Source organism: Binatus soli (SeqCode) (assembly GCF_050015535.1).
GTDB classification, from domain to species: Bacteria; Desulfobacterota; Binatia; order Binatales; family Binataceae; genus Binatus; species Binatus soli.
Genome location: NZ_JBEKBF010000004.1, coordinates 57,672 through 115,342 on the forward strand (window position 1 = coordinate 57,672; position 57,671 = coordinate 115,342).

Sequence of the window (57,671 nt, forward strand, 5' to 3'; positions counted from 1 at the left end):
AAGTCGCCGCTGTCGGCGGCCTTCGCAGTAGAGATGGTTCTGCGCCTGCGCGATCAGGATCCCAAGGTGACGCCGGCGTTGCGGTGGCTGGACCAGCGGCTGCTGGCGCAGGGAACCACGGCCGACGAGATCGTCCGTCAAGTGCATCACGGGCAGGGCGCGATGAACGTTACCGTCCGCAACGTGATCACGAGCATGCGCCTGATGTCCGCGGTTGACTGGGCGGATTTTTTCGAGAGCGTGAGCGCGGTCGATGCGGTGCTCCGCGCCGCCAGCGACTTTGCCGCGATGGACTTTGCCACGCGCGATCGCTATCGGCACGCGATCGAAGAACTTGCACGAGGTTCGGGACACACCGAAATCGAGGTTGCTCAAAGCGCGATTGATTCTGCGCGGGGCGCGGCGTCCGAAGTGCCAAACGGCGACGGCGCGAGGGCGCGCCGCGAGCACCATCCGGGCTACTACCTGATTTCAGAGGGGCGTCACTCTCTGGAGGAGCAACTGGGATTTCGCGCTCCGGTCCGCGACTGGATAGCTCGCGCCAACGCGGCCGCCGGAATCATGGGCTACCTGGGCACGATCGCGATGGTCACCGCGATCATCGTCGCGGGCGCCATGCTTGCCATTGCGGACGCGCCAATCGGTGGATGGACGCGGTTCATTCTTGCGATGCTCGCGATAATCCCCGCGATGGAGGCGGCGGTCGCGATCGTCAATCGGACAGTCACGACTTTCATCGGTCCCGCTATCATTCCCGCCCTCGAGCTTTACGATGGCGTGCCGCCGAGCCTGCGCACAATGGTCGTGATGCCGACTTTGTTGACCACGCGCAACGAGATCGACGAGCAGATCGAGCGTCTCGAGGTTCATTACCTGGCGAGTTCGGATGGCGAGCTGTACTTCGCGATCCTTTCGGACTGGACCGACTCCGCGACCGAAACCGCGCCCGGCGACGACGACCTGCTCGCCGCAGCCACGGCAGGGATAGCGCGCCTGAATCAACGTCACGGACAGGGGCCGGGCGGCAAGCGATTTCTATTGCTCCATCGCCGGCGCATTTGGGACGAAGCCGAAGGCGTGTGGATGGGGTGGGAGCGCAAGCGCGGCAAATTGCACGAGCTGAATCGGCTGCTGCGCGGCGCGACAGATACGACGTTTATCGCATCGGATGGACATCCGCCGGCGGTTCCCGACGGCGTGCGCTACGTGATCACGGTCGACGCCGACACGCGTATCCCGCGCGGCGCCGCCAAGCGGATGGTCGGCAAAATGGCGCATCCGCTGAACGCTCCACGATTCGACAAGCAATGCGGCCGGGTGGTCGAAGGTCACGGGGTTCTGCAGCCGCGAATCACGGCTGCATTGCCGACCCGCCGCGAGGGGTCGGTTTTCCAGCGCGTCTTCTCCAGCACCAGGGGCATGGATCCGTACGCGTTCGCAGTTTCCGACGTTTACCAGGATCTTCTGGATGAGGGCTCTTACAGCGGCAAAGGGATTTACGATGTGGACATGTTCGAAGCGGCGCTGGCGGGGCGCGTCCCGGACAATACACTTCTGAGCCACGATCTTTTCGAAGGAACTTTCGCGCGCTCGGGATTGGCGTCTGACATCGAACTGGTCGAGGAGTTTCCATCGCGCTACGACGTTGCCGCCGCCAGACAGCATCGATGGGCCCGCGGAGACTGGCAATTGATCCCATGGATTCTCGGCCGTGCGCATGGCTCCAACGCCGACACGGCAACGACGGTCCCGCGCGACGGCCGGTCATCGATCCCGCGGCTCGGGCGCTGGAAAATGATCGACAACCTGCGCCGCACGCTGTCGGCGCCGATGGCGTTGCTGGCATTGATGGCGGGATGGCGGCTTCCCGAAGCCGCCGCTGCGATTTGGACCGGGTTCATTGTCGCGACGATGGCGACTGCGCCGATGCTCCCGTTCCTGACCGGAATCATCCCGCGGCGGCGCGATATTTCCAAGCGCAGCCATATCCGCGCGGTCGGCACGGATCTGGCCATCGGGCTCTCGCAGCTCGCGATGATGCTGACCTTGCTCGCGCATCAGGCGTGGCTGATGAGCGACGCAATTTCGCGGACGCTCTATCGTTTGTACGTGAGTCATCGGTTGATGCTCGAGTGGACGACCGCGGCGCAGGCCAAGCGGACGAGTCGTCTCGACGTTCGCGGCTTTTACACCACGATGGCCGGCGGCACGATGTTCGGCGCCGCGGCGGCAATCTTCGTCGCATGGGCAGGTCAGGGCGGCGAAATAATCGCGGCTCCTTTCGTGATCCTGTGGATGCTGTCGCCGGCCGTCGCGCGATGGGCAAGTCTTCCCCCGCGAATCGAGGGCACCAAGCCGCTCTCGCTTGCCGACACGAGGGCGCTCCGACTGAGCGCGCGGCGCACGTGGCGTTTTTTCGAGAAGTTCGTGACGGCGGAAGACAACATGATGCCGCCGGACAATTTTCAGGAAGACCCCAAGCCCCTACTGGCTCATCGGACTTCGCCCACCAACCTTGGACTGTATCTGCTCTCGATCGTCGCGGCTCACGATTTCGGCTGGATCGGAACGCATGAAACCGTCGAGCGGCTGGGCGCGACGCTCGACACGATGAAGCGCCTGGAGCAGTTCCGCGGGCATTTCTACAACTGGTACGCCACGCGCGACCTGCGGCCGCTGGACCCCAGGTACGTATCGTCGGTGGACAGCGGCAATCTTGCGGGGCATCTGATCGCGCTGGGCAACGCGTGCCGCGAGATAATCACGCGGCCGGTTGTGGACCGGCAATGGCTCAGGGGAATTGAAGACCCGATCGCACTCGTTCGCGAGTCGCTTGGCCCGCTGGCCGCCGACCGGCGAAGCCACACTGTCACTCCAAAGCAGATGGAGGAAGCGCTCGACGCCATCGCGCCGTTGATCCAGTCGGATCCGCGAACCGTGGTGGAACTCACCGCGTGGTCGGCGGAACTTGAGATCCAGGGCGATTCGATCAGTGACATTGCGCGCGCGTTGACGCTGGAGCGCGCCGACCGGGCCTCCGCCGAGGTGCTCGCATGGGCAGAAGCGCTCCGAGCATGCATCCGCAGTCATCGACGCGACATCGAATTGCTAAAGCCGTGGTCAACTCGCGGTGCTCGCGACGCGACTTTCGACGGCCCCGCAACCCATCTCGATTCGATACCGACTTTGGGAGATCTGCCGGACCTATACGATGAGGCGATCGGCTGCCTGAAGCCCCGGAACGACGAGCGCCCGGCTGATGCCAGCGCCGGCGCGATTGGCGCGGCGCCCACCAAATCAATCGACTCGACGCTCGATGCGCTTGCGCGCGCCCGCGATGCGGCCAAATCGCTCGAGCGGCGATTGAGCGAGATCGCCGCAACCACGGGCAAGATGCTCGACGCGATGAAGTTCGACTTCCTGTTAGATCCCGCGCGCCAATTGCTGTCGATTGGCTACCGGGTCACGGACGGGAGCCTCGATTCCAACTGCTACGACTTGCTTGCTTCCGAGGCGCGGCTGGCCAGTTTTGTCGCAATCGCAAAGGGGGAAGTACCGGTCAGGCACTGGTTCCGCCTGGGGCGCGCCATGACGCCGGTCGATCGCGGCTCGGCGCTGATTTCATGGTCGGGATCGATGTTCGAGTACCTGATGCCGTCGCTGGTGATGCGCGCGCCGGCCGGGAGCCTGCTCGAGCAAACCAATCGGTTGGTTGTTCGCCGGCAGATGAAGTACGGCGCCAAGCTTGGGATGCCGTGGGGTATCTCGGAATCCGCGTACAACGCGCGCGACCTCGAGCTCACCTATCAGTACTCGAACTTCGGGGTGCCCGGACTCGGGCTGAAGCGGGGGCTTAGTGAGAACGCGGTGATAGCACCCTACGCTACTGCGCTGGCGGCGATGGTGGACCCGGAAGCCGCCGCGCAGAATTTCTCGCGGCTGTTACTGGCAGGCGGGCTTGGGCATTTCGGCTGGTACGAGGCGCTGGACTACACGCCGTCGCGCGTTCCCGAAGGTGAGAGCGTCGCCATCGTGCGTGCGTACATGGCGCATCATCAGGGAATGACGCTGGTGGCTCTTGCCGACGCGCTGAACACTGGCGCGATGCGCGCGCGGTTTCACGCTGAACCCATGATTCAGGCGACTGAGCTGCTGCTGCAGGAGCGAACGCCGCGCGACGTCGCAGTGGCGCGCCCGCGTGCCGAAGAGGTCAAGGCGGAAGCCAACGTCCGCGAGAGCACTCCGCCGACGATTCGCCGGTTCCATTCGCCGCACGATCTGATCCCGCGCACGCATCTGTTATCCAACGGCAAGTACACCGTGATGATCACCGCGGCCGGGTCGGGTTTCAGCCGCTGGCGCGACATGGCGGTCACGCGATGGCATGAGGACGTGACCTGCGATTCGTGGGGGACCTATGTCTTCATCCGCGATGTGAACAGCGGCAAGATCTGGTCGGCGGGTTTTCAACCGGCCGGCGTCGAGGCGGACAGCTACGAAGTCGAGTTCTCCGAGGATCGGGCGGTAATCGTGCGGCGCGACGGCAGCATGACGACGACGCTCGAAGTTGCAGTGTCGCCCGAAGATGACGCCGAAGTTCGGCGCGTGTCGATTTCGAATCTCGGCAATCGCGTCCGCGAGGTCGAGCTGACCTCGTACGCCGAAATCGTGCTGGCGCCCGAGGCGTCGGACACTGCGCATCCGGCCTTCTCCAAGATGTTCGTGCAGACGGAGTTCGATGCCGAGGTCGGCGCGCTACTGGCGACGCGGCGACTCCGCTCGCCCACCGACGCGCCGGTCTGGGCGGCGCATCTGGCGGTGGCCGAAGGAGAGTCGGTGGGCGAGATACAGTTCGAGACCGACCGCGCGCGGTTTCTTGGGCGCGGGCGGGATGTCCGCGATGCAATTTCGGTGATCGACGGGCGGCCGCTCACGGATACGGTGGGGGCAGTTCTCGATCCGATCTTCAGCGTCCGCCGGCGGCTGCGAATACAGGCGGGAGCGACGGCGCGGGTCGCGTTCTGGACCATCGTCGCACCGACGCGGGCCGAAGCGCTGGACCTGGTGGACAAGCATCACGACTCGACCGCATTCGAGCGCGCAGTGACGCTGGCGTGGACGCAGGCGCAAGTGCAACTGCATCACCTGCGGGTTGACGCCGACGAAGCGCATCTTTTTCAGCGTATCGCCAATCGCGTGCTCTACTCGGACCCGACCCTGCGGCCTTCGTCCGACCTGCTCAAGCGCGGCGCGGGCGGACAATCGAAGCTGTGGCCCAGCGGGATTTCCGGCGACCTGCCCATCGTGCTGGTTCGGATCGACGAGATAGGGGATTTGGGGATCGTGCGCGAGCTGGTGCGTGCCCATGAATATTGGCGGATGAAGCAGCTCGGCGTCGATTTGGTGATTCTGAACGAGCGGTCCCCGTCATACGACCAAGATCTGCAAGTCGCGCTCGAGGCCATGGTCCGGTCCAGTCCGGCGCGGTCGTCCTCCGACGGGCAGGGTGCATGCGGAAATGTGTTCGTGCTGCGCTCCGATCTGGTTTCGGTCGAGCTGCGAAACGTTCTGCAGACTGTGGCGCGAGCGGTGTTGCTGAGCCGGCGCGGGACGTTATCCGAGCAAGTCAAACGGCTGGAGATGTTTGAGCCGGCGGCAGCCCCGCCGCCGCGGCGAACCCCTGCGACAGGCCGGGCGGAGATCTCGACGCCGCGGCGCGATCTCGAATTTTTCAACGGGCTCGGCGGGTTTGCGGCGGACGGCCGTGAATACGTGACGATTCTCGGCGAGGGACAATGGACGCCGGCGCCGTGGATCAACGTGATCGCAAATCCCTCGTTCGGCTTCCAGGTCTCGGTCGAGGGCGCGGGCTACACCTGGTCCATCAACAGTCAGCAGCATCAGATTACGCAGTGGTCAAACGATCCGGTGAGCGACCGTCCCGGCGAGGTGATCTACGTTCACGACCTGGATACCGATGAGCTGTGGGGACCGACCGCGATCCCGATTCGCGAGGATGTCGCGCCGTACGTCGTTCGCCACGGCCACGGCTACAGCGTCTTCGAGCACACCTCGCACGGAATTTCACTCGAGTTGACGCAGTACGTGCCGGTGGACGACTCGATCAAGATTTCGCGCCTGAAGATTCGAAATCTCTCGACGCGCGCGCGGCGTTTGTCGATCACCGCATACGTGGAATGGGTGCTCGGCACTTCGCGCGGCGCATCCGCCCCGTTCATCGTGACCGAGATCGAGCCGGAAACCCACGCGGTACTCGCGCGCAACTCCTTCAGCACCGAATACGGAAGTCGAATCGCATTCGCAGACTTGAACGGCCAACAGCAGTCGTGGACGGCGGACCGGACTGACTTTCTCGGCCGCAACGGCACGCTGGACAATCCGGCGGCGCTCGCGGAAGGCAAGCCGCTGTACGCCAGAGCCGGAGCCGCGATCGATCCGTGCGCAGCGCTGCAAACGACCCTGTCTCTCAGGCCGAACGCCGTGACCGAGGTCGTTTTCCTTCTCGGCGAGGCGGGGAACAGGGCGGAGGCGATTTCCTCGATTAAAAAATACCGCGACGCGGACCTCGATTCGGTTTTGGCCGCTGCTGCGCATCGATGGAACGACTTGCTGGACACGGTGCAGGTGAAGACTCCAGACCGTTCGATGGACATCATGCTCAATCGATGGCTGCTGTATCAGACCCTGGCGTGCCGCGTCTGGGCTCGATCGGCCTTCTACCAGGCGGGCGGCGCGTATGGCTTTCGCGATCAGCTCCAGGACGTGATGGCGTTGACGGTGGCGCAGCCCGCGACGGCGCGGGAGCAACTGATCCGCGCGGCGGCGCACCAGTTTGTCGCTGGCGACGTGCAACATTGGTGGCTTCCGCCCGCGGGACAGGGAGTCCGCACCCGCATCGCCGACGATCGCGTCTGGCTGCCGTTCGCAGTGGCTCATTATATAGAGGTGACGGGCGAGCTGGGCATTCTCGAGGAAACGGTCCCCTTCCTTGACGGTCCGGAACTGCATGCCGGCGAGGATGAATCGTTCTTTCAGCCCACGGTCTCCGAGCAGCGCGGCACGATCTTCGAACACTGCGCGCGGGCGCTCGACCATAGCCTCGCGGTGGGCATCCACGGAATCCCGCTGTTCGGGTCGGGCGACTGGAACGATGGCATGAACCACGTCGGCGAGGCAGGCAAGGGCGAGAGTACCTGGCTCGGGTGGTTCCTCTACACGACGCTGCTGGCGTTTGCGCCGTTGGCGGATATCCGCCGCGAGGATGCGCGCGCTTCGACGTGGCGGCGTCGCGCAACTGCGCTTGCGGGATCGCTGGAGCGCGAAGCATGGGACGGCAACTGGTATCGGCGCGGTTACTTCGATGACGGGACGCCGCTCGGCTCGGCCGGCAATCTCGAATGCCGAATCGATTCAATCGCGCAGTCGTGGAGCGTAATCTCCAGCGCCGGAAGTCCGGTTCGTGCTGCTGCCGCGATGGCGGCGGTTGACGAATACCTGGTTCGTCGCGAAGACGGCCTGGTGCTGCTATTCACTCCGCCGTTCGATCACACTCCGCTGGACCCTGGATATATCAAGGGCTATCCGCCCGGCATCAGGGAGAACGGCGGCCAATACACACACGGCGCGCTGTGGTCCGTGATCGCGTTTGCGATGCTGGGCGATGGAGACAAGGCGGGCGAACTGTTCTCGATCCTGAACCCGATCAATCATGCGAACACGCGCGCAGGGATCCATCGCTACAAAGTCGAGCCGTACGTCGCGTGCGCCGACGTGTACTCGATGCCCCCGCACGTCGGGCGGGGAGGATGGACCTGGTACACGGGCTCGGCGGGATGGATGTATCGGGCGGGTCTCGAGTGGATATTGGGCTTTCGTGTCCGCGGCAAAACGCTACTGATCGATCCGTGCATCCCGGGCAAATGGCCGGGATTCGAGATAGTGTACCGACACGGCTCGACCCGGTATGAAATCGCGGTCGAGAACCCACGCAGCGTTAGTCGCGGAGTCAGCAGCGTGGAACTCGACGGCAAGGCGCTCACCGGGCGCCCGGCGCAAATCGCCCTCGCCGATGACGGCATCACACATCGAGTGCGGATTGTACTTGGCTGATTGTGCGATGACCGGCGATGGTAAAATAAGTAATAGAGTATATTTAGTCAGTTTGTTCTCCCGAGCACCGCATTCACGTTAATTTGGATTAGTCATTTTGACATTCCGAATGACTAAATATATTATCGACTAGTCGGATTCGATATAGGATTCGGGGCCGACTCTGATCCAGCCCAACAGTGGCCTTTCCGCTCGCCTTCGACCACGTTCCGCTAGACCATCGCAAATCGTCAAAGCATAAGGCTTGAGGAGGTTCGCACGGGACGACCCAGTCTCACGGCATTGCTGCGTATGGAAATTAAATTGATGAAAAACAAACTGAAAAAAACGATTACCTTGTCCGGTGCGATTCTGGCGCTCGCGATCGCAGCGCCGGCGTTCGCGCAATATGGTCCAGGCTATGCGGCCCCGGGCTACTACGGAGGACCGGGAGAAGCCGGATGGGGCGCATACGACAATAATCACATCTGGCACGGCGCCCGATGGTGGCATCAGCACGACATCATGTGGTTCTACGCCAATCATCCGGAATGGGCCATCATGGACGCGCTGTGGCTCAACGAAGATGGCGACTACGACAACAACGGCAACTGGCACGATGCCTATTGGTGGCATCAGCACGATCCTGACTTCTTCTACGCCAATCATCCGAATTGGATATCGTGGAATTCGCAGTGGCTTGCCCAGGACGGCGCCTACGACGCCCAGCACAACTGGCATTACGGCCAATGGTGGTACAACCAGAACCCGAGTTGGGTTTCCGCCAACCATCCCAACTGGATTAGCCAACACCAAAACTGGGTGAGTCACACTGAGCCGCAAGACCATCGGGCCGTGATGCGGACGGCGAACGAGGGAAATCAGCAGAATCGCCAGCAGCAGGCCTCGAATCAGCAGAAACAGGGGAATCAGCAGAAGGCTGCAACCGATCAACGGAACGAGGCGAACCGCCAGCAGCAAGCGTCGCGCGAGCAACAGACGCAGCAGAAGCAGGCGCAAGTCCAGCAGAAGGACCGTCAGCAGCAGGCCACGCATCAACAGCAGCAGGCTACTCACAAGGAGCAGGCGCAGGTCCAGCCGAAGAGCCGTCAGGAGCAGGAGCGTCCGCAGCAAGCCTCTCATCAAGAGAAGCCGGCGGCTCACCAGGAGCAGTCGTCTCGCCAGCGGCCTGAAGAGAACAAGCAAGCGAATGCGGGTCACGAGGGCGGTCACGAGAACGGAGTGCACGAAGAAGCGAAGAAATAATCGCGGGCGCGATACCGCCTGAACAGGCGTATAGCTTCCGATACTCAGATCGAATGGCCCCGCCGGTCCTTAAGACGGCGGGGCCGCTTCATGTCCACTACAAATAGATGATCGCCGACGCCGATCCACTCGTCGCGGCAATTGACCGGAGCGATCGCTGTCGCTTAGCGGCGGGTGAGCTTGTCGACTTCGGCCAGTTCCTCGGCGGACAATTTCCAATTTCCCGCCTTCACGTTCTGGGTGACCTGCTCGGGGCTGGTCGCGCCGGAAATTACGCTGGAAACCTCCGGCTGCGACCCGAGCCATCCCACGGCCAGCTCGAGCATCGTGTGCTCGCGGCTGCGCGCGAACTTCTCGAGCCGTTCGAGCGTCGCGAAATTTTCGTCGGTGAGCGCCTGCTGCGCCATCCGTTGCACGAGAGAAAGCCGGGTGCCCTTTGGCGGTTCGGCGCCGCGCCGGTATTTGCCGGTCAGAAATCCACTAGCCAGTGGAAAGTAAGGCAGGATACCTACTCCGAACTGACGGCATGCGGGGACGAGTTCGCGTTCGATGCGGCGGTCGAGCAAGTTGTACTGATTTTGCGCGGAGATGTACGAGGCAAGTCCGCGGCTGCGCGATATCCAGAGCGCATCGACGGTCTGCCACGCGGCGAAGTTACTACATCCGATATAGCGGACCTTGCCGGAGCGAACGAGATCGTTCAGCGCCTCGAGAGTTTCCTGTTGCGGCGTCTCGGCGTCCGGGCCGTGAATCTGATACAGATCGATATAATCAGTGCCCAGCCGTTTAAGGCTCGCCTCGGCGGCCGCGATGATATAGCGGCACGATGCGCCGCGCAGGTAGGGACCGTCGCCCATCGCCATGCCGAATTTGGTCGCGACGACAACCTCGCGACGGCGATCTCCGAGCGCCTTGCCGAGCAACTCTTCGGAGCCGCCCCGATTGCCGTATATGTCGGCGGTGTCGAACAGCGTGACGCCGTCGTCGAGCGCCTGATGCACCACAGCGCGCGTCTGCTCCGCGTCGCATCGCATGCCAAAGTTGTTGCATCCCAGTCCGACGGCCGAAACCTTGAGTCCCGAGTTGCCGAGCTTGCGATATTCCACGGTTGCTCCTTTCGGCGTGCGGCTTCAGAATCGCGCGAACGGCGGCCGCTTGCGACTATTCGATTCCGTAGCGCCGGCGCTTACGCCACAGCGTCGTGACGTTGATGCCGAGCGTGTCGGCGGCTTCTTCGAGCGTGGCGCTGGCGGCGAGCACGCGCGCGATGTGCTCGCGCTCGACTTCATCGAGGCTGGCAGCGTTGGGGATGCCGCTGAGCGCCTCGGTCGAATCGTGAAACAGCGAATCGGGCAGGTCATCGGGGGCGATCGCCTCGCCGCGCATCAGGACGGTGCCGCGTTCGATCGCGTTGCGAAGTTCGCGCACATTCCCGGGCCATCGATAGCGCGTGAGCGCCGCGGTCGCTCCGGGTGAAAATGCGAGGCCGGGATGCGAATTGCGCACGGCGGCGACGCTCAGCAGCCATTGTGCGAGCGGCAGAATATCCTCGCGCCGTTCGCGCAACGGAGGCACGCGAAGGGTGATGACGTTGAGGCGGTAATAGAGATCCTCGCGAAAGTGATGCGCGGCGACTTCGGAGTCGAGGTCGCGATTGGACGCCGCGATTATTCGCGCATCGACGTGAATCGTGCGTTCGCCGCCGACCCGCTCGAAGTTCTGATCCTGCAGGAAGCGCAGGAACTTGGTCTGGAGGGTCGGCGTCAAGTCGGCAATCTCGTCGAGGAAAACGCTCCCGCCGTTGGCCGCCTCGAGCCGCCCGGGCTTGTCCTTGACCGCGCCGGTGAACGCGCCGCGGACGTGCCCGAACAACTCGCTCTCCAGAAGTTCTTCCGAGAGCGTGGTGCAATTGACGACGACGAACGGCTTGCTCTGGCGGCGGCTCCATCGATGGATCTGCCGGGCGATAACGTTTTTGCCGGTGCCGCTCTCGCCGGTGAGCAGAATAGTCGCGTCACTGGCGGCGGCCTGACGCGCAGTTTCGAGCAGGTGTTGCATCGTGGGGCTGCGCGAGTCGAGCAGCGGCTCCTCATCGATGGCGCTGCGCAGTGCGCGATTTTCCGCCTGAAGCACCCCGACGTGCAGCGCCCGATCGACGGTGTGCTGAATCTGTTCGAGCGAGAACGGCTTGGTGACATAGTCGTAGGCGCCGGACTTCATCGCCTCGACGGCATTTTCAACGGTCGCGTAGGCGGTCATCAGAATTACCAGGCACTCGGGCGCGCGCCGCTTGATCTCGTGGAGCAGTTCGAGCCCGCTCATCTCGGCCATCCGGTAGTCGGTCAGAACCAGATCGAACTGCGTCTCGGCGAGGAGAGCTACGGCCTGCGTGCCGTTCTCAGCCGCGCGAACCTCGTGGCCAAGCGACTCGAAAAACGAGACGAGACTTCGGCGGATATTGCGCTCGTCATCGACAATGAGCAGCTTGGCCATCAAATCTCCTGTGCGGCGGGAATTTCGACGATGAATCGCGAGCCGTGAGAGTTGGCGTTCTCGACGAAAATCCTGCCGCCATGGGCCTCGACAATTTCCTTGACGATCGACAGACCCAGCCCGGCCGATCCCTTTTCGAGCCCGTCGGAACCGTACTGCACGAAACGCTCGAAAATATAGTCTTTCAGCTCGGGCGGAATTCCGGGCCCCGAGTCGGTGACTTCCAGCCGCGTGGCCTGCTTGGCGCCGAGCGTCGAGACTTTGATAGTTCCACCGGCCGGGGTGTAGCGGAGCGCGTTGCCGAGCAGGTTTGAAATCACCCACGAGAGCTTGACCGGGTCGCCGATGACCTCGGGCACCGATTCGATGTGCTCCTGGATCTCGATGTGCTTCTCGCGCGCCTGGATTGCGAAGCGCTTGGTCACGTCGGCAGCCAGCCGGGCAAGATCGAGACGCTTTTGCTGGACGGCGATCGCGGGAATCTCGCCGCGCGCGAGGTTGAGCAGGTTGTCGGTAAGCTGACGCATCCGCGAGCATTCTTCGAGGATCACCTGCAGCAGTTCGCTGCTCTTCGGATTTAAATCCCGCACATCCCGGCTCAGCAGCTCCGCCGACAGCGCCAGCGAGGTGAGCGGGGTCCTGAGTTCGTGCGACAGGGTGGCGACCAGGTTGGTGCGGGCGCGATCCTGATCGCGGAGGTAGGTCACGTCCTGCAGAATCAGCAGGGTCCCAAGCGACTTGCCGGCCGTATGATGAAGCGGGACAGACTTCAGCACGTAGGAATGATCGCGGCCGCGGACGTGAAGATCGATTTCAGTGCGCTGGCCGGCCGGCCCGGCCCTCTGAAGTGTGCGCAGCGCGTCGCGAACGCGGAGGTAATGAGGATGGTTGCTGCTGAGATCGTCGAACGGACTGCCGAGTGCATCGTGAAGATCGACGCCGAGGATCAGCGCCGCGATCTCATTTATGTGTGCAACGATTCCCTCCGTATCGATTAGCACGACGCCGTCTTCGAGGCTCTCGATGATCGCTTCGGTCTTGCTCTTTTCGTAAACCAGACGCTCGACGTTGAGCTCGTCGTACTGTTCGAGTCGCTCGGCCATCTGGTTGAATTCGCGCGCGACCGCTTCGAGCTCGGCCAGCGGCTGGGGGCCAAGCCGCACCTGCGACTTGCGCTGACTGATTCCGCGCAGCCGCTCGGCGAGTTCCGTGAGCGGCTTTGAGAGCCGCCATCCGAGACCCCACGAGACGGCGGCGCCCACCAGCAGCACCAGCGCAAGCCCGGCGGCGAATTCGTACGCGAGCCGCCGGCCCAGCTTTACCGAGCGGCTGTCCGCGCGGAACATGGCGGCCTTGTTCATCGCGATCAGATCGTCGAGGCGGCCGTTCAATTCGGCGAATTCGCGATCGTGAAACGTGCCGGGCGGCGCGGCGGTGATGTCGGCGAACAGATGGTTGCCGCGCCGGGCGATATCGGCGGCGAGTTCAGGCTCGCCAACTTCAGTCAAGCCATGATTCTCGACGTCGATCCACTGCAAGAAATTGTGCCGCGCCTCGGGCAGGACGTCCCTGGCGCGGCCGTCATGCTCGGCGATCTGAAGCGCGGTGAGCGCGGCGTGCATGTTCTGTGCGGCCTCGATGCTGATGTAGTTGCGATAGAGGGTCTCGCGGATTGCGCCGCCAAGCGAGTAGACCCGCGGCAGCGTGTAGAGTCCCAGCATCACGACCAACGCCAGCATCAGCAAAGTACCGTTGCGAATTTGGCGTTGCAGCGACGGCGCGCTCATCGCGATTCCTCCCGTTCTTCGGTCGCGACGATTTCCACGTCGAGATCGCGTGCGTCCGCAACCAGCCGCGCCGGCACGTCGCCCTTGAGCCACCGGCGCCATCGCGGCTGATGGGTCCGGCCGACGATTAGCTTCGTCACGCCCTTGTCGTGCGCGAAGTCGATCAGCGCCTTGACCACATCGTCGGACTTGAGCCACACGGTTTCGGCGCCGAGGTCGCTCGCGACATTGATGTTGTTGAGCAGCGCGACGAAATCCCTGGTGCCGATATTTTTCACCGACTCGGCGGGCGTCTCGATGTGCACGGCGAACCATTCGGCGTTGAGCTGTCCGGCGATGCGCGAAGCCTTGCGCAGCAGTTGTCCGGTGTCGGCGGCGTTGGACGAGATTCCGACCATGATGCGATCGATCACGTTCGCGTGGCGGCCGCCCTCGCGCTTGAGCGCCTCGCGGTCGAGGCGCTGGCGGTCCAGACTGCGCGCGACCTCGCGCAGCGCCAGTTCACGGAGCGAGGCAAGATTGCTCGGCTTGAAAAAATTCTTCAGCGCGTGTTCGATCTGGTCTTGCGGGTAAATCTTCCCCTCGCGCAGTCGTTCGCGCAGCGCTTCCATGGGCATATCGATGTCAACGATTTGATCGGCGCGCGCGAGGAACGAATCGGGCACCGTCTCGCGTACGTCGATGCCGGTGAGGCGCCTCATCACCGCGTTCAGACTTTCGACGTGCTGGATGTTCATGGCGGTAATCACATTGATGCCGGTGCTGACGATCTGCTCGACGTCCTGGTAGCGCTTTTCGTGGCCGGAGCCGGGGGCGTTGGTATGCGCGAGCTCATCGACGATCACAACCTCGGGCTTGCGCGCGATGATCGCATCGATGTCCATCTCTTCCAGCGTAACTCCGCGGTACGAAATCTGGCGGCGCGCAACGACCTCGAGGTTGCCAATCCGCTCCTCCGTCTCGCGGCGGTTGTGCGTTTCAATCAAGCCGAGCACGACATCCACTCCCCGATCGCGGAGCTGATGCGCCTCCTCGAGCATCCTGTATGTCTTGCCTACGCCGGCGGCGGCGCCGATATAAACTTTGAGCCGTCCCCGTTGAGTTTGGGGCACAAGATCGAGAAAAGCTTCGGGCTCAGGCCGTTTTTCATCGTCCATTCAAGTCCCGGGAGTTGTTCCGCCATGACTTCCCGCGGCGCGATCGAGGGCCAGGTTCAGCAGCAGCGCGTTTACGCCGGGCTCCGCCGAAGATTCCCGCAAATCGCGGCCGCGTGTTCTCGGCAATCAACTGCCACACCTGATCTTCGCTTATGCCGCGCGCGTGGGCAACCCGTGCCACCTGGAGGCCGTCTGTGGCTTCCATATTGGGAACCTCGCCCGCTAAGAGCCCGGGCGTTTGCCGTATCCGAGGTCCGCGCTTCGATCTATTGAGGCTGCCCGTACTTGTTTCTCAATGCGAGGTTGAGTTCCAGCACGTTGACGAACTTTTCGCCCGCGAGCCCACCGAACGGCGCGCACGCATTGGCTTCGATCATCTGCTCGATCTCGTTACGAACCTGTTTCGGATCGCGCTTGGTGTCGGAAGCCCATTTCTGGGAAATGCGATCCAATTGATACTCGGCGTTCGGCAGGCTGATGTGAGGATCGAGACCGGAGCCCGACGCCATTACCATATCGGCCGGCACATCCTGCAGGGGTGCATCGGCATGCTCCTGACGCCACATGTCGAAGAAGATCGACTGTATATCCGATCCCTGGTTCACCGGCTCAATTGCGGTGACGGTTTTTCCGTCAGCGCCCTGGTGAGAAACTGCCGAGGGGAACTTGCCCGGATTGTCTTTCGAGAACGTTTCGAAAAAGAGCACCGCCAGATCAGCAGCCTTTGGATCCGGCGTGCCGGGATTGTCCTTCTTCCACTTAGATACTTCGTTCGGATGCTTCTTCGTCCAGTCATCAACGTATGCGGCGTGTGTCGGATCGGCACTCACCCAGCCTGTCGCGAGTTCATTGTGAGCATCGTCCCACTGCGCGACGATGTGCGGCTGTCCGCCAAACTTGTCCTGCTGAAACCAGGCCTCAATATCCGGCGCAATCTGCTGACCCTTTTTCGGGCCGTCGCTGTATACCACGATTGGGCCAAGGGCGCGCGCGACACGGTCCCGAAGAAGGTAGTTCGAAGCGGAAAGGTTCGAGGGTGCCGACGCCGATGCGTCGTATGACGCCGCGGACGGCCGCGGCTGAAAATACTCATCCTTGGTGAACGGCTGCGCGATTAACAGGGAGCCGACCGGCTTTCCATCCGGACCATTGACAATGCTGCCGTTGGCCTGGAAGGGGAAGAACACCTGGCCAATTACCCATAGCACAGATGGGTATATTATGCAGATTATCGGAATGACGAACAGGAAGAGCAGAAAACTCTTTGAAAAATAGCGTGACATGGCTCTGCCTCTAGGTGCCTCTCGTTAAGAAATCAGGTGTCCCGCGACCATGATCATGTCGATCAGCTTGATTCCCGCGAACGGAAGAACGACACCGCCCAAACCCCAAATCAGCAGGTTTTTACGCAGCAGCGCGTCGGCTCCCAGCGGACGATACCGCACTCCGCGAAGCGCGATCGGGATGAGTAGCGGAATGATTACCGCGTTGAATATAACCGCCGAGAGTATGGCCGAAGTTGGCGAGTGAAGGTGCATGACGTCCATCACCTTCAACCACGGCAATGTGCCGGCGAACAGCGCAGGCACGATCGCGAAGTATTTCGCGACATCGTTGGCGATCGAGAATGTCGTCAGCGCGCCGCGCGTCATCAGCAACTGCTTGCCGATCTCAACGACCTCGAGCAACTTGGTCGGGTTGCTGTCGAGGTCGACCATGTTGCCGGCTTCCTTGGCGGCCTGGGTGCCCGAATTCATCGCAAGGCCAACGTCCGCTTGCGCCAGCGCCGGCGCGTCGTTGGTGCCGTCTCCGATCATTGCGACGAGCTTGCCGTCGGCCTGCTCCTTGCGGATGTAAGCGAGCTTCGCCTCGGGCGTGCACTGCGCGACGAAGTCATCAACGCCTGCTTTCTTCGCGATTGTCGCGGCGGTGAGCGGATTGTCGCCCGTTATCATGACGCTGCGCACGCCCATCCTGCGCAGACGCTCCAGGCGCTCGCTGATGCCGGTTTTCAGAATATCGGAGAGTACGACGACACCGACGACAGTGGCGCCATCGGCGACTGCGAGCGGTGTAGCGCCTTGCCTGCCAATCGCATCAACTGCGGGCTGGAATTCGGCTGGAGCGGTACCGGACTGACGCTCGACGAAGCGTATTATGGCCTCCGGTGCGCCCTTGCGAATTTGACGGCCATCGGGAAGATCGATCCCGCTCATCCGCGTCTGTGCGGAGAACGAAATGAACTGTGCGCCGTCTGGAGCGGTTACGTCGGCCGGGGTTCCACCCCGATCAAGGTGGAGTCTTACGATCGTCTTTCCTTCGGGCGTTTGATCGGCGATTGACGCGAGCGCGGCGAGACGACCGAGCTGTGCAGCAGTATATTTTCCGACCGGCAGAAAATCAGTCGCGTGCCGATTGCCCATTGTGATCGTGCCGGTCTTGTCGAGCAGCACGACATCGATGTCACCTGCGGTCTCAACCGCTTTGCCGCTCTTGGCGAGAATGTTCGCCTGAAGGGCACGGTCCATGCCGGCGATACCGATCGCGGCCAGCAACGCGCCGATCGTCGTCGGAATCAGGCATACCACCAGCGCCACCAGGGTAGGAACGTCCGTGCCGAGGCTCTTCAGCGGTTCCGTCATTCCGAGATAGCTCGCCATGTAGATCTCGGCGTTGAGAGCCATCGGCCAAAGGGGCACGACAACGATTACGAAGAGCAGCGTGAAAGCAGTGAGCACAAGGCTCAGTGCGATTTCGTTGGGCGTGCGTTGACGAACCGCACCTTCGACAAGAGCAATCATGCGATCGAGGAACGATTCGCCCGTGGCAGCCGTAATTTCCACGATGATGCGATCCGAGAGAACCCGCGTTCCGCCCGTCACACCCGAACGGTCGCCGCCTGATTCGCGGATGACGGGAGCTGACTCGCCGGTTATCGCGGACTCGTCGACAGACGCGAGCCCTTCAATAATCTCGCCGTCGCCGGGGATGATCTGGCCCGCTTCGACCACGACCCGGTCGCCGGGTTTCAGATCGGCGGACGAAACCTCCTCGATAATATCTTTGCCCTTGAGCCGGTATCCGGGCGTGTCCTTGCGCGCCTTGCGGAGCGATTGAGCCTGGGCGCGTCCGCGAGCTTCTGCCAGTGCAGTGGCAAAGTTCGCGAACAGCACCGTCAACCAAAGCCAGAAATCGAGTGCGATGAAGTAGCTAATCGGAACTTGGCTCACCGACTGGCTAAGAAACGCCTGTATAATGAACAGGAGCGTCAATACCGACCCGATTTCCACGACAAACATGACGGGATTGCGCCACTGAACGTCGGGCCGCAGCATCAGGAACGCTTCCTTGATCGCCGGACGCACCAGCTCCGACGCGAACAGCGCGTGGGCTCGCGATCGCCGCGGCGGCACCGGTGCCTGAGGCGTGATCTTCAGTTCAGGTGGCGTCGGTATGTTTTTTACAGCTTCCATTCTCGAGGATCCTCGATTGGTACATCTTCTTTAGCGATCGACCTATCCGCCGAACGGCATCGGACCCCAGTGATCGGCAAGCGGACCGAGGGCGGCTACAGGTAAGAACATTAGCGCGCCGAGGATTACGATGGTGCCGAGCAAGAGCCAGTAGAACGTCATACTGTCGTCGCGCATGGTGCCGAGCCCGGATGGCGCCTCCTTCTTCATTCCAAGAAAGGCGGCCATCGCAATCGGCGCCACGATTGGCAGGTATCGACTGAACAGCATGACCAACCCCGCCGCGATATCCAATTGCCGGCTGGTTGGAGCGGGATTGGGATTGTCATTAAAGCCCCAGGTATCGCCCAGCCCTTCGAAACCCGAGCCGTTGTTCGCGGATGCCGAGGTGAATTGATACATAACTTCTGAGAAGCCGTGCGCGGCGGGATTGAACTCCGCCTTGGTGCCCCAGCTTGTGGCCGCGAATAAACCGGTCGTTCCAAGAATCATCAGCGGATGCACCAGAAGTGCGATAACCGCCAGCTTGACTTCACGCGCGCCGACTTTGCGGCCGAGATATTCCGGCGAGCGCCCCACCATCTGGCCTGCGATGAATACGCCAATGATGAGGAAGAGCAGGATGTTAATCATGCCGACGCCCTTGCCTCCGAACACGCAGTTCAGCCACATGCCCACCATCGGCGAAAGCCCGGTGAGAGGATTGAGGCTGTCGTGGGCGCAGTTCACAGCACCGCAAGTGACTGCGGTAGTGAGTGCGGCGAAGGTGGGAGCGGCAACGATGCCGAATCGCATTTCCTTGCCTTCGAGATTACCCAGATGTTGATCAATCGGCAGACCCGCGACTTGAGGAATGGTCAATTCGCGGAACCCACCCTTTGCGGTTGCACTCGGAATCTTGTAGGTGACACTGGCGGGATGTGCGGTTAGTCCAGGATTCGGTTTCAGCTCGAAATAGATAGCCCACGCGATCATGCCGACCATGAGCGTCAGCATCACGCCGTAGATCACAATCGAGTGCCTCACTCTTCGCAGCATCCGGCCGAACATCAGAACCAGCGTGAACGGAAACATCATCATGTCGAAGCAGGTGATGAAGTTCGTCCACGCGCTCGGATTCTCATACGGATGCGCGGAGTTGGCGCCAAAGAATCCACCGCCATTCGTGCCGATCTGCTTGATCGGAATCGCTGCGGCGACCGGGCCAAACACGATAGTCTGTTCCTTGGCCACACCTTTGTCGTCAGTTCCCATCGCACCCGGTTCCAGAGTGGCGACCTGAATCGTGCTCTTAAACGTCATCGGCATGCCCTGCTGCATGAAGAGCACGCCGGACAGGATCGCGGCCGGCACAAACATGTAAATCAGCACGCGCCACATATCGACGAAGTAGTTGCCGACCTTCTGCTCGCCACGGAAGGCGCGAATCATTGCCACAAGTGCACAAAAGCCAACCGCGGCGGATATGTACTGGTTGGAAATGGTGAAGAAAATCTGGCTGAAATTTGAGAAGTGTACGTCGCCTGAATAGTCCTGCAGGTTTGTATTGGTCATGAAGGACGTGACGGAGTTGAATATCGTCGTCGGCGCCAACATGCCAAGGTGACGCGGATTCAGCGGCATAATCGGTTGAACCGCGAGCACCACGTAACCCCAGACGAACAGTAACAGGTTGAAAATCAGAAGCGCGGCCGTGTACTGCTTCCAGTCTTGAGGACCGCTGTCGAGCTTGCGCTCGATCCAGCCAAATCCCGGCAGCGGCCGATACTGGCCCTCCATGATCCAGGCACAGTATTTGCTAAGTGGAATCGATACTAACACCGCAGTGACAATCAGCGCGGCGGGAAGAAGCCAAAGTTGCAACATCGCTAGGTACCTCCGGGCGAGAGTCTGCCGCTTAGAACCATTCCGGGCGCACCAGCGCTACGGTCAGATACACAAGAAGAAAGACGCAGACAGCAGCGGTAACGTAAGTCATGACTAACCTCGTAGATTCAGATTCGCTCGCAGGCGTAAAGGAAGGCGAAGCATAGTCCTATGGCCGCGATGCCGAGCCCGAAGGTAAGTGGTATCCAAGTCCAAAGGTCCATAGTCGTGCCTCCACTGATGGTTTCCCGATTTAATAAAGTTTAGTGCGGTTTGTTAGTGCGCGCGCAGTTCGGAGCGACGAGAGTGTTCCCAGGGTAACCAAGGGGGGTCGTCCGATCCGTTCGACATCTGTCGCGACAAGATTTTCAGCACCGCCCGTGCCAATGCTGGAAGCGCTGATTCCACAAGGCTTTTTTCATACTTCAGGCTCGCGGCATTTCAAAATGCATCGTGCTTTTCGATGCAAACTTCATCGACATCCCCGAGCCGCAGCGATACCCTCGTCCAGCGTTCGCTCATAGGCTCATTTCCTGCTATCCCGGATGGCTGCCCGCTCTTTGGGGCGTGAACAAAATACAGGCGAAGATGAAAATCGCGATGATTAAAGAAGAACTGATACGGCTGAGATTGAAACCGCCATCCGCATGCGGCTTGGTCAGGAGATCGCCGAGCGTCGCACCGAGCGGCCGGGTCAGGATAAACGCCATCCAAAACAACAATGTGTGCGACGCCTTGGTATAGAAGTATGCGGCTGCGACCAGCACCAGCGCGCCGGCAAAAACCAGCGCCCCTCCTCCGAATCCGAGTCCGGAATCATCGGCTAGAAAGTCGCCAAGGGCGGTACCCAGCGTGTTAGAGAATAGAATCGTCGTCCAGTAGAACATTTCGACTTTGGCCGACGTGATGTTGTTGACGGACACAGAGCCCATGGTGAACCGCCATATTCCAAGAACAAGCATCAACATGGTGAAGAGAGTCAGCGAACCTCCGATGTAACCGATCCCGAGAGAACGATCCGCATAGTCCGCCATCGTCGTGCCTACGGTGGTAGTTGCGACGATAACGGCCCAATACAGAAATGGATGGAAGGATTTCGAGGTGACCTGAGCTGCGACAGTGACAATGAAGAAGGTGAAGAAAATGGCGGTGCCGATCGCGTACCCTAGATGCATAGTCATCGACACCGCATCGGCGGCTGTTTCACCCATAGTCGTTGCGGCGATCTTGATGACCCAGAAAGCCAGGGTAACTTCTGGCACCTTGTTCAAACTGCTCTCGGGAACCCTATTCATGGTATCGTCTCTCCACCCAGCGGCTGTCAGCCCCGCGAGCCACGCGATGCGCAAGTTGTTTTATTTTCTTTCTCAGGTGATTACTACTCAATTCCCCGTCCGCCCATAGGAGGAAAAGTCGCTTTTATGGTACGATGCCGCCCGGACGCGATATTCGAATGGAAATTACTATTCTGAGCAATGGGGTGTTGTTCGCAAGCGCAGATGGTGGCGCCACTTGGACTACGATCAGCCCGAACTGAACCCGCATATGGTCGGCCCACAGGAGGGAAAGTCGTCATTGCTTAATATCTCAATCGATGAGCGCAGATGCCGGCCTTGCGATGAGTTTCGGCGTGCCGACTAATAGCTCATCCGAGAAAGCAGGGAGGTCAATCGATTCGACCGGAGTCATCTTATGGTCTTCGACGCGTCCGGAAATCTTCTTCGCGCGGAGAGAGATTAAGCAGCTCGTCCTCCTATCGCTCGCGTTCGCTTTTGTCTTTTTGTACCCGATTTTGTGCGATAGCAGCTTATCCGGCCCGGGAATCGGCGCCTGGCTAATCAGGCCCCAGCTCGAACACTTTACTGCGATCCCGAGCGACGGCGCAGACCGTGATTTGTTTGTGCAACTGCGCTGGGTTCCCTACTACACCCTGACACATTTTCACCAATTGCCGTTTTGGAATCCGTACAAGTGCGGCGGGATGCCCATGCTTGGCAATCCAGAATCGGCAATAGTCACTCCGTTCCTGTTGCTCTATTTGATATTCGGCTTGATACCCGGGATGCTCCTCGAGATTTACCTGCATGTCGCGATTATGTTCGCCGGCGGTTACGTACTCGGGCGGGAACTCGGCCTCGTCCCGCTTGCCGCGCTTGTGCTCGCCGCAATGTTTCCATCGAGCTCCTGGCTATCGCTGCATATTGCTCTGGGTCACCTCAACTTTCTCTCGGCCGCCTATATTCCGTGGATTCTGGCGCTGCTGCTCGCGTCGTGCAGGTTGCGGCGATGGCATCTAGCGATGCTGGGCGGACTGCTCTGCGCGCTGACGCTGACGGAGGGGAATTACGGATTCGTTTTTGCCGCGATGCTGGTCGCGATCGTTGCGGTATGGTACGCGACGACTCAACTAAGTGTCCGGCCCCTTCTGGCTGCGTCTCTGATCGGAATTTTCGCCATCGCCTTCAGCATGCCAAGGCTCATCCCTACCGCCGAACTGTTGACGATACATCCGCGCGAAATACAACTTTCCTATCTGAGCTGGCACGGTGCTCTTGTCTCACTGTTCTCGAGAGACCAGGACCTTTGCGCTCCGATGGTCGCGTCATTCCTCTTCTCCGAGTATGCCGGCTATATCGGCGCGCCCTTTGCGTTGCTCGCACTAATCGGGGCAATCGGCAATGTGCGCAAGTCGTTTCCGTGGGTGCTCGGGGCGATCTTTTTCTTCACGTTGTTTCGCGGGGACACGAGCCCTAATGCGCCAACGATGTGGTTGCGGCTTCTGCCTCTTGCCGGCAACATCGGTCTGTGCGGACGCTGGGTGGTTCCGCTGGTATTCTGTGTCGGTGTGCTGGCCGCACTCGGTGCGCAATCATTGTGCGAGCGGCCACAACAGTGGGGCCGGCGCCTGGCCGGGATACTAATCACGGTGGGCGTGGCCGATGCGTGGCTGGTATGCGCGCCAAATTACCGCTACCTGTTTCAACCGGCAGCTCGGGCGCCTGCGCCATCGCAAACGTTTCGCCAGTACTATACGGAATGGGCCCCGCCGTTCACGTCGATAGCCATGGCTGGGATGGGTTCCCTCAGTTGCGGGGACCGCGGCTATCACGTGGATCCACCGAAGGGCACCGTACTCGGATACAACCAGACAGGATATCGCGGTGAATACTACTTGCTTGGCGCCGGCAAAGTGACCGAGACTCTATGGTCGCCCAACCTTCTGCGCTACGAGGTCGACGTTCCCCAAACAACCTCGCTGGTGGTCAACCAGATTATGTATCCTGGGTGGCGTTTGACGCACGGCAATGGATTCGCTTACGCGGAGAATGGACTTATCGCTGTGCGCGTTCCATCCGGTCGCCAGGAAATCGAATTGGTATACACTCCCCGCCACATCGTGGCGGCATGCGCGATCGCGCTTTTCGCTTTGGCGACGCTGATAGTGGTTTGGCGGATAGAATCGCAATCCGTAAGTCGGCGCCGCTCCAACCCTTGCTAGGCCATCTCTAGCTCGCGTCAAGGAGCGCCCGTCGCGACTCCCATCGAATCAGGACAAATGCGACGAGCGTGGTCAGAATCGAGACTATTATCCCGCAGATTGCCGCGAGGCTGATGTATCTGAGGACGATTCGGCTTTTTCCGGCCGGCGCCTTTACCGCCAGCAATCCATCCCAGGAAAAGGTTGGGCCCGCGCCCGACATGACTCGCCACGATGGATCGTAGTTCTGATTGACGACCAACAGCGAAGGCCCCGGCGCGTCCACGGCGTATTCGAGGCGGTTGGGAGTCCATCGCGCAAGCGTCACGGAGCCTGCGCCGAGCAAGTACTGCTCTCCGCGATAGCCGGGTTCGTTCCACCCTTTCGCCTCTGTCGGCCAGGGGGGGGACACGTAGCAGTTCACAACGCCTTGGTGATCCCGAATCACCGCCGACTCCGCGAGTGCGGGTGAGCGTTCATATTGCGCGAACTCGCCATGCGTCGGACCAGGACCGACCACGTCCAGCAATATGGTGCGCAGGTTGGGGGGACCGACCAGAACCAAATCGACGCCACCAATGAGTATGAGAAGGGCGGAAATTGCGAGCGCGGCCGGCGAGCCGCGGCTGCATACGGCGTCGATGCCGACACCGGCCAACACTGCCACCATCAGCGCGAATGGAATCAGGAAGCGCGACGGCAGGCGGCTCGAAGAAAACAGCGGCATACTGTGCAACCAGACCCACAGGCAGTTCGGACTGGTCGCTCCGCGCGCCAATTCGAAGAGAACTATTCCGGCGAAAATCCATGGGATGGCTCTGCGCGGGAAGAACAGCGCCATCACTGCGATTATCCCGAACAAGCCCACGTATGCGCCCGATTCCCAGAAGCCCCAACCGTTCACGCTTGTCCGATTGCGATCTTGATTGCGGGACAACAGTGACTGACTTAACGCGTCGAGCGAGTTCGTAAAGTTTGCGTCGGTTGGGCGCGGATGCGATGCCATCACCTCAATCACCGGCAAACCCTTGACCGCGCCGAATCCAGCGGCGAAAAACGCCGCGACCACTAGCGCGATCAGCGGGCGCGCACTCAGCCGCACCGCGGCTCGACCAACAAGCACCAGCGCGAGCGTCAGACCTTCGAAGAGTGGGAGATATGGGTTGCCCTCAAAAAGGCTAAACGCTATCAATGCGCCGCACGGCGCCGCGTATCGAAGCTTGCCGCGCTCCGATGCAGTCCATCCGGCCGCAATTATCCACGGCAGGTACACGAAAACCATGATAACGATCTGGCCCTCGGAAGCGCGCAGGAAAAACCATGAACTTCCGGCGAACGCGGTAGCAGTACAGATTGCCGAGATACGTCTCATTCCGAGCACTCGGCCCAGCACGTAGCCCCCCGCCCATGCGATCGCACAGTAAAGGATAACCTCGAGATGCAGGCCCACCACCGGACCGAACATCACCGTGAGAAAAAACCAGGGCGTCAGGAAATGAGAATTGGGATCACCAAGCATCGGCATGCCACCGCATTCAAACGGATCCCAGAATGGAAACTGATGGTATTGGCGGACAGTCCAATATGCGGCCCGTTGGGAAGCGGAAATTTGATCCCAGTCGTTAAGAGTACCCGGAATCGACAGATGGGAAACCAGCGGGTAGCAGAAGAGCACCGCAAAGGCGGTGCTCCCGATAGCAATCGCAATCGCCTCAGTCCTGGTGAAGCGTCCGCGATCGAGCAGGATGTCCGCCAGTTTTGAAATATTGCGCCGATACAAGTTAGGTGCCTATCGCTTGCCCGACCTCGCTGCACATTCTACGCTCCGATTCCAACTCGTCGTATAGACCGAACGGCATTCCTCGGCAAGGTTTTGGCCTGATAACCGCTTCGGTGTTACCGCGAGGAGCCGGTTTTGCGTCTGGCGGGCGCCAACGCGGAAGTTCTCGGTCGCTACGGTGATCGATTAGGCCGCTCAGTAATTCCCGAGGGATGAATTATTCGCGCTCGTCGCGCGGCTCAACGCGAACGGAACTGCGGGAGGATGTCTTCGGCGAAAGCCTGGATATCCTCTTCGGCGGTCATCGGTGGATTGTGCATGAATATGAAGTGCGTGACGCCGGCTTCGATGAATCGTTCGATTTTATCCACGCACTCCTGCTTGCCGCCGATGATGATCCGATCGCGCGCCTTGTCCGGTGTGGTCTGCGCCATCATCGTGACGATCCCGGCAAGCGTCTCCTCGCGCTGTTTAGGGGCCTTGTAGCACAACGCGAGCATCAGGGTCTTTTCGATTTCATCGGTATTGCGCCCGACCGTATCGCCGTGGCGCTCGATCACTCCGATGAGCCGTTTCATCTCGTCCGCATCGGCGTTGCCCATGTTCCACATATCGGCATGTTGCGCGACTATCTTGAGCAGCACCTTTTCGCCATGCCCGCCGATCATCAGGGGCAGATGCTTCTGCACCGGCTTTGGATTACAGACCGCGTCGACCACGTTGTAATGCTTGCCCTTGAGCGTGGTCTTCTCCTGGGTGAACATCCCCTTGATGATCTGGCATGATTCGTCGAGCGCCTGGAGCCGGCCGCCAACGGTTTTGAAATCGATGCCGAAGCTCCGATGTTCCAGCTCGTACCATCCGGCGCCGAGCCCCAGGTTGAGCCTCCCACCGCTCACTTGATCGAGCGTCGCGGCCATCTTCGCCATGAGACACGGGTTGCGGTAGGTGTTGCCGTTGACCAGCGCGCCGATACGCGCACGCTTGGTGTTCTGGCTGAGTGCGCTCAGTAGAGTCCAGCTTTCCATGCACGGGCCGGTCGGGTTGGGCACGAAGATGGGATAGAAGTGATCGAACACCCATAGTGAGTCGTACCCCCAGCTATCGGCCTTGCCCCAAAAGGCGCGCAATTGCTCCCATTCAATGTTCTGCTGTCCGGTCTGCACTCCAAAGCGAATCGGATGCTTGTCCACGCGGTTTCCTCCGTGATGGCTCTCGATGGCGTCGTGGTCGTGTAACGTCGGTTGCACCTGCCGCAAATGATTCTAGCATTTCGCGGGGGCCCTCGCGCCGCAAAATTACGCTTGCTCCGACGCGACTCGGAGCGATACAAGCGGTACTTGATGCTTAGTCTCCGCTTTGCCGTGCTGTTCATCCATATCGTCGCCGTGATCGTCGCGCTGGGCGGCTCGCTGTTCAGCACTTTCGCACTCGCTCCCGTTTTGGCCGCGGAACTCGATCCGCCCGCGCGGCTGCGCGTCGCCCGCCGAATCGTTCGCCGCCTGGGCGCGATCGTGCTTACCTCGCTGGCCGTGCTGGTTGTGACGGGAATCTTCAACGTGCTGTTCATCGGCGGCGTTTCGATTCTGCTTGCGATCAAATTGATCCTCGTCGTTGTCGTTATCGCCCTCGCGCTTTATCAATATGGAAACATCGGCATGCAAATCTGGAGGATCTCGGCCGCGGGTCCGAGTCCGGAAGTCGCAGACCTCCAGGCGCGCTTTCGCCGCGTCGGTCTGACCGTCGGCTCGGTCGCGTTGCTGATTGTCTATCTCTCGATCGGACTCACGCGCGGCTCAGGCGCGATTGTCGCGTCCATTCGTTGAGGGTCCACAGATGCCACGAAAAAAATCGCCGCGCCGAACGCCAGCCTGGATGCGCCGGCTTACCGCGCTCGCAATCGCGCTCGGCGTCATCGCGACACTCAGCTACGGCGCGGGCGCGCATATCGCAGTGCGATACCTCAATCCCTCGTTCGGCGCGTGGTGGAATTCCAACGAGTTTGCAATCATAGAGTGCGCGGCTGCGGCGGTCGGAATGTTGATCGGAATTCGCATCGGCGCGCGACTGGTAAATGGCGGAGCGCTCAGGAACCGCTCGATGATAGCCGCGGTAATTGTTTGCGCGCTCGTGCTGCCGATCGTCGGGCGGCTCAGCGCTGAAATTGCGCGCCTTAGATTCACCAGCGGCGCACTCGCCAACGGATGGCTCATCGACCGCTTCGGCTACGACGTGGGAATGTTCTCTGACAAGCTTCTGGTAGCGGGCGTTTACTCGATCAAAATCGCGGCATTTGCGCTTCCAGTGGGGATGGTTCTCTTCGGTGCGGCGATTGCTATCTTAATGACTGCAAAGCCTGTCGGCGACGCCGCTGGCGCAATTTCCAAATGAATCGAGACGACCGCAAGCCCCGCAAACCGCCCGGCATCAGCCGCCGATCGTTCATCAAGGGCGCCGGTGTGGTCGCTGCTGCGGCAGGCCTGGTGCGCGTGCGGCCGGCAGCCGCCGATGAAAAGACGCTGCCCGCCGGTGTCGTAGAAAAGCTCGGGCCTGAAGCTACGACGATCGAACTGAACATCAACGGCAAGCCCGCGACGCTTGAGATCGAGCCGCGCGTAACCCTGCTAAGCGCGCTCCGGGAGCATCTTGGACTGACAGGCACGAAACTCGTCTGCGATCGCGGCGCGTGCGGGGCATGCACCGTGCATCTCGACGGCAAGCCCGTGACGTCGTGCATGGTGCTGGCTATCGATGCGCGTGGGCGCCAAATCACCACCATCGAAGGTCTCGGCACGCCGTCGAATATGCATCCCGTGCAGGCCGCATTCGTCGAAACCGACGCGCTGCAATGCGGGTTCTGCACGCCGGGGATGGTGATGTCGGTCGCGGCCGCGCTCGAGCGCAATCCGGCAGCTACTACTGACGAAATCAAACACGCAACCGCCGGCAATATCTGCCGATGCGGCACTTATCCGGACGTCTTCGCGGCCGCTTTCAGAGCCGTTAAGCCTGGACCTGCCGGATCCGCGCGTTCTGTCCGCGCGGCGAAGGACGCCTGATGTCGCGGCGCGTCACGCTCAACCTCGGCTTTCAGGGCAACACGCGCGACGTCACGGTCGTCATTCCCGATGACGAGCCGACGCCTTGGCAATGGGGCGAGCGCCTGTCCGTGGTCGGCAAGCCCACGCCGCGCGTTGACGGACCACTGAAAGCGACGGGCGCTGCGCATTACACTTACGATATCGAATTGCCCGGGATGCTTTACGGCGCGATCCTGCGCAGTCCGCGGCCGCACGCGCGGATTCGCAACATCGATCTGTCCGCGGCGGAGCATCTCGATGGCGTGCGCGCGGTTCTTGCTCTTGAAGATCGCGAAATCCGTTTCGCCGGTCAGGAAGTCGCAGCCGTTGCCGCTATCAGTTCCGACCTCGCCGCCGACGCGCTCAAGTTGATCAAAGTCGATTACGAAAAGATGCCGTTCGTGGTTGATATGGACCGCGCAATGGCGGATTTCGCCCCGCGCGTTTTCGGTAGCGGATCCAACGTCGGCAGGACCTCGACTTCGAGCGTCGGCAATGTCGCAAGAGGACTCGAGGTCGCGGCGAACACGATCGAGGCTGCCTACACGACGGCCGTGCAGACGCACGTCTGCCTCGAGACGCATGGCGCGGTTGCGAGCTTCAACGCGGCGCGAGACCAGCTCACGGTATGGTGCTCGACGCAGGGGGTTTTTTCCGTGCGCGACGATCTGGCGGTGTATTTCAGTCTCCCACCCGACAATGTGCGCGTAGTCTGCGAGTTCCTTGGCGGCGGCTTCGGATCGAAATTCGGCGCAACCCCCGAAATGATTGTTGCCGCGCGGCTGGCTGGGGCGACCGGCGTGCCGGTCAAGGTGATGCTCCCGCGCGGCGACGAGCATCGATCGACGGGTAACCGTCCGAACTCGGAGCAGAAAGTCAAGCTGGGCGTCGATCGCGACGGAAAGCTGACCGCGATCGATCTTGTGCAACGTGGAAGCGGCGGGATCGGCGGTGGTGCGGGCAGCGCGGGCCCGTTCAAGTCAATCTATCGATGCGCCAATATCCGCACCGAGGAACGCAACATCTACACGAACGCCGGCCCCGCGTCTCCGATGCGTGCGCCCGGCTGGCCGCAGGGATGCTTCGCGCTGGAACTCGCGATGGACGAGATGGCGCGCAAGGCGGGAATCGACCGGCTCGAGTTCCGCCGCCGCAACAGCGACAATCCGGTCCGTGCCGCCGAATACGAAATCGGCGCGCGCGCGTTTGGATGGGCTGAGAAAAATTCGTCGCCGAAATCTAGCGGCGCCTTCAAGCGCGGAGTCGGCGTCGCGTCTGCCGAGTGGCATGCGGTCGGAGTGCCGGGGCCGGAGGCGCAAGTGATCGCGCATCGCGACGGCGCCGTCGAGGTTCGCGTCGGCACCCAGGATATCGGCACCGGCACGCGCACGATTCTCGCGATCGTCGCGGCCGAGGAACTCGGCCTGCCGGTGGATCGTGTGAAGTCCGAAATCGGCGACACGCGATTTCTGTTCTCCGTCCCGAGCGGTGGTAGCCTGAGCGCGCCCTCGAACACGCCCGCGGTGCGCCAGGCTGCGGCGCATCTCAAGGACAAGCTGTTTCGGATCGCGGCGCCGATACTCGGCGCCGAACCCGACGACCTCGAGGCGTCCGACGGATTCATTCGGGTGCGTACCAACCCCTCGCGCTCGCTCGCGTTTGCCGACGTATGCAAGCGAATCCCCGGCGATTCGATTTCCGCGCAGGGCGAGCGCGTGGCCAACTACGAAGGCTTTCGGACCGATCAGGCGGGATGTCAGTTCGCCGAAGTCGAGGTCGATACCGAAACCGGGATCGTCCGCGTGACGCACGTCGTCGCGGTCCACGACGCGGGACGGATTATCGATCCGCTGATGGCGCGCAGCCAGGTCAACGGCGGGATCCTGATGGGAATCGGGTTCGCGCTGTTCGAGAATCGCCGGATGGATCCGATGCTCGGTATCATGGTGAATCCCACGATGGACGACTACAAGCTTCTCGGCTCGCTCGACGTCCCGCGGATCGACGTGACGTTTTTCGAAGTCGCCAACGGCATCACCAATACCGGCGTGATGGGACTCGGCGAGGTGGCGCACGTAGCGAGCGCGGCCGCGGTTGCGTGCGCGGTGTACGACGCGATAGGCGTGCCGGTGCGTTCACTTCCGATCACGCCCGATCGCGTGCTGGCGGCTCTGGGACGCGCGTGAAGGATTTGGAATTGCGATGAACCGATTCGAGGTGATCACGCCGGCCGATCTCGCAAGCGCCTCGCGACTGCTTGCTCAAGACGGCCACGTCGCATTTGCGGGCGGCGTCGATGTGCTCGATCTGTCGAAGCAAAATGTCGAGTCTCCAACCGCACTCGTGAATTTGAAGGGGCTGAAGGAACTCGGTGGAATCGAGGTGCGCCCGTCTGGAGAACTTCGCCTCGGTGCGATGGCGAAGCTGAGCGAAGTCGCGGAGCACCCTGCGATCCGCGCCAGGTTCACCGCGATTGCCGAGGCCGCCGGCGAGGTGGCCACGCCGCAGATTCGCAATCTTGGGACGGTCGGCGGGAATATCCTGCAGCGCCCGCGATGCTGGTATTTTCGCAATCCCGACGTGAATTGCCTGAAGAAGGGCGGCGACACGTGCTACGCGATCAGCGGCCTCAATCGTTACCACGCGATTTTGGGTGGCGGTCCGGCGTTCATCGTGCATCCGTCGAATCTTGCGCCCGCGTTGATCGCGATGCGCGCGAGTGCGACGATCGTCGGACCGGCTGGCGAGCGCACTGTCGAGCTCGAAAAATTCTTCACGCTTCCTACCGTCGATCCGAAGCGGGAAAATTCCCTGAAATCCGGCGAAATAGTCACCGAAGTGATCGTGCCTGCATCGCCTTCGAGCGTGCGCAGCCATTACCTCGAGGCGCGGGAGAAGCAGAGCTTCGATTGGCCGCTGGTCAGCGTCGCGATCGCTCTCGATCGCGCGCCCGGCGCGAATACTGTCCGCGATGCGCGCGTCGTGATGGGCGCGGTGGCGCCCGTGCCGTGGCGATCGCCCGAAGCGGAAGCTGCGCTCAAAGGCGGACCGCTCGACGAGTCGCGCGCTCGCGCCGCGGCCGAAGCCGCGCTGAAAGACGCGCGGCCGATGTCCGACAACGCGTACAAGGTGGTGATTGCGAAGGTGATCGTGCGCCGCGCGATCATGAGCGTCGCTGGCCTGGAGGCCGCCTGAGATGCCCTCGCCATCCGCCGGATTCTGCGCTCATCTGCGCACCAAGACCGCGTACTACCGCACGCCTGACGGCGAACGGATTTTCAAACCCGATGAGTCGACTGCGTGCTACACGTGCCTCAAGACGCAGCGGCCGGTGGGACCTGACGGGCGGCCCGTCGATGCGCAATCATGCGGCGCTGACCGCGGATGTTTCGAGCAGGAATGAAAAATCTTGGACGAGGACCGAAACGCTGCCGCGAGAACCCGCTGTGGGGCGCGCCGCGCCTGAGCCAATCGGTTGACCGGCGATCGAGACACGATGATGCTGAATGCGAGATTGAGGATTGTGACTCCGTGAAGAGCGCCGTGTCATTGCGGAGGACGACATGAGCCGCGTAGCGCCGATTTCAGAAGCCCACGCCGAACCGGCCGCGCGCGAGGAGTTGCAACGCCAGCGCCTCGCGCACGGGCGCGTGACCAACATGAAGCTCACGCTGGCGCACTCGCCGATCGCGCTGGACGCTCTGATGCAGTGGTATCCGCTGCATGACGCGGTCGCGCGCTTCCTCGGCGAACGCGCGACGACGCTTTTCGTCCACGCGATCTCGGCCCAGACCGATTGCCTCATCTGTTCCACATTCTTCCGCCGCCTGCTCATCGAAGCCGGCGAAGACCCCGATTCGCTGAAGCTCAACGAGACCGAGCGCGCGGTGGTTGACTACGGCCGCCAGCTTGTCGTAGACGCCAATCGCGTGAGCGACGAGCTCTACGCGCGGCTTGAGAGTTTTCTTAAGCCCGCGCAGATCGTCGAGCTTACGGCGTTCGGCGCAATCATGATCGCGACCAACGCGTTCAACAACGCGCTGCGCGTCGATCTGGACGAATATCTCCAGCCGTTTCGGCGCAAGGGTACCCCCGCCGACGGCTGAATGGCTCCAGCCGACGCATCATTCGGCGGAAATCCTTCGGGAGCGCATCGTGTACGACGACCTTCGAGACAAAGTGGCGCTGATTACCGGGGCGGCTCACGGTCAGGGTCGGGCCTGCGCCATCGCGCTCGCCCGCGAGGGTGTTCACATCGCTGCGCTGGACGTGGCGAGGCAGCTGGCTTACCCCGGTTACGCGCTCGGAACCGCGCACGAGCTGGACTCCGTTGCGGCCGAGATTCGGAGCCTCGGCGTGCGCGCTCTCGCGCTCGTCGCCGACGTGCGCGACGGCCGCGCCGTGGCCGCCGCCGTCGGGGAAGCGATCGAGACTTTCGGACGAATCGACATCCTCTTCAACAACGCGGGCATCTGCGCCTATGGTCTCGCTCAAGAGCTCAGCGAGGAAGCCTGGGACGCGATGCTGGACATCAATCTGAAGGGCGCGTGGCTGGTGGCGAAGAACGTGATTCCGCAGATGATTTCCCGCCGGTCGGGCGTGATCATCAATAACTCGTCGGTCGCCGGGCTTCGCGGCATGGCGCGGTTAAGTCACTATGCCGCCTCCAAGTGGGGACTGGTCGGATTGACGAAGTCGTGGGCGATCGAACTGGCGCCGCACAAAATTCGCGTGGTTTCGATTCATCCCACCGGCGTGAACACGCCAATGAATGATGGCCTGGCGTCGCTCGAGGGGAGTACGCCGCTGGAAATCGCCGAGCGCTCCGCCGGCAATCTCCTCCCGGTGCCGTGGATCGAGCCCGAAGATGTGGCCGCGGCGGTGGTCTTTCTCTCCTCGGAACGAGCGCGATTCATCACGGGCTCCCAGTTCGTAATCGACGCGGGGTTGCTGAGCCGATGATGCACCGCGCGCCGCAACCGCGATGAAGAAATCGGCGTTGATTCATTCCGATCGATGAGTGGTTCATTTGTCCATTTCTGTCCATTGGCCAGCCCGAGCACGGCATCGGGAAGCTCCGGCCGCGGATTCTCCAGGTGTGCCTGCGCAGGCACAAGGGTCAATGAGACTGGTAACCAGTTGAACTGTTTGCTCAACCACGCGGCTGACGGGATGTCCGCGAGTGGGCAAAGGCGGGTGCGGTCACTTCAGCCTCTGTCGTGAGCGCGTCCTGCAGCACACCAAGCGCCGTGGCCGGATCGTCGACATAGCGGAAGAGGTCGAGATCTTCGCGGCTGATCATTCCATGACGGACGAGCGCGTCGAAGTTGATGATCTCTTTCCAGTACTCCGAGCCGTAGAGAAGGATCAGTATCCGGCGATCCAATTTTCCAGTTTGCTGCAAAGTCAGTATCTCGGCCATCTCGTCCAGGGTGCCGAAGCCTCCGGGGAAAACAACTAGCGCACGCGCGAGATGCGCGAACCAAAGCTTGCGCATGAAGAAGTAGCGGAACTCGAAGGACAGCCCGCGGCTAACGTAGGGGTTGGGCCGTTGCTCATGCGACAACCCTATGTTGAGGCCGATAGTCCTTCCGCCCGCCTCTGATGCGCCCCGATTTGCGGCCTCCATAATCCCGCCCCCTCCACCCGTGCAGACCGTATATCGGTGTGCATGAGAGGCGAGACTTATGGACCATGCGGTGACGAGTCGCGCGAGCTCTCGGGCCTCCTCATAATAGCGACCGAGAGGACCGTCGGGGGCGAGCCGAGCCGACCCAAAGAAGACGATAGTATGGTGGATGTGCTCGCGTCGAAAATTGTGCAGCGGCTGGAGGTATTCCGCAAGTATGCGCAGCGGGCGAGCGTCCTCGTTCTCAAGGAACTTCTCGTCCTTGTATGCAAGCGGGGAATGGATCACCTCGCGCGGTTTCATGATGACGCGACCTTGGCGAAGTCGATAAAGCCGCGCTCGACGTTGGTGTCGACCAGCTTGACGCGGACGCGATCGCCGACGTCAAGACCCTGGTAGCCGCGCACGACTTTACCCTCGGCGGCGGGTTGAATGATTCGGACCCAGGTCCCCTTCTCTGAAGCGCCGGTCACGATCGAGTCGAATTCATCGCCGATCCTTGTTTCGAGGAGAAGTGCGGCGGCCGACTTATCCACCTGCCTCTCGACCTTGGCGGCGGCGTCTTCTTTTTCCGTGCAGTGTCGAGCCAATTCGCCAAGTTCCTCGCTAGTATAGGGTACCGGCCGTCCCTCAATCGCGGTCTTCAGCAAGCGTTGCGTTATGAGATCAGGGTAGCGCCGGTTCGGGGCGGTGGAATGAGTATAGTCTTTGACCGCAAGTCCGAAATGTCCCTCTGCTTGATGACCAGGAAGCTCCAGCACGTACTCTCCACGGCCCAGGAGTTTGATCACCGCCAGCGAGAGATCCGGAAAATGGTCAGGATCGGCCTGACGGCGCTTCACCAGGAAGTCCTCAAGAGCCATGATATCGGGCCGCGAGGGCAGACGCGCACCCAAGCCGGCAGCCATCTCCACGATCCGATCCCATCGCTCGGGTACGCGTAGCACCCGACGCAGCGAAGGAAAGCCCTTGCGCTCGAGGTACTTCGCGGTAACACCGTTAGCCGCGATCATGAATTCCTCAATCAGTTCTTTGGCCCGATTATTTTTCTCGGATCGTAGATCGGTCAACAGGTCGCCGTCGAACACGGGCCGAGCCTCGACCGTTTCCAAACTCAACGCACCGTGTTGATGCCTGAGCTGCTTCATGGATTGTGCAACCCGATCCTGAATACGGAGCTGCTCGTCAAGCCCCGCTACCGACGGCATTTGCGCCAAGGCCGGCGCGACTCCTTCGAGCCAGGCGGAGACGCCGTTGTAGGCGAGTTTCGCGTGATTGACCACGACCGCCCGGTAGATGTCTCCCCCGCTCACAACGCCATCGCCACTACCAACCTCCATCTCGATGACGACGGCGAGCCGTTCCTGGCTCTCGCCAAGCGATGTCAAGTCGGTCGAGAGCTTTTCCGGAAGCATCGAGAAGATTTCGGCGGCCGTGTAAACGGAGGTTGTATTGGCCAGCGCATGGACGTCGATCGCTGAGCCTCGCTTGACGATCGCGTCAACGTCTGCAATCGCGACGAGTATCTTCACCGTACCGCCAGCCGCGGGAACAGCGACCGAGAGCTGATCAAGGTCGAGCGAATCATCGTTGTCGATCGAGGCCCAAGGGAGGCTCCGAAGATCGCGGAAAGAAAGATCCGCCTGGGCTGGTTTGCCGATGGCGTCTGTTTGTTCGAGGACGGCGGCCGAGAACTCCGGGAGCAAGCCCCGTTCCAGCATCGCCCGTCGCGCGATGCTCCTCAGCTGGTCTCTGGCGGTATTGGTAACCCGATTCATTGCCGGGATCGTACTCCCTGTACCGCTTGGGTGTCAGACGTTCAGTTGCGAATCAAGACTTTCCGGCCCGCGACCGCCGTTCTCAGCCCGCCTGGCGGTATGCAAATATGCAAGAATGCTCGCCCGGCTCCGGGCCGGCCGCAGGCTGCCAGTTAAGCCCTGCTAATGGGTTTTGCCGCTCCGTTCGCCTCATCTCCGGGCACTTTTGCCGTGGAAAATGATCACTTCGCTGCACAATATGATCAAATCCGCCGCCCGGCTACACTCGCTGCTCGTGGCAGGGGGAGCGCGAGGGGGACCTTCCCCCTCGCTGTTCTGTTGAGATCTCGCTCGGTAAGCTGGCTGGATCAGTCAAGATCTACGGCAGGGCTTTATCCGGCCATTTCGTCTGCTGCGATACAGCTCCGGTCTCCAAGTTCACAAGAACTACGAAGTCATTGTCTTTGCCGAAGCCTTTGACCCCGTACAACGCTCCCGGACTCACCGTCGCGACTGAGTGTGGAGGAACGATCTTGAACGTCGGATCTGGGGTTTGGTCGAGAACAACCCGATGACTAACTTCCTCCAAGTTGCGAATGCGGTTGTTCGCCCTGCTGTAAAAGAACGTAGGTGAGTGCCAAGCCTGATGACCGCCAGACGATGTCGTATTGTACACAAAGAAGCGAGAATCAGGGGTCCAGCGGCCTTTCTCCACTTTAAGCCCGTGCTCTCCTTCGTTCGACGAATCATCTTTTGTACAAAGTAGCTTGTCGCCGGTTCCGTGGATCTCGACGCGGCTCTCTTCAAAGCCTCCGTTGTTATGCAGAGGGATAATCAGTGCTCGCAACGCTCCGTCGGGGGAGGCTATTACTTGCCCGGGCGCCTCGGCCCTGGCGCTCCGGTAGCTTCCGAACACCAGAATCTGGAGGACAAGCAATACGGTGAGCAGCTTTTGCATCTTACTGAGTGAAGCCTTATCCAACCACATACGTCATCGTTTTTGAAGCTTTTGCTGTGTTCCAAGCAACCCAGCTTTCCGCTTGTCCTTGAGTCTGAAGCTCTCCCCCTTGATGTTGACAATGATCGAGTGGTGCAGGATACGATCGAGCATCGCCGCGGTGAGCACGGGAGGCCGCGTGACCAATCAGGGGAGAGACGTCATGGCTAGTGTGTCGAGGCCGCGTGAGAAGCGCATCGCCAAGCCGCCAAAGGCGGCGAAGTCAGAGGCGGTGCTGCTCTATCAGGTGAGGGATGAAATCGCCTTCATGACGCTGAATCGGCCGGAAAAGCTGAACGCGCTCAACGGCGCGCTCAGCGACGCCTTGTGCGCGACCTGGAGCCGGTTCGAGGCCGACCCGGCAGCCAAGGTCGCCATCCTGACGGGCGCAGGCAAGCACTTTTGCGCCGGCGCGGACGTGAGCCCCGGTGCGATCGATCGCGAAGTGCCATTCCAGGTCCATCAAGGCTATCCGCAAAACGGCATCACCGTGTTCAAGCCCATAGTCGGCGCGATCAAGGGCTACACGCTCGGGGCAGGCTATGCGCTCGCCGTGCGCGGCTGCGACATTACGATCGCCGGCGAGAGCATGCTGATGGGTTTTCCGGAAGCGCGGATTGGCACGCCGCTCCCACCGATGGAGTATCTGCCATACATGCCCTTCAAGATCAGCCTCGAGTTCATGCTGCTAGCGTGGAACGGCGGGCAGATCATGGACGCACATCGCGCCTATGAGGTCGGGCTGGTCAACAAGGTCGTAGAGGATGAGCGCGTGATGGACGAGGCTATCCGCTGGGCTGAGCTGCTCAAGAAGATTCCTCCGCTCTACATCAAATCGGTCAAGTACGGGCACTACAAGACGACGGACAACAAAGTCCGTGTCGATGAACGGGAATATATTTTATTCACCCATCCGCAGGAGATAAGCCGGGACCGTCAAGAAGGGTTGCAAGCGTTCTTGCAGCGGCGGGAGCCGAAATTCACGGGCCGCTGAGCCCGTGGGCACGGGCAGGGGTGACGCCTGCAGCCAGTATTAAGGCCGCCCGCCGTTGGCGGGCGCGGGCAGGGGTGACCCCTGCACCCAGTATTAAGGCCGCCCGCCGTTGGCGGGCGCAGCCCCTGCGCGGGCGCGCCGTGTTTCCTCTTCTTAATACTGGCCTCCCGTACCAACGGGTCTTAATGCTACGCAAAGGTCTCCACAGGGCAACGCAAGGAAAAAGATCCGGGGTCCCTCGGCTGCGCTCGGGATGACACAAAGATAAGAAGCGGACGGATAAAGAATGCGGACGCAGAATCCTGAATCGCGCGCGAAAAAAATCGCGCGCTGTAATCGGACTTTTCACTCTCCCCTTCATCCCTCTCCCTAACAGGGAGAGGAAATTAAGAGAGAGGCAAGGAAAAAGATCCGGGGTTCCTCGGCTGCACTCTCGGGTGAAATTTCCGGCTCTCTCAGGTGAAATTTCCGGCTCTCTCGGGTGGAATTCCCCTCTGCCCCGGATGTTTTTCCCCTTGGCGCTCCGAACCTTTTCCTGAGTCGCTCGGGCGGTTGCCCAATTACTTAAACCGTTCGCAGCGCCTATGTTCATACTTAGCAAATGAACAGATGGAGGTGAACGGAGATGCGAAGGTACAAAGGCGGAAAACCCGCAAAAGACGGTTTCTATCTGAAGAAGGGTGAATTGGAGATCGTGACGGTCGAAGGGGAGAATGGCAGGCTGCCGGGCGGCATCGAGAGCGAATACATCAAGGTGCCGGATGTTCTGTTCGTTCCGCTCGCGCTGATACGCGGTGTGTTGTTCGTAATTTTCCTGCCCTACGTCGCCCTCGCAATAAGCGCGCTTGTACTGGGGTGATGAAGACAGGAAATGAAGACGGGAGGTGAAGGGAAATGCTGACATACAGAGGCGGAAACCCCGCCAAAGACTGTTTCTACTGGAAGAAAGGTGAATGGGAGATCGTGACGGTCGAAAAGGAGAGCGGCAGGCTACCGGGCGGCGCCGAGAGCGAATACATCAAGGCGCCGATTCTTCTGCTCGTGCCGGCGGCGCTGCTGCTCGGTGGATTGTTCGTAATTTTCCTGCCCTTCGTCGGATTCGCGGTGATTTTCGTGATGATCGGGGTGAAAGTGGCTAAGGGCGTGGGAGTTTTGATCTCGAACGTTGCGGAGAATCTCGCGCAGCTGCCGATTTTCGCAGGTAATCCGCGTCTTGCGATGGCTACCATTTCCGGCAACTCTGCGGCCAGACCTCCGCGGAGAGTTCGTCAGGCGGAAGTCAGGGGCTGCAGCGTGGGAGAGGCGGAAAGCACAGAAGACCTGGATACCGAGGAAGAGTTCGCAACGGAAACCGGGGAAGACCCGGTAGCTAATACCGCGGAAGAGTTCGCAATGGAAAACGCGGAACACGAAAACGCGGAACACGTGGATCGCGCGCGGTGAAGCCGGCTATGCGAGCTTGCGATCCATACTCTGCGACGGCGCAGCAGGAGGTTGCGCCGTCGCGCGATCGTTGTTCTGATGCGGATTCGCGCAGGCGGGTGGCGCGCGAATCCGCTTGATGGCGGAGATACGAAAGAGGGGCGAGCGCCACCGCTGGCTGCGGCGGCACGCTCAGGTCTCGACGCGGATCACGCCTTGTCTAATAGCAAACTTAATTACGTCGGTTCGGCTGTGAAGGTTGAGTTTCTCCATCACGTGCTCGCGATGTGACATCGCGGTCTTGATGCTGACTTTGAGGAACCCCGCGACTTCCTTGTTGCTGTGTCCGAGCGCCACCAGTCTCAAGACCTGCTTTTCGCGGTCAGTCAACGTCTCGTAAGGATCGTCGATCCCGGCTCCCGCCTCCTGTGGCGCATGTTGTAGCGCTTCTCTGGCGATCTCCGGGTCGAGCACGAGGCCGCCCTGGGTGACGGAACGAATCGCGGCGACCAGCTCCGAGCCGAGCACGCGCTTGAGCACATATCCGGCAACCCCGGCCTTGAGGAAGCGTTGGACATACTCACGGTCATCGTACTGGGTCAGCACCAATACCCGGGTCTTTGGCACTTCGCGCTTGATTTCCAGGGTTGCCTCGAGTCCGCCAAGGCCAGGCATCGCGATGTCCATCAGGACTACGTCGGGTTTGAGGCGCCGGCATTGCTCGATGGCCTCACGACCATTGGTCGCCTCGCCGATGACTTCGATACCTTCGGCCAAGGTAAGCAACGCCTTTATCCCGTCACGCATGAGCGCGTGATCGTCGGCGATAAGCACTCGAATCTTAGTCATGATCAGCCACCAGTGGCACGGTCAGTATAACCCTGGTGCCTTAGTCATGATCAGCCACAAGTGGCACGGTCAGTACAACCCTGGCGCCTTGGCCCGGCGCGGACTCGATAACTGCGCTGCCGCCCAGTAGCTCGACCCTTTCCCTGATACCGGCCAGTCCAAGCCCACGTCCGTCGACTGCGGTAGCGGAAATGCTCTCCGGATCGAAGCCGTCGCCGTCGTCTTCGATCTCCACGGTAACCGCCCGCGGCCCGAGCACGCACTGGATGAGCACGGTTTTGGCCTGCGCGTGCTTTACAATATTAGTGATCGCTTCCTGAACTGCCCGAAAGAGGGCGGTCTCGACCTCCGGGGGAAGGCGTCCGTTGGCCTCATCGAATTCGCAACGGACCGAGACTCCGCGCCGCTTCAAGTCGCGTTCGGCGTACCATCTGATCGCAGGAAAAAGTCCGAGATCGTCGAGCATCGAGGGCCGCAGGTCAAAGCTCATCCGGTGAATCCCGTCGAGCGTCTTGATAGCGAGCGCTCTTACTTCCTGCAGGCGATCGGTCGAAGCCCCATGTGGCAGCGTCGCCATCGCGGTGTCGAGCCCGAGTGCGAGCGCGCCAACAAGCTGGCTGGTCTCGTCGTGGAGCTCGCGCGCGATCCGCCGGCGCTCCTCTTCCTGGGCGCTGATGAGCTTTTGCAAGAGCTTGGCCCTGAGTTCATCGCGCTGCCTGAGTTCCTGGTAGAGCCGGTTGATCTCCCGCGTCCGTTCCTTGACCCGCAACTCGAGCTGGTCGCGAGCGCCCGCCACATCCTCCAGCGATTGCCTGAGCGCGACCCGCATCTGCTCGAGCGCCGCACCGAGCTGTCCGACCTCGTCCGCGCCGAGTTCGGGAATCGGGGTCTTGAGCTCGCCGGCGGCGATCCGCCCGGCCGTCCTAGTCAGCAGCGACAGCGGCGCGGTGATACTGGCGGCGGCGCCGAGAGCGAACATCAGCGACAGCAGAACGAGTGCGGGGGCCCCCGCGAGAATCTTCCACCGCAGGGCCACCGCTGTGGAAAACGCCCGCTTCTCGGGTTGACGGATATTTATTCCCCATGGCGTCCGCGGCGACAGCGGCGCAAACGCCATCACCTCGTCCACCCGGACGTTGACTGGGCCGCTCTCGTGACATCCGTGACAAGTGCCGGACATCTGCCTCTGCTGCTTGATGAGCGCCTCGAGAGAATGACGATGGTCGCTCTCGGTATAAAGCCGCGTGGCCGCCGTGCTAGCGATGACGATACCGTTCTGATCCACCAGGTCGACGGTCTCGCCCGTATCCAGCGGTACGAAGTTCAGCAGCGCGCGAAAGCCCGGGCTTTCCGGGAGAATCTCCCCACCCACCAGGCCGGCCACCTGGCTCTGCAGGTTCCTGACCGGTATCAGGAGAAAGAGCCGATGGGCACCGGCTGGGCCCGTCGAGAGCGCCGAGACTTCCGGCACACCCTTTTCGAGCGCTTCCCTGACGGCGGGAAGTTCCTTCAACGACGGATCGAGGCCGGGGCCCTCGACGGGTTCCGCTTCGACGAGCCGGCCGGTGCTGCCGAGCAAGAACACCTGGGACAGGAGGCGGGAGCGAAGATAGGCCTCTCTGAGCGCGCCGTGCGCAACGGTCGGATCGCCGGCCACGCCGACTCCCAGTGCGGGCGAGATCGCCTCGAGCAGCTCGAGTTGCGAATTCACCACCGAATCAACATGTGCGGCCATGCTGATAGCCAGATGTTGGCGCTCGGCCAGCACCTGGTTTTCCAGCGAGTGCACGCTTGACCAACTCAGCGAGCCCAGCAATGCGATCGGGCCGAGCGTCCCGGCCATCGTCAGGAGCACGATCCGTGTGCGAAGACCGCGCCGCGCACTCTGCTTAGCAGCGACCGTTGCCATTGTTCCATCCGCCCACCGTCCGGGCGGCGCCGTCCGTCGCAGGGTGACCGGCTAAACGACTGCGCGTGCGAGGTTGGGACGTACCCGCAGCGCCCGCCCGCGCGCCGTGCTCAAGCTTCAGGGTGCGCGTCGCGCTCTTGCTTTGCATCGGCGCGCATTCGGTCGTACTCGATCGGATGTTCCTTTTCCATGCGCTCACGGGTCACCTTTCCGGTGAAAATGCCAACGTCAAACGGAAATACGTCCGGCGATAAATGAGCGTTGTAGATATGCCAGGTGATCACGACCAGAAAGGCCAGCAGCCCCTCATTGCTATGCGCGATTCGTGCCGCCGGGATGAACTCGCCGGGCAGGAGGCGCGTTGTCAGCACGGGAAGGTAGAGCATGAACCCGGTCATGATCATCAGCATCGAGCCCAGCACCATTCCCCAGTACTCAAACTTCTGCCGGTAGTCATAACGGTCGAATTGAGCCTGCTCGTCGGAGAGCCGCAAGTAGTAACGGATCATCATCACCGCGTCGCTAAAGTCCTTGCGGGTCGGAACGATCGAAGGCTTCGACCGGCGGGAGGCCACCAGGTACAGGGCCCACGCCAGGTGGCCGACAACGACCGCCGCAAACAGGATTCCTGCACCCCGGTGAACCCATCGCACGTTTTGGAGGCCTCCCATCGCCGCGATCAGCCACTGCGCCCATTGCGCCTCGAAAAATTTCTGCGCGAAGCCGCTCACCGCCAGCACCAGAAACAGCAGCATCACGCAGGCGTGCTCGATCCGCCGCTCAACGGAAAACCTGATTACATACTCGTTCATCGGTTCACCACTACCCGCCACAGATGCAGCAGAATCTGAAGCACCAATCCGCCGATCACGAACGGGATGAATATCATGTAAAAGACGCTGACTGCGTACACCAACGGGGCATGGCGCAGGCTCGGCTCGTAATGTCCAATCCACGCCGAAGGAAAGTTGGGACCGGCCGCGCGATGGCATCGGCGGCAGGTCGCGAGCAGGTTCGCCTTTATCACCGGCGAGCTCCGGTCGTTGACCCGCGCGATGTCATGTATGCCGTGACAATCCGTGCAGGTTGCGGTGAACGCGCGCGGGTCCGCCTTCTCGGAGCGCTCGATCGAGGCCGTCACCCCGTGGAAGTCGGCCAGGTAGGTCGTAAGCACGTCGGTCGATATCCGGTATTTCGCCATCATCTGCTTGTTGGTATGACATCGAGCGCACAACTGCGGGATGGCCAAATGCCACGACGCCGCACGCGGATTGGAATTGTCGTGCGGATGATGACAGTCGGTGCAGACCGGCACATCGTGGTTGTCTTCTTCGAGCAGCGCCTTGCCATGGACGCTTCGGACGTAGGCGGCGGCGATCGCCGTGTGGCACTGGGCGCATGTGCGCGAAATCAGGGCGCGTGGCCGGGCCGGCCGCGTCATCGCGTGCGAGCCGTGACAATCGACGCAGGTCGGCGCATTTTGGTCGCCCTTGGCGAGTTTGGCGTAGTGAACGCCGTCGAGCAGCCTGCTGTACTCCGGGAAATGGCATCGCTTGCACATCTCGTAATACGCCAAGCGCATCGCGAGCCGGTTCGGGAAATGCTTCGTATCGTGCGGAGATTCGACCATATCGGTGTGACAGTCGGTGCAGACGAGCTTCCCCCCGTGGACGGAATGGGCGAAAGCGTGTTGGTCGATGAAAAGCGAGATCTTCTTGCCGTCGCCCAGCTTGTGCACAAACTTCGGATCGTCGTGACAAGTCATGCAGGAGGCGATGGAAGGAGGATCTGATGCGGTACCCGCAGCCTGCACTCCTGTGAGGGAAATCAGGGCGCCGGCCAACGTCATTAAAATTGCTAATCTTAAGCTCATCGGCGGATTAGATTATCATCGTGGATATAGCAAGACTAGGGCTGTGGCAGTCAAAAAGTCCGCGTTCTCGCTAGATACCGAGCCTTAGATCACTTGTTATACTGCGCAGAACGTGATTTCAAGGCCAGCGCCTTCAACCACTCGGCCACCCTCCATTCGAAAATCACTTTTTCGCGACAGCTTCATACTGCCACAGCTTGATACCGCCGAGCAGGCCCTCCGTATTGCTCACTACCTTGACGTTGGGCGGCAACTTGAAGTTGATAGCCGCCGCATTGCCGCCACCGAGGTAAAGCCTGTCGTAGTTGAACATCTTCGCCATCTCGTCAATCGCTTCGCGCAGGTGTTTGTTCCACTTCTTTTTGCCCTTCTTCACGAACGCCCGATTGCCGAGCTCGTCTTCGTAGGTCTTACCGTTGCGGAACGGATGATGCCCCAGCTCGAGATGCATCCGGCGCCCGTCAACGAACAGCACCGATCCGAACCCGGTCCCGAGTGTGATCACCAGTTCGTCGCCGTGGCCGGTCACGCAGCCCAGGCCCTGCACGTCGGCGTCATTGGCGACTCGTACAGGCCGCTTGAGTTTCTTCTTCAGCGCAGCCTCGAGCGGGAAGTTGTTCCATCCTTTGCCCAGATTCGGCGCGGTGTAAACGACGCCATCTTTGACCACGCCCGGAAATCCCACCGACGCCCGGTCGAACGCCCCGGCCATCCCGGCGAGCTCTGCGATAATCGCGATCAGCTTTTTCGGCGTCGCGTTACGCGGCGTCTTGATCTTTTGCCGCTCGGTTATCAGCTTGCCTTTTTCGTCGAGCGCGGCGGCCTTGATTCCAGTCCCGCCAACGTCCACCGCAAGAGTGGTTGTCGATTTGAGCGCCGGCGGCTTCACGGTCGCCGGCCGCTTCGCGATTGGTCTTGCTTCCGGAGCCTTCGCAGGCAGTTCTTCTTTCATTTTTCCACTCTTGACGTGCGCCAGGATTGACGGCCGGCGACAATGCGGGCGTGAATCGCAGCTCGCGATTCGTTCGTTATATACCAAACCGCATTTACACGCATTCTTGTGGCATGTGCTTGTCGCGACGTGTTAATTCAGGGCTCGCGGATCGGCCGGGGACGCGTTTTTTTGCAATCGCGAATAGCAAATTACTTCGGGTTGGAACTTGCAGGCACCACGTTTCGACGCGAGGTGCTGGCGGGCGTCACCACGTTCGTCACGATGTCGTACATAATCGCGGTCAATCCGGCCATTCTGAAAGCCGCGGGCATCCCCGAAGGACCTTCGATGGTGGCGACCGTGATGACGGCGGTGGTCGGAACGCTCGTGATGGGCCTGTACGCCAATCGTCCGTTCGCGATCGCGCCGTACATGGGCGAGAACGCGTTCGTCGCATACACGGTCGTGAAGGTGCTTGGCTACAGTTGGCAAACCGCGATGGCTGCCGTGTTCCTGGCGGGCGTGATGTTCGCGCTGTTGACCGTAGCGCGCGTACGGCAATGGATGGTCGAAGCGCTCCCGCCGGGCCTTTGCTACAGCTTCGGAGTGGGAATCGGACTGTTCCTCAGCTTCATCGGACTCAACGAATCGGGAATCGTCGCGATTGGCGTGGCAGGCGCACCGGTGAGACTGGGGAACCTCGCGGCGCCGTCGGCCGAGATCGCGGTGCTCAGCTTCGTGCTGATCGCGGTACTGATGGTCCGGCGCGTGCCGGGCGCAATCCTGCTCGGGATTTTGATCTCGACTGCCATTGCATTTGTCGCGGGTGTCGCGAAGGCGCCGTCGGCGTGGGTCAGCATGCCGCCGAATCCCGCGCCCATCATGCTGAAACTCGATCTGCGAGGCGCGTTGAGCGTCGGATTTTTCGGCGTACTGTTGACGATATTCGTGATGGCGTTGATCGACACGATGGGTTCGCTAATCGGAGTCTCCGCGCGCGCCGGATTTCTCGACGCCGACGGCACGTTGCCGCAGATCGAACGCCCGATGCTTGCCGACGCGATCGCCACGATGTTCGCGGGACTGGTGGGCACCACCACCTCAGGCGCGTACATCGAATCCGCGGCCGGCGTCCAGGTCGGAGGACGCACTGGCCTGACTGCCGTGGTGGTCGCAGCTCTGTTCGCGATGTCGCTGTTCTTCGCGCCCCTGGTAGCCGCGATCCCGGCCGCCGCATACGCGCCGGCGCTGATTGTCGTAGGCGCGATGATGGTTGCGCCGGTCGTCAAAATCGACTTCGACGATTACACCGAACTGATTCCCGCCTTCACGGTGATCGCCCTGATGAGTTTCACCTACAACATCGGGATCGGAATCACGGCTGGACTGATTCTTTATCCACTGGTCAAGCTCGCCGCCGGACGCCGTAGCGAGGTCCACGCCGGATTGTGGTTGCTATGCGGCCTGTCGATTCTGTTTTACGTCTTTTATCCTTACCAATAGCAAAGACGCCAATTGGCGCGCGTAGAGATGCGTAATTGGCAAATCGCACTATTTGACTTAACGCGCGGTCATGCTTAATTTCCTCTTGTACGCGCCTGCCGGCGTCAACAAGGGGTGAGAATGGCTATTTTCACCAAGCGGTTCGCCAACACCGACGACTATGAAGAATGGCTTCAGGAGGCGGGGGAACGGATCAGCCTGCTGTCGATTACCAATTTGCCGACGACGTCTGGTTCGTCAACGCAACCGAGCATCGGGCCGATCACGATCAAATATGAGACTGACGATCGCTCGTTGGCTCCCGCCAGAAGCATGGCGGCAATGATCGCGGAGGTCGTGATCGTCGGGGCGCTCTTCTTTGCCCTGTTCCTCTACCTGATTTCAATAATATAGCCGCCTCGACGAACCCGCCGTCTGCGGCCCTCCGCTAATCGGTGCGATCTCCCCCCGGCGCAGGACTCAGCGAACCGGCCACGCGCGCGATGTGGTCGGGCGTCAGGCGCAGCTTGCGAGTCTGCTCGTTGAAGAGTTGCGAGTACACGCCCGCGCGCTTCACGAGCTCCGAATGCGAACCGACCTCAACGATCTTCCCGCGATCGAGCGCGACGATCACATCGGCATCGACCGCGCTGGCGAGCCGATGCGCAATCAGGAAGGACGTCCGCCCCTTCATCAGGCGGCGCACGGCGTCGTGAATCAGGTTTTCGACTTCCGAATCGAGACCGGAGGTGGCTTCATCGAGAATCAATATCGGCGGGTCTTTCAGAAAGACGCGCGCCAGCGCGAGGCGCTGACGCTGACCGGTCGAAGGCCGCACTCCCCCCTCGCCTATCATCGTGTCGAGCTTGCCGGGCATCGAATCGACGAAGTCGCGGATGTTGGCCTGCTCGAGCGCGCGCCAAACATTTGCGTCGGGCGAGCCGGGGCGCCCATATTGCACGTTCTCGCGGATTGACGCGCTGAACAGGATCGCGTCCTGCGGAACAATCCCGATTGAATCGCGCAGTGACTTGAGCGTAACGCTCGAAATGTCAGTGCCGTCGATCAAAATTCGGCCTGCGGCCAGTTCGTAGAAGCGCGGAATCAGGCTGGCGAGCGTGGTCTTGCCTGCTCCCGAGCGTCCAACCAGCGCCACCGTGGTCCCGGCGGGGACGGCCAGGTTCACGTCGTCGAGAATGATGCGCAACGGCCCGCCGTCCAGCGGCTTGTAGCCGAAGCGCAGATGCTCGATCTCGACCATGCCGCTTTTCACTTTAAGCGCCGGCGCACCGGGCGCGTCGTGCACCTCGGGCGTCTCGTCGAAAAACGCGAAAATCCGCTCGATGGCGGCCAGCGCAGTCGCCACGATGATCGACAATTCCGAGAACCGCTGCAGCGGCAGGTACAGCGCGCCCAAAAACGCAAAGAACGCGACCACCGTTCCAATCGTCATCTGACCGTGCATGATCATCAGCGCGCCCGCCCAGATCACGATCAAGGGCGCGCCGCGTGAGATGAACTCGGTGAACATCTGATGGGTCGAGGAAAGCTTCACGCTCTCAATCGTCAGGTCGTAAAGCTCGGTGGTTCGCTGATGGAACCGGCGCGCCTCGTACGCCTCGCGCGCAAACGATTTCGTCGTCGAGATTCCGGCGACGCGCTCCTGCAGCTCACCGGAAAATTCCTCGACCACTTCCTGCAGGTCGTGACTGGTCTCCTTGATTCTCGGCGAGAGAATTCTGATCACCGCGACGTAGAACGGAATGACTATCAGCGAGATCCACGCCAGCCGCACGTTGAGGTAAAACAACAGCCAAATCACGAAGCCCAGCGACACGCCGTCCATCCAGATGTTTATCATCGCGGAGCCGACGAAATTCTGCGCCATCGAGATGTCGGAAATGAAGCGCGAGACTACCGCGCCCGAAGCCGTACGATCGAAAAACGAATGCGACAGGCGCTGCATGTGCAGATACAGCGCGTAGCGCAGGTCGAAGATCAGCCGATGACCCGCCATGCTCGCCCAGTAATTGCGGAAGTAAGTCGCAATCGCCTGAATCAGGAACAGCGCGAACAGCGCCGCGGTCAAAGCTTCGAGCTTGGCTGCCGATCCCGCGCCGAGATGAAGCGTCGCGGCAAGCGAGCTGCACCATCGGTCGAACATCTGGTTCAAATGCTCCGGATGCGGCTGCGGAACCAGTAAAACGTCGAAGACATATTTGAAGGCGAGCGGAAACGCGAGCGGCAGCGTGAATTTCAGGATGCCCATGACGGAGCCGCCCGCCACCAGCCATAGATGCGGCCGGACGTAACCGAGAAAGCGCACCAGCGCAGTCGGCGGAACGATGCGGTCGAAGAGTCGCTCGAAAAAGCCGCGGCTACGTTGGTCGGGGTCGTCGGGAGCGTCTTCAGGCGCCCGCTTGGAACAGTCCGGCGTCTCCGGCGCGCCGGCTATCGATGCGGAACCACGATTTGGCATGCACGCAGTTTAGCAGCGCCGCACGACGCAGAAAACATGCGCCAGCGATGCTCTATCCGGGTGTCTTACGCGGACGCCGAAATGCGATCGATCATGGCCGGGATGCGGCTGCGCCTGGCATGGCCCGCCAGCCCGGCCGCCGCGATTCGTTCCATGTACTCGCGCACGACCAGCCTGATGAACTTCGCCGTGGCGATGCGGCCCTTGTCCACCTGCGCCTTTTCGAGTCCGCCTCCGCAGATGATGATCATCGGCTCGAGCAGCTCGGGACTCCCAATCAATCCGAGCAGGGCGTGCTCAGTATGGTCGAGATACCCCTCCATCGCGTTCACTTCGAGCGGGCGATGCTTCAGATGGTAGCGGAGTTGGCCGAGTCCATAGGCGGTCTGGCGTCCCGCGTCCTGCATCGCGTAGCGCATGATCGCGCGATCGACTTTGGTCGGTGCGAAGGCCGCCACTTGCCGATATACCACGAGCAGGAATCCGGCGAGGGACAAATTGATCGAAACCGAGCCCTGCGGAAACTGGTCCGCCCACAGCCATTCTTTGAGTCCCTGTTCGGCCGTGACGCTGGCGCGTCCCAGTCCCGCCCCGCCATAGAGCGCGCGCTTGCGAAACACTTCGAACAGGCGCGACGCGTCGAGCATCTGCGCGCACAGCCAGCTCTTCTGTTCGAGGAAGTCCTGATTGATCAACGCAACCCACTTCGAGGGAAAGTCCATCGACACGATCTGGCATTCCTGCAAGAAGGTGTAGAGCTGCGCACACGCCATCTCGAGCTCGGGCGCGATCGGATGAGCGTGCAGTTCGTTCCATGGTATGTCGGTCGCCGGGACCCATCGCCGCGCCTTGTCTTCTTCGTAAAGCTCGGCGACGTTGTCCGACCATACGTCGGACTTGCGATTGACGACGTAGCCCATGTCGGGCAGCTTGCCCACTTTCTCACTGCCGCGCGACACCATCGACTGACTGGTGCGCACGTCCTCAGGGATATTGGTGTAGCCGTAACTGCCGATGTCGAGATCCTGGTAGGTGAGTCCGCGCCGCGGGTCCGACGCCCGGCCTGTTATGCGTTCGGTCTTGGCCTCGTACCAATGCAGGCCCAGGTTTCCCTCCATCACCTTTTTCGCGGCGTCGAGGACCGTCTCATCAACCGTGTAATCCTTGTCAGCGTAAAATGCCACTTGGTTGCCGCCTGTCCTATCCTTGGAGCTTGATGTCCTTAGAGCTTGATTCCCGCGTTTTCGGCCGCGGCCCGGCCCATCTCGTACATCTGATAGAGCTTCGAACGTTCCTTGCGCTCCGGCATCCCGCACTTGTCCAGACGCTCGAAATGCTCCTGCATCTGCTTGAGATTGAACTGAGTAGTCACTCGGACGCCCTGTTCGATGTTTTCCTTCTTGAGCCCGCCGCCGGCCAGGATGATGAAGGCTTCGGTCAGCTCGGTTGCTGCCGCGCCGGCGAACGAAATGTTCTCGGCTTCGTCCAGGTGCGCGTGCAGAACTTCGCGTTTCTCGGGAAAGTGCTCGAGTACGTATTTGAAATGCTGCATGCCGTAGCCGACGTGACGCGCTTCATCCTGCATCACGAGGCGGAAAATCTTCTTGTCCACGTCGGTGGGCGACAGGTATTCGCTGAACCGGAACATCGTGAGCACGTTGCCCTCGGCTACCAGGTGCAGCGCAACCGACATCTCGCTGAACGAATCGGCGTCGCGCAGATGCTTCAGCGCCATTTCGTTGATCGGGCTGGCCTGCATCAAGCCCCAACCGGTCGTAAGCGCGCGCTTGCGGAAGACCTCCGCATGGCGCGCCTCGTCCATCGCCTGCGCCGCGATGAAGGAACGGACCTCGATAAAGTCGGGGTTGAGCCGCGGCAACCACATCGCAGGCGTATCGGTCGCGATCATTTCCACTTCGGTCAGGAAGGTCATCAACTGCGAGAGCGCCTTGCCCGTCACCTCGGGCAGCTCAACCCCTTCGAGGCGGTCCCATGGAATGTCGGTGGTGGCGTTCCACTGTCGCGACACCGCTTCCTCGTAATAGCTCTCGGTGTTGAACGCCCACAGCTCGCTCTTGCGCGAGACCCATGGCTGCGCGTCGGGCACGCCGTCGGGAATCTCGGCGCCGCGCGGCGCGTAGGATCGATTGGCGCGAACCTTCTCGGGTATGTCGGTGTAGCCATAAGTCCCTAGGTTAAGGTCACGGTAGGTCAGTCCGCGGCGCGGATTGGCTTCTTCGGGACTGATTTTCTCGGTCGCAGACTTCATCCACGATAGGTCCATCTCGCCGGTCCTGATCGTGTATAGCCACTTGTCGATGAAGGCCTTGTCTTCGGTGAAGTTCGTGGTCGAAAGGTATGCCATCGTCGCCGCGCCTCCGCGCCTGGTTAGAACCTTAAAAGCTCACTTCGAGCTTGCTCGACAGATCGAAAAATTCCTGGATCGATTGCATGAACCGGTAGAGTTTGTCGTGACCGTCGGGATCGTCATAAACAATCTTCAACCGCTCGCCGAAATGCGCCAGCGTGTTGATGTCGTGCGCGGAGTCGGCCTCGCCGTTGCGCCGGATGTTTTCGATCATCTCGCGCCACACCCGCGAGTCGCCCTCGATCTGGAAATCGACTTTCTTGAGATCGATCGCCGGCACCTCGCTGACGTTCTTCAGGTCGAAAACTTCGAACTCGAGGACGAAGTTGCGCGCCTTGCCATTGACGCCGACGCTGACGCCGAAGGTCGTGTCGATAAACCCCAGGCGGCGGAATTTTTCCTCGTTCGCGGCCATCTGCGCCTTGAGCGCCTCGAAATATTCGGTCGAAGGAAAGCTAATCGCCATAAATCGATGAACCCTGCCGGTCTCCCAATAAATTGATCGATGCTGAATGAGGGTTAGAGTCTAGGGTCGAACGACTCGTAAGGCAAGCCGCCCCGCCACTCATGCCGGCAAAGCACACGGAGAGTTCAGGGTGTCATAGTTCAGCCTGAATGGACTCCAATGATAGTGCTATTCGTCATTTTGGCCGCAATTTGCGGATGATTGAGCGAAGGAGCTGCCATGAAAATCGGGAATTTACTCTGCGGTATTCTACTCGCCGGTATATTAATTGCCGGTAGCGCCGCGCCGGGGCGCGCGCAGCTCCAAGTGCGCCTGCGGCCGCCGAATGTGACGACCTACTGTTCGTCGGTCGGCTCCGGCGGTGCGTCAGTCAGCACAAACTGTCCGGCGGCCGCGGGACTGACGAACTATCTCTGGAAAATCGACGCGAGCTGCAGCAGCCCCGCCTCGAGCGTGAGCGGAGTTGTGACCGTGACGGGAATTCAGGGCGGAACTTTGTCATATGAATTTACCGAGGTGGGCGGCGGCGCGCCGGAACTGGACGATGCGTTCCCGCCGATTCAGGCGAGCGCGACGAATACGGCAATCGTCGTGACCGTTCCCGCGATTAGCAGCGGAGGAGCATGCGTTGCCTGTGCATTCTGCTCGCAGCAATAATCGCTATCGGTGGCTGCCGAGGCTGATTTTCGTTGCCGCTTTGTTCGCCTTGCCCGTCCCGCGTCCGGCGCTGGCGCAGACTGTCATCGACGAGCCGCAGTTTGTAAAGGGCACGCCCTGCAACGGCGCTTCATCCGGCGGCGCATATTCCTGTTCAATCTCCGGCGTACCGGCAGGAGCGACGGTCGGCGCGTGCATCATCATAGGCAACGGCTCCAGCACGGTGCCATCTGCACCAACCATCACCGAAACGAGTCAGGGCGCGACCGTCAACGAGCGCAAGCATGTCGATTCGTCAGCGAATTACAATGATGTGGATCAGGTGGACATTGTAAACGCCGCAGGAGGCACCTACACATTCAAGTCGGTTTCGGGCAGCGGCAACATTCCCCAGACGATCATTCCCTATTACCTCACTGGCGTTACAACGACGCCGTTCGACCAGACCGGCTCCTCGACCAACAGCACAAGCAGTACTTTCACCGGCGCTCAAACTGCGAGCACTCTTGCCGATGCGACCGAGATAGCTGTCGAATGCTTCGGCACAAATCACGGGACCGGTGAATCCAGTTTCACTTCTCCAAGCGCGGCTGCATGGACCATACAGGGTACGGAAAGCTCGGTTCCTGCTGGAGCTTCTGTGAGTGTTGTAACCGGCAGCACGGCGCAACTAACCGGCACGAACATTGCGGCGGCTTCGAGCGCGACTAATATCTCTACCATCGCGACCTATATCAGCAGCGTGCAGCCGACGATTACGCCGCACGGAACGCCGACGACGACAGCATTCAGCTCCTCCACTGGAGGCACTGTGAACCTGCCGTCCGGCATATCCACGAATGATTGTATTGCGATCACCTGCTGCGGCGCCGGCGTTATGTCCAGTCCTTCGCTAAGCGATGGCGGGAATACCTATACAAAGGAGTTGGGACCGACGAGCTTCAATAGCAATGGCGCGTCGATGACAACGTGGTTTGGGCAAGCGACTGCGAGCGCTACGAATCCTACTGTCGCTTTTGGGGTGAGTCTCACTGGAGTTTGCGGCGCTGCTGCCTTTTCCGGCGCCAACGGTTGCACTGATGATGGAACGCCCACCGCAAATACCAGCGCCTCCAGCCCGTTGCGGGCACCGTCGGATACCGGTGCGCAAGCAGGGGACGCGGTAATGCTGCCGACGTGTTGGGTCACTACTGCCGGCGATACGCTCACCAATCCAGAACCCATGCTTGATATTCAAGGGTATCTTGGCTTAGAGAGCACCACTGAACTGCTGGGAGATTCTTATTACCCCATCACGGTGACTGCCACGATGCCCGGCCAAGAGCGCACATTAAGCGGGAGTTACAGCGCAGGGGCGGCAGCAGAAATCCTGATGCTTGGCGCGGCAACGGCTACGAGCACTGCAACAGCTACGGCAACCGTGACGGCGACTGCTACATTTACGGCCACAGCAACCGCGACACCTACGGCCACCGCAACTGCGACTGCCACGGCGACTGCGACCGCCACGGCGACTGCCACTGCAACCGCGACCGCAACACCGACAGCCACAGCTACGGCCACCGCAACCGCGACTGCAACACCGACAGCCACAGCGACGGCCACCGCAACCCTGACGCCGACGCCCACTGCCACACCTACTGGCGCGAAATCTCCCGCACTGATGCAGCGCTATCTCGGGCAAACATGGTGGTGGGAATCACCTTGGCTAGGGCGGTGACCGATGGCAATTCCTGACGCATACGGACGCCCTGTAGATACCGGACGCTTGACAGAAGAGTAGGCCGCGCCCAAGCCGGTCGGCGTCCGCAATTATCCAGCCGTCGAGCATCCCGAATTCGGGATGACGCCGCAAAAGCCCGTATCGATCCTGCGCCGAGGCCGAGCTCGGCGATCCGTACTGGTATCTTGAGCTAGCCGAGGCGCTGGAAGAAAAGGACCTGCCTTATCTCTCCGTGCTCGGCACGCACTAATGTGCCGACGCTTGCTTGTTGGCACCGCCGGCAGCCAGCTCGGAGTCGATGATCTCTTCGAACTTCGGAAGCGGCTGCGCCCCCGTGAGCGGCCGGCCGTCAATAAAAAACGCCGGGGTTCCGTCCACACCGACTTTCTCGCCGGCGGCCTGGTCGCTTTTGATCTGGCTGTCGTATTTCGCCTTGTCAAAGCACGCGTCAAACTGGCCGGTATTGAGTCGGAGCGTCTTGGCTGTCGCCTTCAGATCGGCGGGCGCCAGCTTGTTCTGATCGGCGAACAGCGCGTCGCGGAATTGCCAGAACTTGCCCTGCTCGTCGGCGCATCGCGCGGCCTTCGCGGCGTCAAGCGCGTGTGAATGGAACGGCAGCGGGAAGTCCATGTGTACGAGGCGAATCTTGTCGCCATATTTCGCGCGCAACTGCTTCAGAGTGTCTTCCGTTCTTTTGCAGAACGGACACTGAAAGTCGGTGAACTCGACGATCGTGACGGGCGCATCCTTGGCGCCGAGCGCCGGATGGCCGCTGCTGTTCACCGCGACGCGCTGGGGCTCGAGTAAAATCTTCACCGGCGCATTCTTGCGCAGGCGTTCGAGCAGCGCCTGGCGGTTCAGCATTTGCATCACCTGCGGCTTGATCTTGTCGAACGGCGCGGTGCCTGCCGCCTTGTTCTTATCGTAAAACTTCTTCGCGTCGGCTTCGGTCACGGCCGATTTGCCGGCGTATTCTTTCTTGAGGTAGGCATCGACGCTCAGCTTGTCGCGCTGGGCGGCCTGCTCGACCAGGTAGTCGTCGGTCATCGACTCGAGCGTCTGGCGCCTGAGATCGAAAGTCTTGTCGGCGATCAGTTGATCGACGCGCTTCTCGAGCGACGCGCGCATCTGATCGAGCTGCGGCTTGACCTTTGCGTCGAGGTCCTTCTCGCTGATTTTGTGATCGCCGACCGTGGCAACTACGGCGTTGGGGTCGTCGGCCCATGCAGGATGCGTGGCAATGGCCGCGCACACGATTGCGACGGCGGCAATGGCGGGAACGATACGCCGCGCGGACTCAAGGCGATTTCGCCCCAACTGATTCATGTTTAGCAGCATCGGATAATGTTCGAACTCCCTCGTTGAAGATAACCGTGGCATACTAGCATGCGAGGGGGGCGCTGCCGCAATGCTGAAAAAGATGCATTTGCTCAGATCGCCGCGACTCCGCTACCCTGCCATTTACTTTGAAACCGAATATCGCAGCCTCAATCGGAATGCTGGCCCTGGTCCTGCTGATCTTTCCCGCGCAGGCGCGAGCGGCAGGCAACGAAAACAAAAACCGACTCAGCGTCTTTGTGGACTGTCATTGCTCCGATCCGGTCGGCGAAAGCTTTTGCTCCGCCTTCAAGGACAAAGTTCGCGATTCGGCCGCATATCGGCTCGTCGATCACACGGACGCCTACGGAATCGCAGTGCATCTCTGGTGCGTGGACTTGTTTGCGGGACTGCCGGGAGTCGATGGCAAGCTTTCCGGCACGATGTCCGCGGTATCGGTCGCGTTCACGATCTATTCCGACAGGCTGCCGGGCGAAGTGTACGAAGATTCCTCCGTGTTTCGAGTCGGCAAAAACGCTGCCGACGAGATGTCGGATAGAATCCTAGCCGCCGTCGGTCAGCTTGCCACCGCCAACAAGGCGGTATTCGAGCACATCCGCGCCACTCCAAAGCCAGCAGCGACGCCGACCCCGCGCGTCATCGAGTAACGCTTCAAAAAGCCGCGGGTTTCCAATACCTTTTCAACTCAAGCGAGAGTGGCGGAACGGCAGACGCGCCGGACTTAGGATCCGGTGCCGCAAGGCGTGGGGGTTCAAGTCCCCCCTCTCGCATTCCGAATTCAGTCTGTGAGCGCGGAGCGCTCGCGAGATTGCGAGCGCCCCGTTGTATGCATCCTTACTGTTCGGGCACCAGTTCGACGCGACGGTTCTGCGCGCGCCCTTCGGCAGTATCGTTGGTCGCCACGAAATTGGTCTTGCCGTAGCCGTGCGGAATCAGCCGGTTCGCGGCGATTCCATCCTTGACCAGGTAATCGACGACGGCATTCGCGCGCCGGTCGGATAACCTCAGGTTGTACTCCTCGCCTCCGATCGCATCGCAATATCCATTCACGTCAATTTCAACGCCGGGATTGGCCTTGAGCGTTGAGGCGGCCTCGTCCAGCACGGCGGCATCGCCGGGACGGATGTTCGATTTGTTGAAATCAAAATGCACGCCGCGCAGTACCAGCTTCTCCTTCACCGGCGGAAGAGGCGGCGGCGGTGGTGGTGGCGGAGGGGGCGGAGGTGGTGGTGGTGGAGGCGGCGGTTGAACGATCGGATCGCAAAGGTAATGGCCCGCGACTCCGCCTATTACCGCGCCGATTCCCGCGCCGGCCACCGCACCCGTGGTGACTCTCGTATCAAAGCCACTGTTGCCTTTTGCGGCCTCGCCGATACCGAAGCCGGCGCCAGTGCCAATCAGCGCGCCCGCGGCGGCGCCGTAAACAGTGCACCAACCCAGCTCGCGTTGCTGCGCGCATCCGCTCAAAAGCAGCGCCAAGCCGGCCACCGTTGGCAACAGAAGCGACGATATACGCGATCGAATGTTCATGTTCCCTCCCACAGGCGATCTATGCCGTCGCTGAGCGGCATCCGCTCAAGCAAACACCTACGCTCCACGAACGGCGTCACATTAGTTCGGAAACATGTCAGAACAATTAGCCGCGGATTAACACAATGTGACGTGAATGCGGGCTGGATCTCGATCAGACGGTCAGACTCTGCGCTTCCCATAGCGCTCGGAAACGGCCGTCGCGCAGCGCGCTAAGCGACGACCAATTGCCCGACTCGACCACCTTCCCGCCTTCGACGACGTAAATCAGATCGGCCCATCGGATGGTCGACAGGCGATGCGCGATTAGTACGACGGTGAGTTCGCCGCGGCGGCTTTCGATCGCATCGAGCACACGTCGTTCGTTTTCGGAATCGAGGCTGTTGGTCGCCTCGTCCAGAAACAACATCGAAGGGCGGCGCAGGAATGCGCGCGCCAGCGCGAGCCGTTGGCGCTCTCCCTGCGACAGCAGAATTCCACGATCGCCGACGATAGTATCGAGCCCGTCGCTTAGTCCCGCGACGAAATCGAAAGCGGACGCCTGTCGAAGCGCCGTTAGCATTTCGTCCTCGCTGGCGTCGGGGCGGGCCCATTTGAGGTTTGCACGAATCGTGTCGTGAAAAAGAAACGTGTCGGGCGCCACGTAGCCGATTTGATCGCGCCATCCGCGCACGCCCTCGGGTCCGAGCGGCCGGCCGTCGAGTCTGAGCGTTCCCGAGTCGGGCGCGATCAGGCCCATGAGAATGTCGGCGATGGTACTCTTGCCGGCTCCCGA

At 61.0% G+C, this 57,671-nt stretch carries 45 protein-coding genes, 1 tRNA gene and 1 pseudogene (2 of these 47 cut by a window edge); 20 read left to right on the forward strand and 27 right to left on the reverse strand.

Annotated elements, in window-relative coordinates; all coding sequences use genetic code 11:
- Both ABR989_RS04070 and ABR989_RS04075 read left to right on the forward strand, forming a co-directional pair.
- Nucleotides 1-8,130, forward strand: the 3' portion of a protein-coding gene (locus tag ABR989_RS04070; protein ID WP_428126077.1) for a glycoside hydrolase family 94 protein. It extends 675 nt beyond the left edge of the window; 8,130 of the gene's 8,805 nt are visible here — the last part of the coding sequence; its start codon lies beyond the left edge, outside the window; it ends in the stop codon at nucleotides 8,128-8,130.
- Nucleotides 8,131-8,436: 306 nt separating this feature from the next.
- Complete coding sequence (locus tag ABR989_RS04075; RefSeq protein WP_428125909.1) at nucleotides 8,437-9,375, forward strand: hypothetical protein; 939 nt, start codon at nucleotides 8,437-8,439, stop codon at nucleotides 9,373-9,375.
- 164 nt (nucleotides 9,376-9,539) lie between these two features.
- On the opposite strand, the gene ABR989_RS04080 is transcribed toward ABR989_RS04075, so the two are convergent.
- From ABR989_RS04080 to ABR989_RS04120, 9 genes are all read right to left on the reverse strand, one after another.
- Nucleotides 9,540-10,481, reverse strand: a complete 942-nt coding sequence (locus tag ABR989_RS04080; RefSeq protein ID WP_428125910.1) for an aldo/keto reductase — start codon at nucleotides 10,479-10,481, stop codon at nucleotides 9,540-9,542.
- 55 nt (nucleotides 10,482-10,536) lie between these two features.
- Nucleotides 10,537-11,868: a sigma-54-dependent transcriptional regulator gene (locus tag ABR989_RS04085; protein WP_428125911.1), complete on the reverse strand. Its 1,332-nt coding sequence runs from the start codon at nucleotides 11,866-11,868 to the stop codon at nucleotides 10,537-10,539.
- Nucleotides 11,868-13,655, reverse strand: coding sequence for a sensor histidine kinase (locus tag ABR989_RS04090; RefSeq protein WP_428125913.1), 1,788 nt, complete (start codon nucleotides 13,653-13,655; stop codon nucleotides 11,868-11,870). Before ABR989_RS04090 ends, ABR989_RS04085 begins: the two co-directional genes overlap by 1 nt.
- The gene (locus ABR989_RS04095) at nucleotides 13,652-14,812 is read right to left on the reverse strand and encodes a histidine kinase (protein ID WP_428125915.1); all 1,161 of its coding nucleotides are present in this window, start codon (nucleotides 14,810-14,812) and stop codon (nucleotides 13,652-13,654) included. Before ABR989_RS04095 ends, ABR989_RS04090 begins: the two co-directional genes overlap by 4 nt.
- A complete protein-coding gene (locus ABR989_RS04100; protein ID WP_428125916.1) occupies nucleotides 14,802-15,017 on the reverse strand; it encodes a potassium-transporting ATPase subunit C in 216 nt (71 codons plus the stop codon). The genes ABR989_RS04095 and ABR989_RS04100 overlap by 11 nt, the downstream gene beginning before the upstream one ends.
- Nucleotides 15,018-15,078: 61 nt before the next feature.
- Nucleotides 15,079-16,095 carry a potassium-transporting ATPase subunit C gene (locus ABR989_RS04105; RefSeq protein WP_428125918.1) on the reverse strand — a complete coding sequence of 339 codons (1,017 nt, stop codon included), beginning with the start codon at nucleotides 16,093-16,095 and terminating at the stop codon, nucleotides 15,079-15,081.
- Nucleotides 16,096-16,119: 24 nt separating this feature from the next.
- On the reverse strand, nucleotides 16,120-18,285 hold the full coding sequence (gene kdpB / locus ABR989_RS04110) for a potassium-transporting ATPase subunit KdpB (protein WP_428125919.1): 2,166 nt from the start codon (nucleotides 18,283-18,285) through the stop codon (nucleotides 16,120-16,122).
- Nucleotides 18,286-18,327: 42 nt separating this feature from the next.
- Nucleotides 18,328-20,151, reverse strand: coding sequence for a potassium-transporting ATPase subunit KdpA (gene kdpA, locus ABR989_RS04115; RefSeq protein WP_428125920.1), 1,824 nt, complete (start codon nucleotides 20,149-20,151; stop codon nucleotides 18,328-18,330).
- Between the two features lie 536 nt (nucleotides 20,152-20,687).
- Complete coding sequence (locus ABR989_RS04120) at nucleotides 20,688-21,446, reverse strand: COG4705 family protein (protein WP_428125922.1); 759 nt, start codon at nucleotides 21,444-21,446, stop codon at nucleotides 20,688-20,690.
- Nucleotides 21,447-22,099: 653 nt separating this feature from the next.
- Between ABR989_RS04120 and ABR989_RS04125 the strand changes: the two genes are divergently transcribed.
- A complete protein-coding gene (locus ABR989_RS04125; protein ID WP_428125923.1) occupies nucleotides 22,100-23,650 on the forward strand; it encodes a hypothetical protein in 1,551 nt (516 codons plus the stop codon).
- A 7-nt stretch (nucleotides 23,651-23,657) separates the two neighbouring features.
- On the opposite strand, the gene ABR989_RS04130 is transcribed toward ABR989_RS04125, so the two are convergent.
- A complete protein-coding gene (locus ABR989_RS04130) occupies nucleotides 23,658-25,409 on the reverse strand; it encodes a hypothetical protein (RefSeq protein ID WP_428125924.1) in 1,752 nt (583 codons plus the stop codon).
- Nucleotides 25,410-25,648: 239 nt separating this feature from the next.
- Complete coding sequence (locus ABR989_RS04135) at nucleotides 25,649-26,659, reverse strand: TIGR03560 family F420-dependent LLM class oxidoreductase (protein WP_428125925.1); 1,011 nt, start codon at nucleotides 26,657-26,659, stop codon at nucleotides 25,649-25,651.
- Between the two features lie 93 nt (nucleotides 26,660-26,752).
- Between ABR989_RS04135 and ABR989_RS04140 the strand changes: the two genes are divergently transcribed.
- From ABR989_RS04140 to ABR989_RS04175, 8 genes are all read left to right on the forward strand, one after another.
- On the forward strand, nucleotides 26,753-27,235 hold the full coding sequence (locus ABR989_RS04140; protein WP_428125926.1) for a DUF4149 domain-containing protein: 483 nt from the start codon (nucleotides 26,753-26,755) through the stop codon (nucleotides 27,233-27,235).
- 10 nt (nucleotides 27,236-27,245) lie between these two features.
- Nucleotides 27,246-27,800 carry a hypothetical protein gene (locus tag ABR989_RS04145; protein WP_428125927.1) on the forward strand — a complete coding sequence of 185 codons (555 nt, stop codon included), beginning with the start codon at nucleotides 27,246-27,248 and terminating at the stop codon, nucleotides 27,798-27,800.
- Nucleotides 27,797-28,468, forward strand: a complete 672-nt coding sequence (locus tag ABR989_RS04150; protein WP_428125928.1) for a (2Fe-2S)-binding protein — start codon at nucleotides 27,797-27,799, stop codon at nucleotides 28,466-28,468. The genes ABR989_RS04145 and ABR989_RS04150 overlap by 4 nt, the downstream gene beginning before the upstream one ends.
- On the forward strand, nucleotides 28,468-30,675 hold the full coding sequence (locus ABR989_RS04155; protein WP_428125929.1) for a xanthine dehydrogenase family protein molybdopterin-binding subunit: 2,208 nt from the start codon (nucleotides 28,468-28,470) through the stop codon (nucleotides 30,673-30,675). The genes ABR989_RS04150 and ABR989_RS04155 overlap by 1 nt, the downstream gene beginning before the upstream one ends.
- Before the next feature lie 16 nt (nucleotides 30,676-30,691).
- Nucleotides 30,692-31,684: an FAD binding domain-containing protein gene (locus ABR989_RS04160; protein ID WP_428125931.1), complete on the forward strand. Its 993-nt coding sequence runs from the start codon at nucleotides 30,692-30,694 to the stop codon at nucleotides 31,682-31,684.
- 1 nt (nucleotide 31,685) lies between these two features.
- A complete protein-coding gene (locus ABR989_RS04165) occupies nucleotides 31,686-31,892 on the forward strand; it encodes a hypothetical protein (RefSeq protein ID WP_428125932.1) in 207 nt (68 codons plus the stop codon).
- A gap of 160 nt (nucleotides 31,893-32,052) precedes the next feature.
- Nucleotides 32,053-32,595: a carboxymuconolactone decarboxylase family protein gene (locus ABR989_RS04170; RefSeq protein ID WP_428125934.1), complete on the forward strand. Its 543-nt coding sequence runs from the start codon at nucleotides 32,053-32,055 to the stop codon at nucleotides 32,593-32,595.
- 49 nt (nucleotides 32,596-32,644) lie between these two features.
- Nucleotides 32,645-33,451 (forward strand): mycofactocin-coupled SDR family oxidoreductase, encoded by an 807-nt coding sequence (locus ABR989_RS04175; RefSeq protein ID WP_428125935.1) that lies wholly within the window; start codon nucleotides 32,645-32,647, stop codon nucleotides 33,449-33,451.
- Between the two features lie 190 nt (nucleotides 33,452-33,641).
- On the opposite strand, the gene ABR989_RS04180 is transcribed toward ABR989_RS04175, so the two are convergent.
- The 4 genes and pseudogenes from ABR989_RS04180 to ABR989_RS04195 form a co-directional block, all read right to left on the reverse strand.
- Nucleotides 33,642-34,421 carry an LOG family protein gene (locus tag ABR989_RS04180; RefSeq protein ID WP_428125937.1) on the reverse strand — a complete coding sequence of 260 codons (780 nt, stop codon included), beginning with the start codon at nucleotides 34,419-34,421 and terminating at the stop codon, nucleotides 33,642-33,644.
- The gene (locus ABR989_RS04185) at nucleotides 34,418-35,896 is read right to left on the reverse strand and encodes an RNB domain-containing ribonuclease (protein ID WP_428125939.1); all 1,479 of its coding nucleotides are present in this window, start codon (nucleotides 35,894-35,896) and stop codon (nucleotides 34,418-34,420) included. Before ABR989_RS04185 ends, ABR989_RS04180 begins: the two co-directional genes overlap by 4 nt.
- 358 nt (nucleotides 35,897-36,254) lie before the next feature.
- The gene (locus ABR989_RS04190) at nucleotides 36,255-36,833 is read right to left on the reverse strand and encodes a hypothetical protein (RefSeq protein ID WP_428125940.1); all 579 of its coding nucleotides are present in this window, start codon (nucleotides 36,831-36,833) and stop codon (nucleotides 36,255-36,257) included.
- A gap of 33 nt (nucleotides 36,834-36,866) precedes the next feature.
- A pseudogene (locus ABR989_RS04195) lies at nucleotides 36,867-36,998 on the reverse strand (ATP-binding protein); the annotation flags it as partial.
- Between the two features lie 37 nt (nucleotides 36,999-37,035).
- Between ABR989_RS04195 and ABR989_RS04200 the strand changes: the two are divergent.
- The 3 genes from ABR989_RS04200 to ABR989_RS04210 all read left to right on the forward strand — a co-directional run bounded on the left by ABR989_RS04200 (nucleotide 37,036) and on the right by ABR989_RS04210 (nucleotide 39,309).
- Complete coding sequence (locus ABR989_RS04200) at nucleotides 37,036-37,866, forward strand: enoyl-CoA hydratase/isomerase family protein (RefSeq protein ID WP_428125942.1); 831 nt, start codon at nucleotides 37,036-37,038, stop codon at nucleotides 37,864-37,866.
- 625 nt (nucleotides 37,867-38,491) lie between these two features.
- Nucleotides 38,492-38,725: a hypothetical protein gene (locus tag ABR989_RS04205; RefSeq protein ID WP_428125943.1), complete on the forward strand. Its 234-nt coding sequence runs from the start codon at nucleotides 38,492-38,494 to the stop codon at nucleotides 38,723-38,725.
- A gap of 35 nt (nucleotides 38,726-38,760) precedes the next feature.
- Nucleotides 38,761-39,309 carry a DUF2062 domain-containing protein gene (locus ABR989_RS04210; RefSeq protein WP_428125944.1) on the forward strand — a complete coding sequence of 183 codons (549 nt, stop codon included), beginning with the start codon at nucleotides 38,761-38,763 and terminating at the stop codon, nucleotides 39,307-39,309.
- A 171-nt stretch (nucleotides 39,310-39,480) separates the two neighbouring features.
- Here the strand turns inward: ABR989_RS04210 and ABR989_RS04215 are convergent, their stop codons facing one another.
- The 5 genes from ABR989_RS04215 to ABR989_RS04235 all read right to left on the reverse strand — a co-directional run bounded on the left by ABR989_RS04215 (nucleotide 39,481) and on the right by ABR989_RS04235 (nucleotide 44,871).
- Nucleotides 39,481-40,137 carry a response regulator gene (locus ABR989_RS04215; protein WP_428125946.1) on the reverse strand — a complete coding sequence of 219 codons (657 nt, stop codon included), beginning with the start codon at nucleotides 40,135-40,137 and terminating at the stop codon, nucleotides 39,481-39,483.
- A gap of 40 nt (nucleotides 40,138-40,177) precedes the next feature.
- Entirely contained in the window at nucleotides 40,178-42,046 is a 1,869-nt protein-coding gene (locus ABR989_RS04220; RefSeq protein ID WP_428125947.1) for a sensor histidine kinase, read from the reverse strand.
- Between the two features lie 110 nt (nucleotides 42,047-42,156).
- Nucleotides 42,157-42,858, reverse strand: a complete 702-nt coding sequence (locus tag ABR989_RS04225; protein ID WP_428125948.1) for a formate dehydrogenase subunit gamma — start codon at nucleotides 42,856-42,858, stop codon at nucleotides 42,157-42,159.
- Entirely contained in the window at nucleotides 42,855-43,919 is a 1,065-nt protein-coding gene (locus ABR989_RS04230; RefSeq protein WP_428125950.1) for a cytochrome c3 family protein, read from the reverse strand. The genes ABR989_RS04225 and ABR989_RS04230 overlap by 4 nt, the downstream gene beginning before the upstream one ends.
- Nucleotides 43,920-44,082: 163 nt before the next feature.
- A complete protein-coding gene (locus tag ABR989_RS04235) occupies nucleotides 44,083-44,871 on the reverse strand; it encodes an ROK family protein (RefSeq protein ID WP_428125951.1) in 789 nt (262 codons plus the stop codon).
- Nucleotides 44,872-45,072: 201 nt separating this feature from the next.
- Between ABR989_RS04235 and ABR989_RS04240 the strand changes: the two genes are divergently transcribed.
- Together ABR989_RS04240 and ABR989_RS04245 are read left to right on the forward strand one after the other, a co-directional pair.
- Nucleotides 45,073-46,356, forward strand: a complete 1,284-nt coding sequence (locus ABR989_RS04240) for an NCS2 family permease (RefSeq protein ID WP_428125953.1) — start codon at nucleotides 45,073-45,075, stop codon at nucleotides 46,354-46,356.
- 120 nt (nucleotides 46,357-46,476) lie between these two features.
- Complete coding sequence (locus ABR989_RS04245; protein WP_428125955.1) at nucleotides 46,477-46,749, forward strand: hypothetical protein; 273 nt, start codon at nucleotides 46,477-46,479, stop codon at nucleotides 46,747-46,749.
- Between the two features lie 34 nt (nucleotides 46,750-46,783).
- Here ABR989_RS04245 and ABR989_RS04250 read toward each other — a convergent pair whose 3' ends face one another.
- The 4 genes from ABR989_RS04250 to ABR989_RS04265 all read right to left on the reverse strand — a co-directional run bounded on the left by ABR989_RS04250 (nucleotide 46,784) and on the right by ABR989_RS04265 (nucleotide 51,648).
- Nucleotides 46,784-48,814, reverse strand: coding sequence for an ABC transporter ATP-binding protein (locus ABR989_RS04250; protein WP_428125957.1), 2,031 nt, complete (start codon nucleotides 48,812-48,814; stop codon nucleotides 46,784-46,786).
- Between the two features lie 65 nt (nucleotides 48,815-48,879).
- Nucleotides 48,880-49,998 (reverse strand): hypothetical protein, encoded by a 1,119-nt coding sequence (locus tag ABR989_RS04255; protein WP_428125958.1) that lies wholly within the window; start codon nucleotides 49,996-49,998, stop codon nucleotides 48,880-48,882.
- A 38-nt stretch (nucleotides 49,999-50,036) separates the two neighbouring features.
- Nucleotides 50,037-51,179 (reverse strand): ferritin-like domain-containing protein, encoded by a 1,143-nt coding sequence (locus ABR989_RS04260; protein ID WP_428125960.1) that lies wholly within the window; start codon nucleotides 51,177-51,179, stop codon nucleotides 50,037-50,039.
- Nucleotides 51,180-51,210: 31 nt separating this feature from the next.
- Entirely contained in the window at nucleotides 51,211-51,648 is a 438-nt protein-coding gene (locus ABR989_RS04265; RefSeq protein ID WP_428125961.1) for a hypothetical protein, read from the reverse strand.
- Between the two features lie 219 nt (nucleotides 51,649-51,867).
- On the opposite strand from ABR989_RS04265, the gene ABR989_RS04270 reads away from it, so the two are divergent.
- Both ABR989_RS04270 and ABR989_RS04275 read left to right on the forward strand, forming a co-directional pair.
- Entirely contained in the window at nucleotides 51,868-52,305 is a 438-nt protein-coding gene (locus ABR989_RS04270; RefSeq protein WP_428125962.1) for a hypothetical protein, read from the forward strand.
- The gene (locus ABR989_RS04275; protein ID WP_428125963.1) at nucleotides 52,277-54,025 is read left to right on the forward strand and encodes a hypothetical protein; all 1,749 of its coding nucleotides are present in this window, start codon (nucleotides 52,277-52,279) and stop codon (nucleotides 54,023-54,025) included. Before ABR989_RS04270 ends, ABR989_RS04275 begins: the two co-directional genes overlap by 29 nt.
- 249 nt (nucleotides 54,026-54,274) lie before the next feature.
- Here ABR989_RS04275 and ABR989_RS04280 read toward each other — a convergent pair whose 3' ends face one another.
- Complete coding sequence (locus ABR989_RS04280) at nucleotides 54,275-55,366, reverse strand: thioredoxin domain-containing protein (protein WP_428125965.1); 1,092 nt, start codon at nucleotides 55,364-55,366, stop codon at nucleotides 54,275-54,277.
- Between the two features lie 158 nt (nucleotides 55,367-55,524).
- Between ABR989_RS04280 and ABR989_RS04285 the strand changes: the two genes are divergently transcribed.
- The gene (locus tag ABR989_RS04285; protein ID WP_428125966.1) at nucleotides 55,525-56,013 is read left to right on the forward strand and encodes a hypothetical protein; all 489 of its coding nucleotides are present in this window, start codon (nucleotides 55,525-55,527) and stop codon (nucleotides 56,011-56,013) included.
- Nucleotides 56,014-56,055: 42 nt separating this feature from the next.
- Nucleotides 56,056-56,136, forward strand: a tRNA-Leu gene (locus ABR989_RS04290).
- Nucleotides 56,137-56,200: 64 nt separating this feature from the next.
- Here the strand turns inward: ABR989_RS04290 and ABR989_RS04295 are convergent.
- Together ABR989_RS04295 and ABR989_RS04300 are read right to left on the reverse strand one after the other, a co-directional pair.
- Nucleotides 56,201-56,896: an OmpA family protein gene (locus ABR989_RS04295; protein ID WP_428125968.1), complete on the reverse strand. Its 696-nt coding sequence runs from the start codon at nucleotides 56,894-56,896 to the stop codon at nucleotides 56,201-56,203.
- A gap of 154 nt (nucleotides 56,897-57,050) precedes the next feature.
- Nucleotides 57,051-57,671: the 3' end of an ABC transporter ATP-binding protein gene (locus tag ABR989_RS04300; protein ID WP_428125969.1), read on the reverse strand. The gene runs 1,170 nt beyond the window's last position; only the last 621 of its 1,791 coding nucleotides appear in the window; its start codon lies beyond the right edge, outside the window; it ends in the stop codon at nucleotides 57,051-57,053.

Coding starts and splice junctions, on each gene's coding strand:
- ABR989_RS04185 (WP_428125939.1), bottom strand. CDS start 35,896: ATGAATCGGGTTACCAATACCGCCAGAGACCAGCTGAGGAGCATCGCG.
- ABR989_RS04200 (WP_428125942.1), top strand. CDS start 37,036: ATGGCTAGTGTGTCGAGGCCGCGTGAGAAGCGCATCGCCAAGCCGCCA.
- ABR989_RS04270 (WP_428125962.1), top strand. CDS start 51,868: ATGAAAATCGGGAATTTACTCTGCGGTATTCTACTCGCCGGTATATTA.
- ABR989_RS04145 (WP_428125927.1), top strand. CDS start 27,246: ATGCCACGAAAAAAATCGCCGCGCCGAACGCCAGCCTGGATGCGCCGG.
- ABR989_RS04155 (WP_428125929.1), top strand. CDS start 28,468: ATGTCGCGGCGCGTCACGCTCAACCTCGGCTTTCAGGGCAACACGCGC.
- ABR989_RS04085 (WP_428125911.1), bottom strand. CDS start 11,868: ATGGCCAAGCTGCTCATTGTCGATGACGAGCGCAATATCCGCCGAAGT.
- ABR989_RS04280 (WP_428125965.1), bottom strand. CDS start 55,366: ATGCTGCTAAACATGAATCAGTTGGGGCGAAATCGCCTTGAGTCCGCG.
- ABR989_RS04265 (WP_428125961.1), bottom strand. CDS start 51,648: ATGGCGATTAGCTTTCCTTCGACCGAATATTTCGAGGCGCTCAAGGCG.
- ABR989_RS04170 (WP_428125934.1), top strand. CDS start 32,053: ATGAGCCGCGTAGCGCCGATTTCAGAAGCCCACGCCGAACCGGCCGCG.
- kdpB (WP_428125919.1), bottom strand. CDS start 18,285: ATGGAAGCTGTAAAAAACATACCGACGCCACCTGAACTGAAGATCACG.
- ABR989_RS04215 (WP_428125946.1), bottom strand. CDS start 40,137: ATGACTAAGATTCGAGTGCTTATCGCCGACGATCACGCGCTCATGCGT.
- ABR989_RS04205 (WP_428125943.1), top strand. CDS start 38,492: ATGCGAAGGTACAAAGGCGGAAAACCCGCAAAAGACGGTTTCTATCTG.
- ABR989_RS04225 (WP_428125948.1), bottom strand. CDS start 42,858: ATGAACGAGTATGTAATCAGGTTTTCCGTTGAGCGGCGGATCGAGCAC.
- ABR989_RS04260 (WP_428125960.1), bottom strand. CDS start 51,179: ATGGCATACCTTTCGACCACGAACTTCACCGAAGACAAGGCCTTCATC.
- ABR989_RS04210 (WP_428125944.1), top strand. CDS start 38,761: ATGCTGACATACAGAGGCGGAAACCCCGCCAAAGACTGTTTCTACTGG.
- ABR989_RS04245 (WP_428125955.1), top strand. CDS start 46,477: ATGGCTATTTTCACCAAGCGGTTCGCCAACACCGACGACTATGAAGAA.
- ABR989_RS04090 (WP_428125913.1), bottom strand. CDS start 13,655: ATGAGCGCGCCGTCGCTGCAACGCCAAATTCGCAACGGTACTTTGCTG.
- ABR989_RS04150 (WP_428125928.1), top strand. CDS start 27,797: ATGAATCGAGACGACCGCAAGCCCCGCAAACCGCCCGGCATCAGCCGC.
- ABR989_RS04295 (WP_428125968.1), bottom strand. CDS start 56,896: ATGAACATTCGATCGCGTATATCGTCGCTTCTGTTGCCAACGGTGGCC.
- ABR989_RS04180 (WP_428125937.1), bottom strand. CDS start 34,421: ATGAAACCGCGCGAGGTGATCCATTCCCCGCTTGCATACAAGGACGAG.
- ABR989_RS04235 (WP_428125951.1), bottom strand. CDS start 44,871: ATGAAAGAAGAACTGCCTGCGAAGGCTCCGGAAGCAAGACCAATCGCG.
- ABR989_RS04075 (WP_428125909.1), top strand. CDS start 8,437: ATGAAAAACAAACTGAAAAAAACGATTACCTTGTCCGGTGCGATTCTG.
- kdpA (WP_428125920.1), bottom strand. CDS start 20,151: ATGTTGCAACTTTGGCTTCTTCCCGCCGCGCTGATTGTCACTGCGGTG.
- ABR989_RS04230 (WP_428125950.1), bottom strand. CDS start 43,919: ATGAGCTTAAGATTAGCAATTTTAATGACGTTGGCCGGCGCCCTGATT.
- ABR989_RS04285 (WP_428125966.1), top strand. CDS start 55,525: ATGCTGGCCCTGGTCCTGCTGATCTTTCCCGCGCAGGCGCGAGCGGCA.
- ABR989_RS04250 (WP_428125957.1), bottom strand. CDS start 48,814: ATGCCAAATCGTGGTTCCGCATCGATAGCCGGCGCGCCGGAGACGCCG.
- ABR989_RS04100 (WP_428125916.1), bottom strand. CDS start 15,017: ATGGAAGCCACAGACGGCCTCCAGGTGGCACGGGTTGCCCACGCGCGC.
- ABR989_RS04160 (WP_428125931.1), top strand. CDS start 30,692: ATGAACCGATTCGAGGTGATCACGCCGGCCGATCTCGCAAGCGCCTCG.
- ABR989_RS04190 (WP_428125940.1), bottom strand. CDS start 36,833: ATGCAAAAGCTGCTCACCGTATTGCTTGTCCTCCAGATTCTGGTGTTC.
- ABR989_RS04105 (WP_428125918.1), bottom strand. CDS start 16,095: ATGTCACGCTATTTTTCAAAGAGTTTTCTGCTCTTCCTGTTCGTCATT.
- ABR989_RS04095 (WP_428125915.1), bottom strand. CDS start 14,812: ATGGACGATGAAAAACGGCCTGAGCCCGAAGCTTTTCTCGATCTTGTG.
- ABR989_RS04140 (WP_428125926.1), top strand. CDS start 26,753: ATGCTTAGTCTCCGCTTTGCCGTGCTGTTCATCCATATCGTCGCCGTG.
- ABR989_RS04165 (WP_428125932.1), top strand. CDS start 31,686: ATGCCCTCGCCATCCGCCGGATTCTGCGCTCATCTGCGCACCAAGACC.
- ABR989_RS04220 (WP_428125947.1), bottom strand. CDS start 42,046: ATGGCAACGGTCGCTGCTAAGCAGAGTGCGCGGCGCGGTCTTCGCACA.
- ABR989_RS04120 (WP_428125922.1), bottom strand. CDS start 21,446: ATGAATAGGGTTCCCGAGAGCAGTTTGAACAAGGTGCCAGAAGTTACC.